This window comes from Veillonella sp. 3310 (assembly GCF_003999875.1).
GTDB lineage: Bacteria > Bacillota > Negativicutes > Veillonellales > Veillonellaceae > F0422.
This window is the reverse complement of sequence record NZ_RQVJ01000002.1, coordinates 230,686-288,356: the sequence shown is the minus strand read 5'-3', so window position 1 is coordinate 288,356 and position 57,671 is coordinate 230,686. Positions and strand designations below refer to the sequence as shown.

General features: G+C 39.7%; 60 protein-coding genes, 5 tRNA genes and 1 riboswitch. Of the genes, 7 read left to right on the top strand and 58 right to left on the bottom strand.

The genetic code is table 11. The features are described 5' to 3' along the window. Positions 1–74: 74 nt before the first annotated feature. Positions 75–734: a YigZ family protein gene (locus EO127_RS04900; protein WP_127448238.1), complete on the top strand. Its 660-nt coding sequence runs from the start codon at positions 75–77 to the stop codon at positions 732–734. A gap of 235 nt (positions 735–969) precedes the next feature. On the opposite strand, the gene EO127_RS08720 is transcribed toward EO127_RS04900, so the two are convergent. The 12 genes from EO127_RS08720 to rpmG form a co-directional block, all read right to left on the bottom strand. After that, positions 970–1,140, bottom strand: a complete 171-nt coding sequence (locus EO127_RS08720) for a hypothetical protein (protein WP_164742287.1) — start codon at positions 1,138–1,140, stop codon at positions 970–972. Between the two features lie 270 nt (positions 1,141–1,410). After that, positions 1,411–1,501, bottom strand: a tRNA-Ser gene (locus EO127_RS04895). A gap of 50 nt (positions 1,502–1,551) precedes the next feature. Then, on the bottom strand, positions 1,552–2,118 hold the full coding sequence (locus tag EO127_RS04890; protein WP_127068230.1) for a carbonic anhydrase: 567 nt from the start codon (positions 2,116–2,118) through the stop codon (positions 1,552–1,554). Between the two features lie 18 nt (positions 2,119–2,136). Beyond that, on the bottom strand, positions 2,137–3,249 hold the full coding sequence (gene hydE, locus EO127_RS04885) for a [FeFe] hydrogenase H-cluster radical SAM maturase HydE (protein ID WP_127448237.1): 1,113 nt from the start codon (positions 3,247–3,249) through the stop codon (positions 2,137–2,139). 28 nt (positions 3,250–3,277) lie between these two features. Next, entirely contained in the window at positions 3,278–4,000 is a 723-nt protein-coding gene (locus EO127_RS04880; RefSeq protein WP_127448236.1) for a YaaA family protein, read from the bottom strand. Positions 4,001–4,218: 218 nt separating this feature from the next. Further along, positions 4,219–4,590, bottom strand: a complete 372-nt coding sequence (gene rplL / locus EO127_RS04875) for a 50S ribosomal protein L7/L12 (RefSeq protein WP_127068185.1) — start codon at positions 4,588–4,590, stop codon at positions 4,219–4,221. 52 nt (positions 4,591–4,642) lie between these two features. Further along, positions 4,643–5,146 (bottom strand): 50S ribosomal protein L10, encoded by a 504-nt coding sequence (gene rplJ, locus EO127_RS04870; RefSeq protein ID WP_126939438.1) that lies wholly within the window; start codon positions 5,144–5,146, stop codon positions 4,643–4,645. Between the two features lie 181 nt (positions 5,147–5,327). Continuing rightward, entirely contained in the window at positions 5,328–6,038 is a 711-nt protein-coding gene (gene rplA, locus EO127_RS04865; protein WP_126939437.1) for a 50S ribosomal protein L1, read from the bottom strand. 71 nt (positions 6,039–6,109) lie between these two features. Further along, positions 6,110–6,535: a 50S ribosomal protein L11 gene (rplK, locus tag EO127_RS04860; RefSeq protein WP_062401677.1), complete on the bottom strand. Its 426-nt coding sequence runs from the start codon at positions 6,533–6,535 to the stop codon at positions 6,110–6,112. A 105-nt stretch (positions 6,536–6,640) separates the two neighbouring features. Then, on the bottom strand, positions 6,641–7,177 hold the full coding sequence (gene nusG, locus EO127_RS04855) for a transcription termination/antitermination protein NusG (protein WP_127068181.1): 537 nt from the start codon (positions 7,175–7,177) through the stop codon (positions 6,641–6,643). Positions 7,178–7,189: 12 nt separating this feature from the next. Further along, a complete protein-coding gene (gene secE / locus EO127_RS04850) occupies positions 7,190–7,414 on the bottom strand; it encodes a preprotein translocase subunit SecE (protein ID WP_126939435.1) in 225 nt (74 codons plus the stop codon). Positions 7,415–7,449: 35 nt separating this feature from the next. Further along, complete coding sequence (rpmG, locus tag EO127_RS04845) at positions 7,450–7,599, bottom strand: 50S ribosomal protein L33 (RefSeq protein ID WP_062401675.1); 150 nt, start codon at positions 7,597–7,599, stop codon at positions 7,450–7,452. Between the two features lie 240 nt (positions 7,600–7,839). Here rpmG and EO127_RS04840 point away from each other — a divergent pair. Continuing rightward, positions 7,840–7,915 (top strand) — tRNA-Lys (locus EO127_RS04840). A gap of 179 nt (positions 7,916–8,094) precedes the next feature. Here EO127_RS04840 and EO127_RS04835 read toward each other — a convergent pair. The 9 genes from EO127_RS04835 to thiT all read right to left on the bottom strand — a co-directional run bounded on the left by EO127_RS04835 (position 8,095) and on the right by thiT (position 21,560). Continuing rightward, on the bottom strand, positions 8,095–9,396 hold the full coding sequence (locus tag EO127_RS04835; protein ID WP_127448235.1) for a Na+/H+ antiporter family protein: 1,302 nt from the start codon (positions 9,394–9,396) through the stop codon (positions 8,095–8,097). A gap of 22 nt (positions 9,397–9,418) precedes the next feature. Then, a complete protein-coding gene (locus EO127_RS04830; RefSeq protein ID WP_127448234.1) occupies positions 9,419–12,427 on the bottom strand; it encodes an AAA family ATPase in 3,009 nt (1,002 codons plus the stop codon). Between the two features lie 30 nt (positions 12,428–12,457). Continuing rightward, positions 12,458–13,078 carry a cyclodeaminase/cyclohydrolase family protein gene (locus EO127_RS04825; protein ID WP_127448233.1) on the bottom strand — a complete coding sequence of 207 codons (621 nt, stop codon included), beginning with the start codon at positions 13,076–13,078 and terminating at the stop codon, positions 12,458–12,460. Between the two features lie 8 nt (positions 13,079–13,086). Continuing rightward, on the bottom strand, positions 13,087–14,757 hold the full coding sequence (locus EO127_RS04820) for a formate--tetrahydrofolate ligase (RefSeq protein WP_127448232.1): 1,671 nt from the start codon (positions 14,755–14,757) through the stop codon (positions 13,087–13,089). Between the two features lie 249 nt (positions 14,758–15,006). Then, positions 15,007–16,314, bottom strand: coding sequence for a dicarboxylate/amino acid:cation symporter (locus EO127_RS04815; protein ID WP_127448231.1), 1,308 nt, complete (start codon positions 16,312–16,314; stop codon positions 15,007–15,009). A gap of 773 nt (positions 16,315–17,087) precedes the next feature. Continuing rightward, on the bottom strand, positions 17,088–18,401 hold the full coding sequence (locus tag EO127_RS04810; protein ID WP_127448230.1) for a dicarboxylate/amino acid:cation symporter: 1,314 nt from the start codon (positions 18,399–18,401) through the stop codon (positions 17,088–17,090). Between the two features lie 194 nt (positions 18,402–18,595). Then, positions 18,596–19,834 (bottom strand): molybdopterin molybdotransferase MoeA, encoded by a 1,239-nt coding sequence (locus tag EO127_RS04805; protein WP_127448229.1) that lies wholly within the window; start codon positions 19,832–19,834, stop codon positions 18,596–18,598. After that, positions 19,834–20,979 carry a molybdopterin-guanine dinucleotide biosynthesis protein B gene (gene mobB, locus EO127_RS04800; protein ID WP_127448228.1) on the bottom strand — a complete coding sequence of 382 codons (1,146 nt, stop codon included), beginning with the start codon at positions 20,977–20,979 and terminating at the stop codon, positions 19,834–19,836. Before mobB ends, EO127_RS04805 begins: the two co-directional genes overlap by 1 nt. A 26-nt stretch (positions 20,980–21,005) precedes the next feature. Then, entirely contained in the window at positions 21,006–21,560 is a 555-nt protein-coding gene (gene thiT, locus EO127_RS04795; protein WP_127448227.1) for an energy-coupled thiamine transporter ThiT, read from the bottom strand. Between the two features lie 257 nt (positions 21,561–21,817). On the opposite strand from thiT, the gene guaC reads away from it, so the two are divergent. Next, a complete protein-coding gene (guaC, locus tag EO127_RS04790) occupies positions 21,818–22,804 on the top strand; it encodes a GMP reductase (protein WP_127166164.1) in 987 nt (328 codons plus the stop codon). A 212-nt stretch (positions 22,805–23,016) separates the two neighbouring features. Here guaC and EO127_RS04785 read toward each other — a convergent pair whose 3' ends face one another. The 5 genes from EO127_RS04785 to EO127_RS04765 all read right to left on the bottom strand — a co-directional run bounded on the left by EO127_RS04785 (position 23,017) and on the right by EO127_RS04765 (position 27,601). Next, positions 23,017–23,802, bottom strand: a complete 786-nt coding sequence (locus EO127_RS04785) for an enoyl-CoA hydratase (protein WP_127448226.1) — start codon at positions 23,800–23,802, stop codon at positions 23,017–23,019. Positions 23,803–23,812: 10 nt separating this feature from the next. Next, positions 23,813–24,493 (bottom strand): PepSY domain-containing protein, encoded by a 681-nt coding sequence (locus tag EO127_RS04780; protein ID WP_127161175.1) that lies wholly within the window; start codon positions 24,491–24,493, stop codon positions 23,813–23,815. A gap of 202 nt (positions 24,494–24,695) precedes the next feature. Beyond that, the gene (locus EO127_RS04775) at positions 24,696–26,237 is read right to left on the bottom strand and encodes a nitrite/sulfite reductase (RefSeq protein WP_127448225.1); all 1,542 of its coding nucleotides are present in this window, start codon (positions 26,235–26,237) and stop codon (positions 24,696–24,698) included. Positions 26,238–26,380: 143 nt separating this feature from the next. Further along, the gene (locus EO127_RS04770) at positions 26,381–26,869 is read right to left on the bottom strand and encodes a DnaA ATPase domain-containing protein (protein ID WP_127448224.1); all 489 of its coding nucleotides are present in this window, start codon (positions 26,867–26,869) and stop codon (positions 26,381–26,383) included. Positions 26,870–26,878: 9 nt separating this feature from the next. Further along, positions 26,879–27,601: a class I SAM-dependent methyltransferase gene (locus tag EO127_RS04765; RefSeq protein WP_127448223.1), complete on the bottom strand. Its 723-nt coding sequence runs from the start codon at positions 27,599–27,601 to the stop codon at positions 26,879–26,881. Between the two features lie 234 nt (positions 27,602–27,835). Between EO127_RS04765 and EO127_RS04760 the strand changes: the two genes are divergently transcribed. The 4 genes from EO127_RS04760 (at position 27,836) to EO127_RS04745 (ending at position 32,137) form a co-directional block, all read left to right on the top strand. Further along, positions 27,836–28,747: a Fic family protein gene (locus EO127_RS04760; protein ID WP_127448222.1), complete on the top strand. Its 912-nt coding sequence runs from the start codon at positions 27,836–27,838 to the stop codon at positions 28,745–28,747. Positions 28,748–29,595: 848 nt separating this feature from the next. Continuing rightward, positions 29,596–30,303, top strand: a complete 708-nt coding sequence (locus EO127_RS04755; protein ID WP_127448221.1) for a nicotinamide mononucleotide transporter — start codon at positions 29,596–29,598, stop codon at positions 30,301–30,303. Between the two features lie 226 nt (positions 30,304–30,529). After that, the gene (locus EO127_RS04750) at positions 30,530–31,624 is read left to right on the top strand and encodes a transposase (protein WP_127448220.1); all 1,095 of its coding nucleotides are present in this window, start codon (positions 30,530–30,532) and stop codon (positions 31,622–31,624) included. A gap of 27 nt (positions 31,625–31,651) precedes the next feature. Next, positions 31,652–32,137 carry a transposase gene (locus tag EO127_RS04745; RefSeq protein ID WP_127448219.1) on the top strand — a complete coding sequence of 162 codons (486 nt, stop codon included), beginning with the start codon at positions 31,652–31,654 and terminating at the stop codon, positions 32,135–32,137. Positions 32,138–32,307: 170 nt separating this feature from the next. Here the strand turns inward: EO127_RS04745 and EO127_RS04740 are convergent, their stop codons facing one another. The 32 genes from EO127_RS04740 to EO127_RS04585 all read right to left on the bottom strand — a co-directional run bounded on the left by EO127_RS04740 (position 32,308) and on the right by EO127_RS04585 (position 57,654). Next, entirely contained in the window at positions 32,308–33,042 is a 735-nt protein-coding gene (locus EO127_RS04740; protein ID WP_127448218.1) for an adenylate/guanylate cyclase domain-containing protein, read from the bottom strand. Between the two features lie 13 nt (positions 33,043–33,055). Further along, positions 33,056–33,613 carry a hypothetical protein gene (locus EO127_RS04735; RefSeq protein WP_127448217.1) on the bottom strand — a complete coding sequence of 186 codons (558 nt, stop codon included), beginning with the start codon at positions 33,611–33,613 and terminating at the stop codon, positions 33,056–33,058. A gap of 323 nt (positions 33,614–33,936) precedes the next feature. After that, a tRNA-Arg gene (locus tag EO127_RS04730) sits at positions 33,937–34,013 on the bottom strand. Between the two features lie 103 nt (positions 34,014–34,116). Continuing rightward, positions 34,117–34,190 (bottom strand) — tRNA-Gly (locus tag EO127_RS04725). 11 nt (positions 34,191–34,201) lie between these two features. After that, positions 34,202–34,278: transfer RNA gene (locus tag EO127_RS04720), tRNA-Pro, on the bottom strand. Positions 34,279–34,591: 313 nt separating this feature from the next. Then, positions 34,592–36,682 carry a DUF4261 domain-containing protein gene (locus EO127_RS04715; RefSeq protein ID WP_127448216.1) on the bottom strand — a complete coding sequence of 697 codons (2,091 nt, stop codon included), beginning with the start codon at positions 36,680–36,682 and terminating at the stop codon, positions 34,592–34,594. Positions 36,683–36,717: 35 nt separating this feature from the next. Then, on the bottom strand, positions 36,718–36,981 hold the full coding sequence (locus EO127_RS04710; protein WP_127448215.1) for a DUF4911 domain-containing protein: 264 nt from the start codon (positions 36,979–36,981) through the stop codon (positions 36,718–36,720). Between the two features lie 27 nt (positions 36,982–37,008). Next, the gene (locus EO127_RS04705) at positions 37,009–38,241 is read right to left on the bottom strand and encodes a U32 family peptidase (protein ID WP_127068142.1); all 1,233 of its coding nucleotides are present in this window, start codon (positions 38,239–38,241) and stop codon (positions 37,009–37,011) included. A 3-nt stretch (positions 38,242–38,244) separates the two neighbouring features. Next, on the bottom strand, positions 38,245–38,841 hold the full coding sequence (locus tag EO127_RS04700; RefSeq protein ID WP_127448214.1) for an O-methyltransferase: 597 nt from the start codon (positions 38,839–38,841) through the stop codon (positions 38,245–38,247). Next, on the bottom strand, positions 38,831–39,838 hold the full coding sequence (mltG, locus tag EO127_RS04695) for an endolytic transglycosylase MltG (protein ID WP_127448213.1): 1,008 nt from the start codon (positions 39,836–39,838) through the stop codon (positions 38,831–38,833). The genes EO127_RS04700 and mltG overlap by 11 nt, the downstream gene beginning before the upstream one ends. Before the next feature lie 233 nt (positions 39,839–40,071). Beyond that, entirely contained in the window at positions 40,072–40,344 is a 273-nt protein-coding gene (locus tag EO127_RS04690) for a DUF1292 domain-containing protein (protein WP_009352989.1), read from the bottom strand. A 10-nt stretch (positions 40,345–40,354) separates the two neighbouring features. Next, a complete protein-coding gene (gene ruvX / locus EO127_RS04685) occupies positions 40,355–40,765 on the bottom strand; it encodes a Holliday junction resolvase RuvX (protein WP_127448212.1) in 411 nt (136 codons plus the stop codon). Then, positions 40,765–41,025 (bottom strand): IreB family regulatory phosphoprotein, encoded by a 261-nt coding sequence (locus tag EO127_RS04680; protein ID WP_126939627.1) that lies wholly within the window; start codon positions 41,023–41,025, stop codon positions 40,765–40,767. Before EO127_RS04680 ends, ruvX begins: the two co-directional genes overlap by 1 nt. A 52-nt stretch (positions 41,026–41,077) precedes the next feature. Further along, positions 41,078–43,687, bottom strand: a complete 2,610-nt coding sequence (gene alaS, locus EO127_RS04675; protein ID WP_127448211.1) for an alanine--tRNA ligase — start codon at positions 43,685–43,687, stop codon at positions 41,078–41,080. Between the two features lie 127 nt (positions 43,688–43,814). After that, positions 43,815–44,618 (bottom strand): metal ABC transporter permease, encoded by an 804-nt coding sequence (locus EO127_RS04670; protein WP_127448210.1) that lies wholly within the window; start codon positions 44,616–44,618, stop codon positions 43,815–43,817. A 1-nt stretch (position 44,619) separates the two neighbouring features. After that, positions 44,620–45,330, bottom strand: coding sequence for a metal ABC transporter ATP-binding protein (locus tag EO127_RS04665; RefSeq protein WP_127448209.1), 711 nt, complete (start codon positions 45,328–45,330; stop codon positions 44,620–44,622). 75 nt (positions 45,331–45,405) lie between these two features. Further along, positions 45,406–46,260, bottom strand: coding sequence for an NlpC/P60 family protein (locus EO127_RS04660; RefSeq protein ID WP_127068131.1), 855 nt, complete (start codon positions 46,258–46,260; stop codon positions 45,406–45,408). A gap of 22 nt (positions 46,261–46,282) precedes the next feature. Further along, the gene (locus EO127_RS04655; protein WP_127448208.1) at positions 46,283–47,221 is read right to left on the bottom strand and encodes a glycosyltransferase family 2 protein; all 939 of its coding nucleotides are present in this window, start codon (positions 47,219–47,221) and stop codon (positions 46,283–46,285) included. 279 nt (positions 47,222–47,500) lie between these two features. Next, positions 47,501–48,322, bottom strand: a complete 822-nt coding sequence (locus tag EO127_RS04650; RefSeq protein ID WP_164742286.1) for a thiamine phosphate synthase — start codon at positions 48,320–48,322, stop codon at positions 47,501–47,503. Beyond that, entirely contained in the window at positions 48,309–49,505 is a 1,197-nt protein-coding gene (gene thiH / locus EO127_RS04645; protein ID WP_127448206.1) for a 2-iminoacetate synthase ThiH, read from the bottom strand. The genes EO127_RS04650 and thiH overlap by 14 nt, the downstream gene beginning before the upstream one ends. Positions 49,506–49,639: 134 nt before the next feature. After that, the gene (locus tag EO127_RS04640; protein ID WP_127068228.1) at positions 49,640–50,410 is read right to left on the bottom strand and encodes a thiazole synthase; all 771 of its coding nucleotides are present in this window, start codon (positions 50,408–50,410) and stop codon (positions 49,640–49,642) included. A gap of 31 nt (positions 50,411–50,441) precedes the next feature. After that, complete coding sequence (gene thiF, locus EO127_RS04635) at positions 50,442–51,017, bottom strand: sulfur carrier protein ThiS adenylyltransferase ThiF (RefSeq protein ID WP_127068123.1); 576 nt, start codon at positions 51,015–51,017, stop codon at positions 50,442–50,444. Then, entirely contained in the window at positions 51,018–51,212 is a 195-nt protein-coding gene (thiS, locus tag EO127_RS04630) for a sulfur carrier protein ThiS (RefSeq protein WP_127068121.1), read from the bottom strand. Between the two features lie 267 nt (positions 51,213–51,479). Next, a riboswitch (TPP riboswitch) is annotated at positions 51,480–51,579 on the bottom strand. 97 nt (positions 51,580–51,676) lie between these two features. Continuing rightward, entirely contained in the window at positions 51,677–52,333 is a 657-nt protein-coding gene (locus EO127_RS04625; RefSeq protein WP_127448205.1) for a coenzyme F420-0:L-glutamate ligase, read from the bottom strand. Between the two features lie 10 nt (positions 52,334–52,343). Further along, complete coding sequence (locus EO127_RS04620; RefSeq protein ID WP_127448204.1) at positions 52,344–52,883, bottom strand: hypothetical protein; 540 nt, start codon at positions 52,881–52,883, stop codon at positions 52,344–52,346. Positions 52,884–52,891: 8 nt separating this feature from the next. Continuing rightward, positions 52,892–53,710, bottom strand: coding sequence for a glutamate racemase (murI, locus tag EO127_RS04615; RefSeq protein ID WP_127448203.1), 819 nt, complete (start codon positions 53,708–53,710; stop codon positions 52,892–52,894). Between the two features lie 3 nt (positions 53,711–53,713). Next, positions 53,714–54,124, bottom strand: a complete 411-nt coding sequence (locus EO127_RS04610; RefSeq protein WP_127448202.1) for a thioesterase family protein — start codon at positions 54,122–54,124, stop codon at positions 53,714–53,716. 53 nt (positions 54,125–54,177) lie between these two features. Beyond that, a complete protein-coding gene (locus tag EO127_RS04605) occupies positions 54,178–54,522 on the bottom strand; it encodes a YkvA family protein (RefSeq protein WP_127068113.1) in 345 nt (114 codons plus the stop codon). A gap of 17 nt (positions 54,523–54,539) precedes the next feature. Further along, positions 54,540–55,682 carry a hypothetical protein gene (locus tag EO127_RS04600; RefSeq protein WP_127448201.1) on the bottom strand — a complete coding sequence of 381 codons (1,143 nt, stop codon included), beginning with the start codon at positions 55,680–55,682 and terminating at the stop codon, positions 54,540–54,542. A 79-nt stretch (positions 55,683–55,761) separates the two neighbouring features. Beyond that, positions 55,762–56,532 carry an SDR family NAD(P)-dependent oxidoreductase gene (locus tag EO127_RS04595; protein ID WP_127160386.1) on the bottom strand — a complete coding sequence of 257 codons (771 nt, stop codon included), beginning with the start codon at positions 56,530–56,532 and terminating at the stop codon, positions 55,762–55,764. Between the two features lie 11 nt (positions 56,533–56,543). Then, the gene (locus tag EO127_RS04590) at positions 56,544–57,320 is read right to left on the bottom strand and encodes a TSUP family transporter (protein ID WP_127448200.1); all 777 of its coding nucleotides are present in this window, start codon (positions 57,318–57,320) and stop codon (positions 56,544–56,546) included. A gap of 46 nt (positions 57,321–57,366) precedes the next feature. Beyond that, positions 57,367–57,654 (bottom strand): YerC/YecD family TrpR-related protein, encoded by a 288-nt coding sequence (locus EO127_RS04585; RefSeq protein WP_127068105.1) that lies wholly within the window; start codon positions 57,652–57,654, stop codon positions 57,367–57,369. Between the last annotated feature and the right edge of the window lie 17 nt (positions 57,655–57,671).

Genomic DNA, 57,671 nt, shown 5'->3' with positions numbered 1-57,671 from the left:
CCACTAACTTATGTTATACTAAAGGTATTCAATGATTGTAATCTCATTTTTATTATTCTTATCCAGGAGTTCCTATGTCAGACATTCCACAATCTTATATCACCATAGCTAATGAATTTAGAACTGAATATATCATAGAAAAGTCACGTTTCATTTCTACTATCGCTCCTGTTACTACTGAAGCAGAAGCACAAACATTTATCCAACGTATATCCAAAGAATTTTGGGATGCTACTCACAACTGCACCGCCTATGCTATCGGCTCTCGCCAAGAACAACAGCGTTCCTCTGACAATGGAGAGCCCTCAGGGACGGCAGGAAAACCGATGCTAGAAGTATTAAAAAAAACAGGCATTACAAACGTAGCTGTCGTAGTTACTCGTTATTTCGGAGGTATTAAGTTAGGTGCAGGAGGACTCATTCGTGCGTACTCTCATAGTGCAGCCAAGGCTGTCCAAGAAGGACCTAAACTACTCATTGCACCTCGTCAAATTGTGACTATCTCCATAGATTATTCTAACTTTGGAGCCATAGAGCGCCAACTACAAACTCTAGCGCTTCACTATACAGCATCGTTTACAGATCTAGTATCTATTGAAATCTATGTAGAACCAGAAGCTGTGACTTCCTTAGAAACTAATTTGACGAATCTAACTGGTGGTAACTTAACCTGGCAATTACAAGAGGTTCGCATGGTAGAATTGCCGTATACTACTGATATACCTGAAGACTGATGTCTAAATACAATATATACATAATTGGTAATAGAGTAGTAGACCTCCTGCGGTACGTCTTCTCATACCACATAAATCAGTTATGTAATAGACTAATAAAGTTTCTAATCTATCTCTGATAAACAAATGATATGGGATTTCCCAAAATCGCAACAAAAAACCACGGTGTCTTCCTTCACCGTGGTTTTTTGTGCTTCTTGTTGGAGTCCTCTATATAAAGGGAAAGTACGCTAAATTAATTATTGCAGCATTCTGCTACAAATACTTCTACAACTTCTTCATCTTGCAATTCAGAAGTCCAAGGATGTGGCCAGCCTTTAATGCTATTATCTTTGCATTGGCTTGCTTCACATGCTTCTAAACGATGTTTTTTTAAATTTTCTATCCATGCTGTTACTAAACTCATATTAGTTACTTCCTTCCTTGTATACACACCTTAGAGTGTGTGTTCTTATTGCATGACTGTAGTATACAAGAGTCTGCTTATTTTGTGAAATGACAGATAGTTATTATCTCATAAACTATTTTTTATAACACTTTTTATAGTCTTTTTATTAAATCAAATTTAATTATAACTAGAACGCATATAAATTATAACTTTTTGACGTTTATTTGACGATTTTTGACTTTTGAGAAAACAAAAAAGCACACATGCTTGCATATGTGCTCTTGTCTGTGGCGGAGGATTAGGGATTCGAACCCTAGCGCCGGTAACCCGACCTAACGATTTAGCAAACCGTCCTCTTCAGCCTCTTGAGTAATCCTCCATGATACCCATTAAGGATATCACAAGTTGATTCTATTTGTCAATCACTTTTTATAGTTCATAGCCAACTTCTACCACTTCTACTTCTCCAGAATTTGGATGCATCATCAATCCATGAACTGCTACATCCTTAGGAATCAACGGGTTCATACGAAGCATGCTGACCGTTTCTTGTACATTGTCCACTGGGTGTGAAAATCCATCAGCCCAATGCTCTAATTCATGACGAACCATTTGGATTGCATCTGGAGAAACACCTCTAGATAACATAGCTGTAGTTAAGCTTTCAGAAGTCGTTTTTGCCATGCCACATTCGTAGTGACCGATAACAAAAATTTCAGATACGCCTAACTCGTAAATACACACAAGCAAACTACGTACCACGCTGTCGAACATACCTGAAATGGAGTTGCCCGCCGATTTAATCACTTTTGCATGACCTCGTTCAATGCCAAGGGCTTGTTCCATAAAGTTTACCAAGCGCGTATCCATACAAGTTAATATTGCAATTTCACGGGTTGGCACCTTGCTCACTGTTGGAGGTTCATCTCCATGTTCTTGGCTAGTACTATCCAAAAATTCTCGATTATGTCGTAATATTTCATTTAATAAATTCATCATTCACCTCACATGAAATTATCGAATCCGTTTTTTGTAATGTTGTGAATTACCTTGTTGTTTCCAGCCTACACGATCACCAATAGACATAACTCTACGAGTTAAACATTCTTTACATTGGTCTGCATTATCATCGACACAAGGCTTATTATCGTACAACAAATATTTCGCACGATGCTCTGGCACAGTAATGATCGGCATCAAGATATTGGCTCCCGCTGCCAAACCTTTTTCACGACCTAATTTATCTAAGGCTTGTAGCGCTGTGGTAGCCGCAATATTTACATCTTTCAAGAATAACCGTGTTAAAGCAATCATTTTTAAGCCTAACTGCACTCGTTCTAATTTGCCCTCTTGCGAATCAATACCTAATTCTAAAGCGCGCTGGCCTAATGGTGTATCATGATGTACCACATACGGTCCCATACCAATCATATCGATGTCCATATCACGATAAAATAAAATATCATTTACAAGATCATCTAATGTTTGCCCTGGTAAACCAATCATAACACCTGTACCTACTTGAAATCCTACCTTACGCAAAGATTGTAAGCAATTCACACGAGTCTCAAAGGAGTGCAACGCATCCTTAGGATGAATCATCTCAAATAAGTCTTTATTCGTCGTTTCAATGCGAAGAAGATAACGGTCCGCACCTGCCTCGCGCATACGTCTATAGGCTTCTTCCGATTGCTCCCCTACACACATAGTGATACCTAGCTCATGATTGCTTAACTTTTTAATATCTCGGATAAGTTCCACCACATACTCTACAAAAGCATCATCTGTACGTTCTCCAGATTGCAAGGTCAAAGAGCCATATTCATGGTCATAGGCCCATTTTGCCATTTTCAATACATCATCACGCGACATATCGAATCGTTCTGTTTTGTTGTTTTCATGACGTATGCCACAATATAAGCAGTTTTTAATACAACGATTGGAAAACTCAATGAGTCCACGGTAATACGCCACTTTATCTACGTAAGCAGCTTTCACCTCATAGGCTTTTTTATATATCTTTTGTAATTCACCTTCATCAGTAATGGTCATGAGAAATCGCAATTCCTCTTCCGTTAACCACTCATCTCCGACAAGATCTTTCTGTAAAATGCTATCTACTGTCATATTTCCTCTATTAGAATACATATTATACTTATAATTCCTTGCGATAGGCAATGGTAATTGACCCATCTATTATTTCCGGCAATGGATCCAATACAAATCCTTTTAATTCCTTCGGCAACTGTGAAAGTTCCGTAATTTGATGTTCACAGATATAATGCGCCAAAGAACCACGCATTTGTTTTGAAGATGTACTCAGCTGTTTCCATACACCCTGACGATGTTCTAAAAACTCGATAGTCACTATCTTAGGGTGGTTAATCCATTTAGAATATTCTTTAGATGCCAAATTTAGTATCCAATCTTCCTCTGCTACAGCGGCATCTACTAAGGGTTGCCACCAAATATAAAGATTAGTTTTTTGTTCTTTTAGGACAGGATCAATTAAATCTAGTCGATATCCTTTGATTCCACTATTAGGAGCTACTAAGCCATACAAAGCTGACCCAATCCATATATGGGTATTCGCAAACGCTTTTCCATCTGATGATAAAACTTCGTAGTTAAAGTTTTTAAAAGACAGTCCATCATAGCTGAGCGCAGCCATACCTTCTACTTCTTTGTCATAGTTTTGATAAAAAGCATATACTTCATCTAAGACTGTATCTTTTATTTTTAAAGCCTTTCCTAGTGCTTCTTTTGACATGCCTTGCATGTGTTCCACAATTTGTTCCGTCATATGTGGCGCAAACTGAGGTGCACTTGATGTGCCTTTTATATCTTTTGTTTTACTAGGGGATATAATTAATTTCATTCTGCCCTCTATTCTAACGTTTAATATATTGACTTACTTCATACCCTATGGTCATGATGTTAAACCTTTACAATCTTTATATTGTTCATAGTATTTTTATAGACCTATCTAGTATACCATACATCGAATACTTTTGATATGGATTCTATCATATATATTAGAAAATACAAAAAACCCCTCGAACACAAATGTTCAAGGGGTTTTAACTAGCGAATCAATTATTTCAATTCGATTGTAGCGCCAGCTTCTTCTAATTTAGCTTTTAAAGCTTCAGCGTCAGCAGCAGCTACGCCTTCTTTTACAGGAGCAGGAGCGCCGTCAACGATAGCTTTAGCTTCTTTCAAGCCTAAACCAGTAGCTTCACGTACAACTTTGATTACGTTGATTTTGGAAGCACCAGCGTCTTTAAGAATTACGTCGAATTCGGATTTAGCGTCAGCGCCGCCAGCAGCAGCACCAGCAGCAGCTACAGCTACAGGAGCAGCAGCAGTTACGCCGAATTTGTCTTCGATTGCTTTTACAAGATCGTTAAGTTCTAAAATAGTTGCAGTTTCTAATTCAGCAACGATGTTTTCGATGTTCAATGCCATGATTGATATCCTCCATTTTTGATATATGTTTTCTTAGTTAATTGTGTTGCTATTATGCAACAGTTTCGTCTTTTGCTTCCGCAACAGCTTTTACTGCGTACGCTACATTGCGAACTGGAGCTTGAAGCACGGAAAGAAGCATGGAAAGCATACCTTCGCGGTTCGGCAAGTTTGCAATTTCTTGTACTTTAGCAGCGTCAAGAACTTCACCTTCCACAATACCAGCTTTTACAGTTAAAGCTTCAGTTTTTGTATCTTTAATGAAGTTTTCAAGAATACGAGCTGGAGCTACAGCGTCTGTGCTAGAAGTTGCTAATGCAGTAGGACCTTCTAAATGCTCAGAGAAAGCTTCGTAGCCTAATTCGTTAGCAGCGATGCGAGTCAAAGTATTTTTAATTACTTTGTATTCTACACCTTCAGCCAAGAATTTACGACGAAGATCTGTTACTTGAGCAACAGTCAAACCGCTATAACCAACTAATACAGCACCTTTCGCTTGAGAAAGAGTTTCTTTCATTTGAGCTACAACTGCTTGTTTTTGTTGAGTGACAGCCATTAGAATACCTCCTTGTAGATTTTTGGTGATTTTCTATGTACTATCTTAGCGTAAAAACGACCTCAACGAAGACGTTGAGGTCGAGAACCATTCCATAATAGATTGGATTCAGCCTCAGCGGGCGAGTTTCCTCATTAAATCAGATGATGCCAGCCGTCTACAGCTAAGAGAACATATATAATTATTGTTCCTTGTTAGTGCTTGTTAATTTAAACACGTTCATAGGAACGCCAGGACCCATAGTGGAGCTAAGTGTCACAGTTTTAATGTATTGACCTTTAGCTGCTGCAGGTTTAGCTTTAACAATAGTATCAACGATTGTACGGAAATTGTCAAGTAATTTCGCATCGTCGAAAGATGCTTTACCGATAGGACAAGCAATAATACCAGCTTTGTCTGTACGGTATTCGATTTTACCTGCTTTAATTTCGCTAACAGCACGAGCTACGTCAGGTGTTACAGTACCAACTTTAGGGTTTGGCATTAAGCCTTTAGGACCTAAAATTTTACCTAAACGACCAACTTGGCCCATCATGTCAGGAGTAGCTACAACAACGTCGAAGTCGCTGAAACCACCTTGTACTTTTGCTACTAATTCTTCGGAACCAACGATATCTGCGCCAGCATCCTCAGCTTCTTTAATTTTGTCGCCTTTCGCAAATACGAGTACGCGTTGAGTTTTACCTGTACCATGTGGTAATACAACGGCACCACGAACTTGTTGATCAGCGTATTTAGGATCGACGTTTAAATTGAAAGCGATTTCGATTGTTTCGTCGAATTTTGCAGTGGCAGTTTTCTTAACTAATTCAATACCTTCTACTGGTTCGTAGAATTTATCTGCTTCGATAAGTTTTACTGCTTCAGCATATTTCTTACCTACTTTTGCCATTTTTATTCCTCCTTATGTGGTGTAACGGGATGTCCCTCCCACCGATATGTGAGTCACATACCGTACGCTAATTAATCAACGATTTCAATGCCCATGCTACGTGCAGTACCTTCTACCATACGCATAGCTTGCTCAACAGTGTTAGCATTTAGGTCAGGCATTTTAAGTTCAGCGATTTCACGAACTTTATCGCGACCAACTTTAGCTACTTTATCACGGTTAGGTACTCCAGATCCTTTTGGGATACCTGCTGCTTTTTTCAATAAAACTGCAGCTGGTGGAGTTTTTGTGATGAAAGTGAAGCTTCTATCTTCGTATACAGTAATAACAACTGGGATGATAAGACCAGCTTGTTGAGCTGTTCTTTCGTTAAATTCTTTAACGAAGCCCATGATGTTAACACCTGCTTGACCCAAAGCTGGACCAATCGGTGGCGCTGGACTCGCTTTACCAGCCTCGCACTGTAATTTCACAACTTTACTAACTTTTTTAGCCATGGTGATTACACCTCCTTGCGTCAAAATGTGGTGGTAACGGAGCGAAATTGCCCCTCCCACTGGCAACCTCCCGGCCGCCTAAAAAGGTTAGAGTTATATAATATATTAAAGAATTTTCTCAACTTGAGAATATTCTACCTCTACTGGGGTTTCACGATTAAACATCTCTACGTTCAAACGTAGTTTTGCATGTTCGTGATTGATTTCAGTAATAACGCCTGTTCTATCTTCAAAGGCACCGGATGTAATTCGGACAGTTTCTCCTACTTCAACATCAAGAGTTTGTACTGGTTCTTGATCTAAACCTTGAGACTTCAAGATATAAGCTACTTCAGAATCAGATAGTGGCACTGGCTTTGTTACAGAACCAACAAATCCTGTAACACCTGGTGTATTACGCACCACGTACCAAGATTCGTCATTCACTTCCATTTCTACCAGCACATAGCCTGGAAAGACTTTGCGTTTTACTACTTTTTTTACGCCATCTTTTTCGTCGATTTCATCTTCCATCGGAATTAAGATGCGAGAAATCACATCTTCCATCCCCATAGCTTGAACTTTCAACTCCAAAGTGGTTTTTACTTTGTTTTCGTAGCCTGAGTAAGTATGTAAGACATACCACTTTTTATCTGTTCCCATCAAAAAGGCCTCCTACCTTACAGCACTCTTTAACAATTTAAAAAGTTCTGCAAACACTGTGTCAACGATACCAATAATAGCAGAAATAATAATTACCGCTACAAATACTGCAATCGTATAGTTCACAAGTTCTTTTTTCGTAGGCCAGACTACTTTCTTGAGCTCAGAGCGCACTTCACGAACGAATTTACCGTTATTGTTTTGTTGTGCTTGAGCTTTTGAATTAGTTCCTGCCATGATATCACATCCTCACGTCAACAAATAATTAAAAATTATTTTGTTTCACGGTGTAACGTGTGTTTACCACAGAATTTACAGAATTTATTCATTTCAATACGATCTGGGTTATTTTTTTTGTTTTTGTTTGTCTGATAGTTACGTTGCTTGCATTCAGTACAAGCCATTGTTACTGCGTTACGCATCAGTTTACACCTCTCTTTAAAGTGCCTAGACGGCTATTACTTCATAAACATACTAATATAGACTACCACAAGTGGAAGTCTATGTCAAATGCAATCTAAAAAAGCCAGGCAATTCCTGACTCCTCTATTATTACATAGAACCTATTAAATAGCAAGTAATTTCCTATGTGATTTCTAAATTTTTCGTTTACAAAATTGAATGATAGGACTATAATAAAACCATACTTTAACTTATCTTATGGAACACTAGCTCAGCTGGCAGAGCATCTGACTCTTAATCAGAGGGTCCAGGGTTCGAACCCCTGGTGTTCCACCACACTTAGAACCGTACAACTGTGCGGTTCTTTTGTTATGTAGCACTAAAATTGATTATCGCAACTTTTTCAAGTTGACCCCAGTTTGACCCCAGTTTGACCCCAGCTTACTTGATTTTATAAAATACGATAAAGGACTGTCGTACAATGTATTTCTACATTTTGTGACAGTCCTTTTGTATTATAACACCAGCGCCCCTACAACACCACCGATTAACAAAGTAATGTCATAGAATATAAACGTTGGTACGCAAGTATCCCATATATGATTATGTTGTCCATCTGCATTGAGTCCTGATGTAGGTCCTAATGTAGAATCTGATGCAGGTGACCCCGCATCACCTAGTGCCGCTGCAATACCGATTAGCAAAATAATAGCTGGCACAGAAAATCCTAAATGCAATCCCATAGGGATATATATGGACGCAATAACAGGAATCGTACCAAAGGATGTACCAATACCCATAGTAATCAGTAGTCCTACAACGAGCATCACGATAGCTCCAACTAATTTGGAGTCAATAATAGATACTGTGGCTGCTACTAAATGTTCTACAGAGTTTGTTTCTCGTAATACATTTGCATAACCTGCTGCAATTAACATAACAAAGGCTATAGTCCCCATCATGCGAATACCGCCATCCACATCTTCATCCATTTTAGACCATTTGATAAGTCCTGTCGCAAAAAATACTGCCAATCCAGCAAGAGCACCTATAGGTAGGGATTTAAAATAGAGCTGCGCCACAAAGGCTACCGCTGCTCCTACCAAACCTTTCCAACAATCCGCCGTCATACGAGATGCTTCATCGGTACTTTCTTCTTGTACTACGGCAATATCTTTATACTCACGGTTTCGACTATAGTACACAATGGCAAGCAATAATCCTACCACCATCGATATACCACCAATCCACATAACAGAAGCTATATCTGAAATAGATACATTCACGCCGTTAGCTACCATTTGATCTTTGATAATGGTCATAAACAGTAAGCCAAAGCCAACTGGCAATGATACATAAGGTGCTTTTAGACCAAATGTTAAGGCGCATGCGACTGCTCTACGATCTAATTTCATACGATTCATAACCACTAATAGAGGTGGAATCAAAATAGGAATAAAAGCGATGTGCACAGGAATTAAATTTTGTGAAAAACAGGATACAAAGGCGATGAGCAAGGTAAATGCCACTTTTTTTGTACCTACAATATTGGTAATCTTTTTAGTCACAACTGTGGCTAGCCCCGATCGACCAATGACAATGGCTAAGGCGCCCAATAAAATATAACTAAATGCGGTTTCTGAATTGCCACCCATACCACCGATTAAAGACTCAATCGTAGTGGTTACCGTCATGCCCCCTGCCAGACCTGCTACCAATGAAGCTACGATAACTGATAACAACACGTTAAATCGCAGCAAACACAGAATCGACATGGCGATGACTGATAAGACTATGGGATTTAACACTATATCCATGTAGGATCTCCTTCTTTTGTACTTACTCGGCTTGGAGCAACTGTGTTAGGTACGTTCGTTCCCATACATCTCCATAGCCATCTAATTGTTGCAATGCTATTGTACCATAGGTAGCCAAACTTTCAGAAAACGCTTGGTCCACCTCTGCACTAGGATACTCAGTTTTGAGGAAATAAATAGCCCAATGCACGCGCCCAACTTCTTGTCCATGTTGCTCTACTACGCCATGAGATTGGGCAGATTCCAAATAGGTCACAGCTGTATGTATATCCCCTTGAATTCGTGCTAACAACCCAAGGTACGCCTCAATAGTCGGTCTCCGTCGACTTATGGTATATTGCAAGCATAATTCATAGGACTTTTGAAAATACGTGGTCGCTAATTCATACTTCTGCAATGCAAAGGCAGTCATACCCGCATTGGTGGCAAATACAATCCATGAACTATATAACTCTGTTTTGTCGCAGTAGTCTAATGCTTTTTGATACATCTCTAATGCTGTCTCTAGACGAGACCGACTTTTTTCAATATCTCCCAAGTAGTTATACGCAGCCCCAATATTGATAGCATATCTGCGCGCTACCGTTTGGGTTACCGAGAATAATCGTATGGATTCTGTTAAGAGCGGAGCAGCTTGCTCTACTGCACCTTCCATAATGAAAGCCAATGCTTTCAATCGCAGTATAACACCTATTTCTTTTTTGAAATGATACTGTTCTGCTAGGTCCAACGCCTTGGACGTGTATTGATGTATTTCAAGAACATGGCGCATTTGTAAGTGATAATAAATCATCTCTTTATAAGCTTTCAACTTATAATTTGATGCTTCTTGCTCTGTACTTTCTTCTAATAATTCTTGAAAGTATCGTAAACCTCGTTCTTTATCACCGATACTCATATAGTATTTGCCTGCTCCATATAAATAAGGTAATTCTAAAGCACGTACGTCTGGCACATCTCCATATAATGTGTATACACGCTCTAACTCATCTTCTATTTCCTGTAAGGCTTTCCCCGTTACTTCTCCCATAAAGTACCCTGCATAGACAGAGGATAATTCTCCTACCCCAAGTTCTGGAGAGGCATCTTTATTAAAGTTTAAATAATGCATAAAGGACTTCAATTTATACATTAGAGCTTTTTGGTATTGTCCCGCTTCACGGAAGTGAAACTCCAATTGCTTATAGCGAATCATATCTTCCTTGGAGTGAGTCAATCGTTTTTCCCAGGCTTCCCCTAAATAGGCATGTAAAATTTGACGCCGGTCCACTGCCATTTGGTCCCGTAAATACTCTTTGCACTTATATTGACGCAAACTGTATTGCACTTCACCATGTTGTGTACGATAATCAATGAACCCTTTCCTTTCCAATTCCTCTAAAGTTTGTAAAAGGCGCAATTTATCCAAGCCCATATAGTATTCAATCATGCCCAATGGTGCTTCATTGTAGAATAAGCTGATAAAATCCACCAATTTTCGCTCTTCTTCCGATAAAGTATCACATTTCTTGCTATATAGTAGTTCCATATCTTTGGTCAAACCATAAATGGAGCCATATTCTTTCCATAGTTGCATACTTTCTATGAGCACCAACAGACTGCCTCGACTGACTTCTACTAATTGATCCACTATGTCTGTATCCTGTAACGTAGGTTCTCGGTCGAGAATAAAGGCTCGCATTCGTTCGTCTGATAAAGGCAACAAGGAAATACTTTGTAATGCTTTCTGCCGTTCTAAACTTTGCAAGGTTCGTCGATGCATACCTTTTACTTCATCTACGTCAGTGACAATCATCATAAGACGTTCAGAACTATGATGTAAGAGCAACAAACTCAACAAAGAAAAACTTAAGGAGTCCATCCACTGCACATCCTCAAAGATCAATGTGAAAGGAATTTCTTCCGACACCTGTTCTAGCAAATTTGATACTGCTTGGTACACCACATCAAAAGGCAATGCTTCCGTCACTTCTAAAAACCCTAAATCTCGAGCCATACGACGGTCTAACTGCGGAAAGATTTCATAAATACGGCGTAATTCGATATTTTCCAGACCTTGTAATTCGATTTCTTCCAGTATCTTTCCTACAATAGGAATCCACGCATGCAATAGCAAGCCTTGTTCCTCTTCATAACATTGGCTTTCTAACACACATCGATAGGGTTCTACTCTATCTCGTATATATTCTACGAGACTTGTTTTACCGCTTCCTGTATCTCCTGTGATACGCAAGGCTAATGGGGTATCCTCAAAATAGTGCAAATACTTTTGTACCTCCCCTGCTTCCGCATCACGGCCTTTCAACATTGTATGTTCGACAAAAGATACTGCCTCTTGCTTTTGCACATTCGGTAAATGCATAGCTTCCCGAAGCGAATTAGGTACACTTTCATCTAAATCATCTGCATAAATACATTGTAGTTGATGGTATAATTGTTTTCCCATGGTCGTGAAACCTTGGCTCATGATCAGTTCCAAAATTGCACTAAACCGCTCTTCGTTATAGGGATCATAGGACAATAGGACCGGAATATATCGCTCAATGCAGGCGATATTTTTTTCCTCAATTCCTGTGTCTACTAGGTCATAAACCGCCTCCATATACATGGATTTTAATCGACTTCGTTCCCCTAAATACCAGTCCTCATAGGCCTCTGCATCTTTTACATAAAACCCTTGTAAAAATTCCCCTTTGTAAATATCTATATATTGTTTAGGATTCCTTTGAAATTGATGGACATCCACATAGATATGCGACGTGGGATTCCATTGTAATACAGCATTTCTCGGTGATACAAATACATCTGCCCCCAATAGCTTTTTTGCCTCATAAATGGCATTTCTTAAGTTTTTTCTGGCGTTGACCTCTGATTTTTCCGGCCACAATAAACCACTGATTTCATCTCGGAGGGCTACTCCTTTCACCACCATATAATAAATGAGCGCTTGCACTTTGCCATACGTAAAAAAGACATCTTGCCCATCTACTTGTATCCGTGGTGTCCCTAATAAATGAATTTCTATCCCCATATGATTTCCTTCATTCCATTATGATGCGTCTTATAACTTAGCAAGACCTAACAATCGTTGTTCCTCTGTATCTAACACAGATTCTATCTCTTCCATGCTGTGTGCCAATTGTTTTACAAACTCCGCATCCTGTATAGAGCCTAGATTGATTTTTACATTTAAAAAAGCACTCTTCACAGCGGCTTTTGCATTAATGACAGCAATCATTCCATCCGTAATGGCATTAGCATTTCCTTTTACAATGACTGTTTCCGCCAATGGTAATAAGGTATACGCCAATTTACCAATTTCATAAGGCACCAAGGCAGCTTGTTTCGTGGTTCGTTGTATTTCTGTTTTACGGAATGTTTTTTCTTCTTCTGTTTCTTTCGGCAGTTTGAAAGCTCCCATTAACTCCATAAAAGCAGCACTATCTTTATTGATATAGTACACAAACTCTTCTTTCACTTGGCACATAGCTTCTTGAATGCTTTTCATTTCCTCGTGAACCGCTTCATACTTTGCATTCCCAATCGTTAAATTCGCTACCATTTCAATTAAAGCCGCTGCGGTAGCTCCATTAATAGCTGCCACGCTACCGCCACCTGGAGCGGGTGCACTAGAACCAAGGTCACGAATAAAGTCTAATACAGATGCGTTATGTAATTCCATCATTCCTCCTAAAATAATCCTTTAATAGTCCCCTCTGCAGTGACATCCATACCAAGGGCTGCCGGTTGTTTCGGCAATCCTGGCATGACCATAATATTACTTGTTTGACACACAATAAACCCAGCTCCATTAGCAATCCGTACATCTTGTACAGTGATGGTAAAATCGGTAGGAGCTCCTAGTAACTCTGGATTATCACTTAAGGAGTATTGTGTTTTTGCCACACATACTGGTAAATCCGCCAGTCCCCAGTCTTCTAATTGCGCAATTTGCTTTTTCGCTGCACTGGTAAATTCTACACCATTACCACCATAAATTTCTTTTACAATCGCCGTTAACTTATTAGGGATACTATCTTTCACATCGTATAAAGCAGTTGGCTTAATGTATGTTCCTTCCAACATCCCCATCACTTGTTTCGCCATATCAATACCGCCAGCGCCACCTTTTTCCCAGCATTCATTAAGGCTCACATCCACACCATAGTGATCACATAATTGTAATAACGCATCGATTTCCGCTGGTGTATCTGTAGCAAATTTATTAATGCTCACTAATACTGGCAAGCCAAAGGCTCTCATATTGGCAATTTGTTTTCCTAGGTTCACAAATCCCCGTTCTAAAGCTTTTACATTTTCTTTGGTCAACTCTGATTTTGGCACGCCTCCATGCATTTTTAAAGCTCGAATAGTCGCTACGATGACCACCGCATCAGGGAAGATATCTCCATAATGACATTTAATATGCAAGAATTTTTCTGCCCCTAAGTCGGCGCCAAACCCCGCTTCTGTAATGACTACATCACCTAATTTTAATCCTAGCTTAGTAGCAATGATCGAATTACATCCATGAGCAATATTCGCAAATGGCCCACCATGAATCAATACTGGAGTATGCTCTAACGTTTGTACTAAGTTCGGTTTGATAGCATCTTTCATAAGGAGTGCCATCGCCCCTTCACAACCCAATTGGTGGACAAACACAGGCTCTCCAGATAGGTTTGTACCAATGACAATACGACCAAATCGTGCTTTTAAATCTTCTAAATCACGAGCCAAGCATAAAATAGCCATAATTTCAGAGGCTACGGTAATCATAAAATGATCTTCCCGTGGTACACCACTCATAGGTCCACCCATGCCAATGACCACATTGCGCAAAGCACGATCATTCATATCTAATACACGTTTCCAACTAATACGACGTACGTCAATTTGTAGTGCATTACCTTGGAAAATATGATTGTCAATCATTGCAGATAATAGGTTATTAGCCGCCGTAATGGCATGCATATCTCCTGTAAAATGAAGGTTAATATCCTCCATTGGCACTACCTGCGCATAACCACCACCAGCAGCACCACCTTTAACGCCAAACACAGGGCCCAAGGATGGTTCACGCAACACGGCAATACTATTTACACCAATTTGTTGTAAAGCTTGTGTCAATCCAATCGTGGTGGTAGACTTGCCTTCCCCTGCTGGTGTAGGTGTGATGGCTGTGACTAGTACCAACTTACCATTGGGTGCATCTTGCAAACGTTCCATCGCGTCAAAGGATACTTTTGCTTTATATTTTCCATATAATTCCAATTCATCTTCTGTTAGATTGCATCCTTTAGCAATCTCTACAATTGGTTTCATCTCAGCTTGTTGAGCAATTTCAATATCACTTAACATGTGTCTCCCTCCTTATGTATCCCCATGCACTTGCATGGCTGTAACAACCTTACTACAATTCTTTATCTTTACAAACTGCCATACTTTTCACTAGTACTATAGTAAAGAAATAGTTTATTATGAACATCATACAACGAATTTACATATTTCGTCTATTAATAAATGCAAAAAACATATCTATAACAAGTTATAAAAACACCATATATACCTGTGAAAGATACATATGGTGCCTAGATATTTTATATTCTATTATGCATGTGTGTTCGCCATAGCTTCTAAATGTTTTTGCTCTAATGCAGCTACTTCTTCATCTGTTAATGGATGTTCGATATGTCGGGTCAATGTTTCAGCAGACACTTCATGTTCCCAACGGCCTACGATAGCCGCTGCAATGCAGTTACCTAATAAGTTACATACGGTACGGCCCATATCTAAGACACGGTCAATGCCTAAAATTAAAGCTAAGCCTTCCACTGGAAGTCCAAAAGCTGCGCTAGTAGCGGCTACTACAATCAAGGAACCTCCTGGTACACCTGCAATCCCTTTAGTGGATAACATCAAGGTAATCATCATTAAAATTTGTTGATCAATAGGGAATGGCATGCCATACACTTGTGCAATAAATACAACTGCTAATGCAGAATACAATGTAGAGCCATCTAAGTTGAATGTATACCCTAAAGGAAGTACAAAACTTACAATGTGATTCGGAATCCCCATCTTTTTCAATTTTTCCATAGCAATTGGTAAAGCCGCTTCCGATGCAGCGGTTGTAAACGCTAGGATAGTCGGCTCTTTCAGTGCGAAAAATAATTTAAATAAATTCACTTTTGTTAAGGCCGATGCAATGCCCAGTACGATAGTAAGGAACACAATTAGCCCTGCATATAAAGTAAATACTAATTTTAATAATGGAATCAGCATTTCAATCCCAAAGGCACCTACTGTATACGCAATAGCACCAAAAATACCGATAGGGGAAATATACATGACATAATGAGTCACTTTAAACATGATGTGGGCTATACTTTTTGATAAGTCTACAATTTGTTTTCCCTCTTTACCCAAGCTTGCGGCTGCAATAGCAAACATACAGCTAAAGAAGATAATTTGTAACATATCTCCGCGAGCCATGGCATCAATAATATTGGTTGGAATAATATTCACTAACATTTGCACATGGTCCATTTGACCTTTGGAGGCTGCTTTGTTAACGATATCTGTAGCGCCACCACTCGCTGTCAAATTCACACCTACTCCTGGCTCTACAACGTTCACGGCAAACAACGCAATAAATAGCGCCAGCGTAGTAGCTAATTCAAACCATAGAATCGCTTTTCCCCCAAGACGACCTAATTTTTTAAAATTCCCTGTGCCAGCGATCCCCATTACTAGGGAGCTAAAAATTAAAGGTACTACGATCATTTTAATCATGCGAATAAATACATCACCTAAAGGTTTTAATTGTTTCGCAAAATCTGGTGCCACTGCACCTACTAACACGCCAGCCAAGAGGCCGATGCCTATCCACCCGGACAGTCCAATTTTCTTTAACATAGTATAGAATCTCCTTTTTACATACCAATACTTGCTCAGGTTATATAAAAAGAGGCGATGGTGTACAAGTACAGAATGTCTCTTTCAAAACCTATCCTAAAATTCTATAGAAAGTATTATAACAAATCCTTTACAGAGATACAACAGTACAATTAGTGCACACAAAAAATATACAAATCTTTTTTCAAGAAATTTTTAATAAAAAGTTTTATATTTTGACATTCTTTTGACGTTTCTAGTTTATACTACACATAAAGAGTAGCAACACTATGATACTCTCTTTCTTGTGAAGTGATGTACGTATATTATAAACTCCTCAACTCCTTTTATAGGGCCTCATAATATATGTATACGACATAACCAACTACCTCTACCATGCTACCTCTATGGTATGTCGTGTATAGATAGACATCCTTCATTCACATCTTTAGGTCTTCTCCTCTACTCTTCCCTACAGATGACCTAAAGAACTCTATCAACAAATACCATGAACATCTCAAAGATGGTCATGGTATTTTTTCTTGTCTGGCTTACTTTTTTATTCCACCGTTCCAAGGACCTTTCTACCTCCCTATTTCCTTATACGTAACTATATAGTCTACTATCACAATATGTCAAAAGGGCCTGTAACAAAATGTACATATTTACATTTACCTATAAAATATAAAAAATAGAGGAAAGTTGATACTTTTTGATCAACTTTCCTCTGTTTTATTTGGCTCTATTTTGTTACAGCCCCTTATGTACTATTTCAATGCTATCAGTAAAACTAATTATGCCTGTTGTTTACCAACATGTTCAAAACTAGCTTGTTCTAATGCCTCGACTTCTTCGTCAGTCAACGGATGTTCCATTAACTCTGTTAAGCGTTCCGCAGATACTTCGTTTTCCCAACGACCTACAATGGCTGCTGCTAGACAGTTACCAGATAAGTTACATACCGTACGAGCCATATCTAGGATACGGTCTACACCAAGAATTAAGGCTAAGCCTTCTACTGGCAAGCCAAAGGCTGCTGCTGTTCCGGCAATAACGATCAAGGATGCCCCCGGTACTGCGGCAATCCCTTTGGTAGACAACATCAATGTTAATACCATCAACAATTGTTGTTCAATAGGGAATGGTATCCCGTACACTTGGGAGATAAACACCACTGCTAGAGAAGAATACAATGTGGATCCATCCAAGTTAAATGTGTATCCCAACGGTAACACAAAACTTACCACTTGGTTTGGAATGCCTACTTTTTTTAATTTTTCCATCGCAATTGGCAACGCAGCTTCAGAAGCCGCTGTAGAGAATGCTAACACGATTGGCTCTTTCAACACTTTACCAAGTTTGAATAAGTTAACTTTCGTAAAGAAAGAACCGATTGCAATCACAATAATTAAGAATAATGCCAAACCACCATATAATGTAAACACAAGTTTCAACAATGGTACTAGCATACCTAATCCGAAGTTACCTACTGTGTACGCAATGGCACCGAAGATACCAATAGGAGACACATACATTACATAGTGTGTCACTTTGAACATGATGTGTGCTAAATCTTTGGAAAGCTCAACAATTTGTTTTCCTTCTTTACCAATACTTGCTGCAGCAATGGCAAACATACAGCTAAAGAAGATAATTTGCAACATATCACCACGAGCCATGGCATCTACGATATTCGTTGGAATGATGTTTACCAACATTTGGATATGATCCATCTCACCCTTCGCAGCCGCTTTATTAGCAATATCTACCGCATTACCAGTAGCTGTTAGGTTAACGCCTACGCCCGGTTCAAATACGTTAACTACAAATAAACCTACAAATAATGCAATCGTAGTGGCAATTTCAAACCATAAAATGGCTTTGCCCCCTAAACGACCTAATTTCTTAAAGTCACCTGTACCAGCAATACCCATTACAAGGGAACTAAAAATCAACGGTACTACGATCATTTTAATCATACGAATAAATACATCACCTAATGGTTTTAATTGTTTTGCAAAATCTGGTGCTACTGAACCTACTAGTACGCCCGCTAATAGGCCAATGACAATCCAACCAGATAAGCCAAGTCTTTTTAGTACTGCCATAGAATCTCCTTTTTCTTAATACTACCCTTTAAAAGACCATACAAAAAGAGGCACAGGGTACGTGTACGATGTGTCTCTTTGCAGACCTTACTTATAAAATTCTATAGAATTATTATATCAAATTATTTCTATTTCCACAAGATTACTTCTTATAAAATAGAGTTTTTATTCATATTATTGTTTCTTTATTCTGTTTATCGACTAAAAGGGAACACTTTCACTATAGAACCCCGCTCTAGTCGTTCACTATTACCAGGAATCTTGATCAATCCATTTGCTACTGATAAAGCTTTTAAACCACCTGAGGTCATCCCTAAATTAGGATAGGCCCAGCAAGAGCCTCCTTTATACAGAATATGCCCTTGATAATAACGATCTAATGGATGTTTTCTATCTACAACTTCACCTAGGTGGCAATCTATCCAACGACGTATCACCGTCCGTCCAGATAAGCGTTCCAACACAGGCAACACCAATAAATAAAACTGATTCATTGCTGCTGTAGGATTTCCAGATAAGCCCATACACCATGTATGATGTCCCCTAGCTGTAATAATACCTCCAAAAGAAGCTGCTCCTGGACGCATCTGTAAACGTCGATACAATGTATTAGCGCCTAAACGTTCATACAATTCCGGCATCGTATCATAGTCACCTACAGATACACCGCCAGTGCTAACAATCATATCTACTGGTCCCAATGTATCTAGCATATGTTGTACAGTGGCAATATTACCATCTACCGTACCTGGCGCATCTGACAAATGAGCTACTCCCACCACATCAACGCCTAGTGCATATAAAGTACCTTCTAGTAAATACCGATTGGAATTATAAATATGCCCTACTCGTAGTGTCTCAGTTGGATCTTGTACTTCACGGCCTGTGGTGAGCACAATCACTCTTGGTTTTCGGTATACAGAGACTTCACTATATCCCTGCCCTGCTAAGGTCCCTACTTGCTCTGCTTCCAACACAGTACCAGCAGGCAATAATTCCTGACCAATTTGTATATCTTCCCCTGCGAGGATAATATGTTGACCTACTTCGATTCGACTAGGTACTATCACTTCTGTTTCATTACTCCAAGTTAGCGCTTCTTTTACTACCACTGTATCTGCCGTATCTGGTACCATGGCACCCGTCATAATATGGATTCCTTCACCGGGCTCTAATTGACCTTGAAACACTTCCCCTGCACCAATCGTCTCCAACATACGATATGACCTTGTATCAGCAGTATAACGAATAGCAATCCCATCCATGGCCGATCGCCTAAAAGGCGGATAATCCATCTTAGCTAGCGCCGTTGCCCCTAATACTCTGCCATAGGCTTGTCCAATAGGAACAGACTCTATCGCAAGGGTATACGCACTATCTGTAAAAGGAGCTTCTAATCGTTGCAAGCCTTCTTCTACTGTTACTACTTGCATTATAACAACTCCTTCAATATCCAATCTGCTAACCGTTCCATATCTTCCTCACTGAAATTGAACTGTTCACAAATCGTATTTCCTTCTAATGTGTCTTCTATATCTGTCACTACTGCTACAATCTCTTCTAACTGCGGCAGTCTCATTTCATTATGGTTTGCACGGACCACTTCAATGATCGGCGCCACTCCATGGCTGCGACTTTCTAAGAGTACTAAATCCACGGGCATTTCATTGGCCAACCGAATTAATTGTTGTTGACGTTGCATACTTTCACCATGGACCATCATCGCATATCCATTCGGTCCCGCTATGGCCACTGCCTTCGCCCCTGATTGACTAGCTTTCCATGTATCAGTGCCTTCCTTATCCATGGAAAATCCATGGCCATCACTTTTCACCATGCCCACCACAATGCCTCGCTCTGAAAGCGCCTTAATCAAAGCTGTAGCCACTGTAGTTTTCCCCGATTTAGATTGGCTTGCACTAATGGTCACAATCGGCACAGACCGTTCACGATTGGCAGATTTAGCTTTCGCCAATTTATAAGATAATCGAGTATTCACATTGCTATATAGCTCTGCTTCTTCACTCATATCCATTTCCATATAGGGAATCTTGTCCAAAATTCCATGCATAGATACATCTTCACCGTCTAGGGCTTCTTGAATCGTATCTAGTACGGACCGTTTATAAATGGCTGCCAACGGTTCGTACTCTTGCAAACCTACATAGGGAACCATGGCTAATAATTCTCCTTGGAAAAATGTATCGATATGCACTTCCCAAGATGGCAACCAGTGAAAGGAAAACCACGGCATATCTGCAGATACCACAATATAGGCTTCTCTAGTTCCTACTGAAAGAGCCGACTGCAATCCACTTAAAGGGCCTTTCATAGCAATCGTATCTGGCACTAATTGAATATCTCGGCCAAAGGAACGAGCCTCTTCAATAATATGTGCCTCTGACTCTTCTAATTCTCGATTGATGGAGACTAAAATTTCTCCACATTCTGTAAGGACCGCCTTGCGGAGCATTTCCCCTAACAAAGTTGTGCTACCCCAAGGCAATCTCGTCTTATCTGTTCCCATGCGAGTGCTAAGTCCACCCGCTAATACAATAATTCCTAATTCAGAAATCATACATATCTCCTGTCCTAGCTCTTTTCTTATTTATGAGTCGGTGTCACACGACCTAATCCACGCATTACTGGCACATATAACAACGCTAATACCACTAAATTAATCACCATGTCTGGCAACATATATGTTGCATTATACGTTAAAGAGTAAATCCAAGGGCTTGTTCCCTCTGGTGCATAGGACCCAAACACTACCACACCGCTAATGGCAGACATAGCAAAGCGAGTTAAGATTGCATAAACAGCCCCAAAGAAGGCTTTCCCAGTACCAGAACCGCCGAAGAAACCAGCAATACCGATCGCACCATAGGCTAGGATATAGTCCAATACGATACTCATATAATGAATAGAGAATTTAAATCCCAATAGAAAATGAACAATTCCATAGGCAATACCAGTTAAGATGCCCGCACGACCACCCCAACGATAGGCATAAATTAACAATGGCACCAAGTTAGCTGCTTTCACAGCGCCACCTTGTGGCATTTGATAGATGACATACATACTTAAAATTTGAGCCATAGCAATAACTAGACCGCCTTCTACTAACATTTTTGTTTTGCTTGAACTTGTATAACTCATATCTATCTCCTTTTCACACTATAATACATTGAAATACATTATCAAATTACTTTTATTTATTCTTTATATTGTATCACTTTTAATCTATTTTTATCTATATATTTTTTCACAAAACAGGGCATTCCCCTAGTACAAATTAGCATATCAAAGATGACTAAGTATATCCGCCCCCTTGTTGCCAAGATAGGAGGTCTTATGTATAATAGATAAGGATTATGTCGTAATCCCAATTCTGTCTATTTAGGGGGCAACAAATAATGATCAATACTACAAACATTTTCGATTATGAAGACGTGCAATTGATACCGAACAAGTGTATCGTATCTAGCCGTAGCGAATGTGACACAACTGTGAAACTGGGAAATCGTACGTTCCGTTTACCAATTGTGCCAGCTAATATGCAAACTATCATCGATGAAAAGTTAGCCAAAGAATTAGCTGCTAAAAACTACTTCTATATCATGCACCGCTTCCAACCTGAAAAACGTTTGGCTTTTGTAAAAGACATGCATGAGGCAGGTTTATTTGCATCTATTTCCATCGGTGTTAAACCAGAGGAATTTGCATTCGTAAACGAATTAAAAGAAGCAAATCTATGCCCAGAATATATTACCATCGATATTGCTCACGGTCATTCCAACAGCGTTATCGATATGATTCAACACATTAAACGTGAACTTCCTGAAAGTTTCGTTATCGCTGGTAACGTAGGTACACCAGAGGCAGTTCGTGAACTAGAAAATGCTGGAGCTGATGCTACCAAAGTAGGTATCGGACCTGGTAAAGTGTGTATTACAAAATTAAAAACTGGTTTTGGTACTGGTGGCTGGCAATTATCCGCTGTTCGTTGGTGTGCCAAAGCAGCTACAAAACCTATCATCGCTGACGGCGGTATCCGTGACCACGGTGACATTGCCAAATCCATCCGTTTCGGCGCTTCCTTTGTTATGATTGGCTCTTTATTCGCTGGTCATATCGAATCCCCAGGTAAAGAAGTAACTATCGATGGCGTTACATATAAAGAATACTTCGGTAGCGCTTCCGAGCACCAAAAAGGGGAACGCAAAAACGTAGAAGGTAAAAAAATTACGATCCAATCTAAAGGCAGTATCTTCGATACATTGACTGAAATGGAACAAGATTTACAATCTTCTATCTCCTACGCTGGTGGTACTACACTACAAGCTATCAAAAAAGTTGACTACGTTATCGTTAAAAACTCCATTTTTAACGGCGACCGTTAATCACAACTATACGAGGACTCTTCTCTAGGAGAGTCCTCTTTTTTTATCCCCAGCACCGGTTAATATCTTTTCGCCCTTACCCTTTAAATATTATCCTCTGGCTACAGATACTACGCTATCTTCAAGTATCTTATCCCTACCGCAAGAAGAATGCAATCCTCATAAAATAAAATGTTGAGAACACCATCTACTGGTATCCTCAACATTTTTTCTTATTTAAATTTTGGTCGTCTTCCTTCTGCAAAGGCACGCACACCTTCTCGGAAGTCTTCTGTGGCTCCTAAAGAGTTTTGAATCTTCACTTCTAATTCTGCATATTCTTCAAAATTAGTAAAGAAACTAGCCCACATCATTTGCTTCATAGCACGGAAGGAGTGAACAGGACCTTTTGCCAAGCGTTGCACCAAGCGATTTGTAGTACGCTCTAGAATCTCTGGTTCGCACACCTTATAGACGAAACCATATTCCTTACCTTTTTCAGCAGTTACCGCTTCTCCTGTCATAGCCAGTTGCATAGCGCGATTAATACCTACCGCGCGGCTTAACAAGTACATGCCACCTGCATCTGGAGCTAAACCTACATTCACAAAAGCTTGAATAAAACGACTATTCGTAGATGCCACGCACATATCCGCTGCCAACACCATATTGAAAGCCGCCCCTGCTACAGCACCATCGGTACACATCACAACAGGCTTTGGTAGCTGTTTCATAGCTAAAGAAATTTGCATCACCAAATGAGTAATTTCAAATAAAGATTCTGTATCATCTTCCTCTACAGCGCGTTTCATTTCTGTTAAGTCTCCACCTACAGAAAAGACTTTGCCTTCTGCTTTGAACACCAACACACGAGCCTCGTCCGTTTCTTTTACTATGCGAATTGCATCAAGAATTTCTTCACACATCGGCACATTAAAGCCATTCTGCACTTCTGGACGATTAAATGTGATGGTTGCCACATTACTTTCAATGGTAAATATAATATTATTATATGTCATACGTCACCTATTATAATGTTTTTGTAGGATCTGCCTCAGTGTCTTCTGGCTCTTGTTGCAATGTAAATGGCTTACCTACCCCATCATTACGCAAACGATCTGCTTTGATTTTAGCCCAGTCAATCGGCGCACCTTTTTCAAGTGCCTTTCCAGTGACAGCATCTACTTTCACACTATATTCTTTTTCATCTGTATCTTGGGTACGAACAATGTACACCACTTCATTATTTTCCGCTTTGATTTCCCATCCTCTAGTGAAAGAGCCTTCTCCCACTAAACCACGAGCAGCTACTTCTGCTTCTTTTGGAGAAATTACTTTTAATGGATTGAACACCTTGGATGCTACATCTTTTGCTTTGCTAGAGCGGAATTCACGTACTACCTTACCAGTAATAACATCCACATCAATAGTAATTTTTTGTTTTGGTGTATAACCTACCACCACGTACTGATAATTACCTTTGGATGGATCTAATGTAATAGAGCTAACCGCTGCTTTTACATAACGGCCCACAAAGATACCTGCGACTTCACGCATGGACAATACCATGGATTGACCTGGTTGGCGCACCACCACAGTTTTATCATTTAAATTAGAATATTCATTGATTTCAGCATGCGCTTGTGGGGCTACTGCAAAAGTTGTAGCAAATGCCATAGCGCCTACTAATGCTAATGTACTTTTTTTCATTGGACTCTCCTATATATACTTCTATGAACAAAACTTACATGACTATACTCCATGAAGCTTGCATTCTCAATCTTGAGATATCTCTTTCATTATACCGTATCTATCGTAATTCTTCAATACAATACAGCTCCTATATCAACCGATACTCACGAGGCGAAAAGTAAAAAACGCCCTTACCTAAGTAAGAACGTTTTTATATACATTATAAATATTTTGCCAATATAGATTGTAATCCCTCTGGATGCGCCGCATTCCAAGTATCATAATCTTGACCAGCCGCTTCAAGTGTTTTCACTAAATCGATAAAGAATTTAGGGATATCCTCCACAGTAATCACGCCTAACTCATCAGACATACGTTGTCCTTCTACTTCGCCATTACCATTTACGAACACTTTGAAAGCTGGTTGAGGTTTTTTATCCACCACTTTTGTAAATCCATGGAAACCTAGTTTGCCTACTTGGTGAGTGCCACAGGAAGATGGGCAACCAGATACATGTAATTGTGGCAAGCGATCTGTAGATAAACCAGCGCCTTCAACTGCTTCTTTGATTACTTTCACAAGTCCAGAAGAATCTTGGAAACCAATTTGACAAATCGTAGCACCTACACAGGATACCGTATTTTCAAAACTATTTTTCGCATGTGTATTACCGATAATGGCTGCTACTGCATCTGCTTCTTCACCTGTTAAGTTTACGATATATACAGATTCATCACCGCAGATACGGATTTCTGTATCTTCTAAGCCACCTACGTAATCAAACAATTTCACAAATACATCCATCGGTGGTGTACCCACCAATGGTTTGTATTGAATATAATACAAACCTTCTTGTTTTTGTGGTTCTGCTAAAGATGTAGTTGGCGTAGTAGTACCTACTTTTTTCACTGTATATAGCTCTACGGACAATGTTAAGTCATGAGCCGCTTTCGATTTTGCTAAATATTCATGGTATGCTTTACGGAATTCCTCTTCCCCTAAACGTTGCGCAATAAAGCGAGAACGTGCTTTACCACGATTCTTAAAGTCACCTAATTCATGATACAAATGTAACATACCTTCTACGTGATGTAGTACCTCGTTAGGATTAATATCTTCATCCACTAAGAAACCAAAAGCAGAACCGCCACCGATACCGCCGCCAGCGTAAACATCGAACTTGCCATTTTCTTTTGCCAAAAATCCTAAGTCTTTATAGTTCGCATGACCTTCATTATCGACTACAGAAAAACCGATTTTATACTTACGTGGCAAAGCTAGTGTACCAATCAAAGATACAGCGTATTCACTGACCGCTTGTAAATAGGGAGTCACAGCAAATGGTTCAGCTGGATGTACACCATGCAATGGGCTAGCTGTTACATTACGTAAGTTATCTCCACCAGTACCACGGTTATAGATATCATGTTCAAAACATTCTTTGTACAATTCTAAAATTTGCTCACCTTGCAATTTATGGAATTGAATACATTGACCTGTTGTGAAATGTACATATTTTAAATCATATTTTTTAACTGCATTCACTAAGAATTTCATTTGGTATGGAAGAATACGGGATCCAAAAAACCGTAACCGCAACATCGCACTTTCAAAGCCTCGTTCTGCATAACTGCCGAATCCTCCACCAATGCCTTTGAAATCTTTAGGAGCAATTTCTTTCGAAAAGAAACCTTCAATTCCCTTTTGAAACTTTTCAAACTCCCCTGCAAATCGTTGTCGTACTTCTTCTGAAATAGCCATTATACTTTCTCCTCTCCTGAGCACTCGCTCAATAGAAACCTCTCCTAGTAAGTATAACAGATATTAAAACTGATTTCTATACCTTGAGATCCGCCTTTTTTCATAGGTTATACGACTTTTTTATACCTTATAATAACTGATTTCTATTCTATGAAAGCTACCACACTATCAGTTAATTCATTTTGCAATTCATTGGAGCGATCTTCGGAATCAAAACTGTCATCAAAGGTGACTGCCATACGACGCCCTTTTGCCTTCATACCAAGTACAAGACGCATAAACATCTTCTTAGCTCCTTCATCATCACTATACACAATGTCCTGTACATCATCGACCAACAATAGATGTAATTTACAATATTCTTCCATATAATCTGCTACTTCACCATAGGTCACGCTGTCATTGTATTCTTTCATAAACTGCGCTCCCGTCACATAACGTACACGAATAGCTGCATTCTGCTTCACCGCCTCTTGTTCCATGGCTTTCAATAGGTGCGTCTTACCCACACCAGATTGACCAAATAGAAATAGCACTGGTTCAAAGCATTTTGTGAAATCAGTCATCGCTAAAGCAGATGCCATACCAAATTTATTCTGTTCTGTTACATTAAAAGTTTCAAATGTTTGCATACTAACTCCTTATTTCCTTGCCACAATGGAAAACAGTGGCACTGGATTATATAATTCATTTTCTTCATCATAAATGCGGCTGCTCACCGCCATATCTAAATACACTCTGGAAAATCCTGCCTTGCGCATCATGTGTACATCCCAGTGAGGACGGTCCATACGACTGATGGCAAGTTCCTCTGTTATGGCAATGCATTCCTGCATCGTTGTGTTGGAAACACCTTCATGAATATGATGGTTCGCCACTACAGGAACTTTCAATTCTACACCATAATCGCCATCAATATTGATAAGCACACCCTTGGGCGCTAACACACGATACCACTCTTTATAGGCCGATTCCACATCAGGCAGTGTCCATGTTACATTACGAGCTACAATCACATCGAAAGAATCATGGGGAAACTCTAACTGCATGGCATCCATACAGTGAAAGTCTACCGTACCCGCTAAGGAATCCTGTAATTCCAAAGCTTGCTCCTTCGCCACTGCGATCATCTCTTCCGTTAGATCCACACCTGTCACAGAATATCCTTGTTGTGCCAACAAAAAAGCAAAAAAGCCTGTGCCCGTACCTAAGTCTAAAATACGTTGATGATGATCTTTAATATGTGGCGTAATCTCTCGAAGCCAACGTGGCGCCAAATCAGATGTTAATTCTTTTTTACGAAGTGCTCCAAACTCAGCACTGCGCCCTTTCCAGTAGGCAATAATCCTATCTCGTATCGTCATAGATCCTCCTTGTATCACATCGTATTATACCATGAGGAACGGGGCTTTGTATGTAGCTAGAGTCACGAACAGCTGTGTCGTATATTCTTTCATTGTGCATTACCTGTGGGGTGCGTATCTCTACTCGTTGGGATTGCATCTTTACTTTTTGGCATTATATTTGTACTCTCGGGTTTAAAATCTTTACTTTTTGTGCGTTTTTTTATATGATAAGTAAAGATTATGGAGGTGTACATGTATAATTACCAGGGACTCATCAACCTATTAGAAAAGAATAACATCCGCAAATCAAACTTAACAGAATTACTACACATGTCTTCAAGAACCATTGCGAAAATCGGAAGAGGAGAAAAACTTTCACCATCAGTGATACACAAATTATGTGAGTACTTTTCTTGCTCTCCAACAGATCTCTACACACTAGAGTCTGACAATCCCATCCTTAAACAATTACGAGAAGAAAAAGACCATAAAATCTCTGGTGGACTCTACCACGAACTCCAAGTGCGTATGACCTATAACTCCAACCATATAGAAGGTAGTAAATTGAACGAAGAGCAAACTAGACATATCTTTGAAACGAATACTGTTCACGGGGAAGAGAGTCTGTCCGTTGATGATATCATTGAAACTATAAACCACTTCAGAGCCATCGATTACTGCATTGATATTGCCGAAAATCCATTAACAGAAGCGATTATTAAACACCTTCACTACCTATTAAAAAGTAACACCAAAGACGAAACACTTCCTTGGTTCAAAGTAGGAGACTACAAAACACGACCGAATGCAGTCGGTGGTAAGGAAACATCAAAACCTGAGCAAGTAGCAGGTGATATACAAAATTTATTAGCATGGTATGCAAACAAAGAATACATTTCATTTGAAGATATTGTAGAATTTCATTTCCGTTTTGAACGCATCCACCCCTTTCAAGATGGGAACGGTCGTGTAGGCAGACTCATCGCCTTTAAAGAATGCCTCAAATATAATCTAATCCCATTTATCATCGAAGATAGGAAAAAACATTTTTATTATCGAGGCTTAACAGAGTTTTTACGTGAGCCAGGCTACCTCATCGACACCTGTTATGATGGACAAGACACTATCAAACGCTTACTAGAATACCTTGAGATTCCACACTAAATAACATAGTTACAAGTAGTATTTTTTCTTAACATATGCTACAATATGAATATAAAAAGAAGAGCCATCAACGTGTGAACGGCGTTAGGCTCATCTCAATGGTTAAACAAAAATGGACCTAACGTGTGAGGTGTTCCAGACCTCTTTTACGTTAGGCCATTTTATTATTTAAGTAAATCAATAAAATAAATAAGTAATTCCAAAGCTAAAATGATCAAATAAAACTTTTCAAACTTGGTCATACTATCACCCCCTCCCGTAATAGGAAGAGATGATTTCAACTCACGTCGATGGCTCTTTAATTTCATAATAGCATAAATCACACAAAACGTTGATAATAATTAGCAAAACCGTGAGGAACGCAGTTATGCGTAGAAACCTTGTGGCACCCATATTGACTAAATTACATAAAAACAAAACGAGAGCGACATATTCTGGAGCAAACCTAACCACTGTATCAGTTTGCGGAGGAATATGTCGCTCTCGTTCATTTAACTGTTCAATGCGTGCCACAAGGTTTCATAGTATAGCAAGAGACGATTCATAGCGAAACAAGAGACAAATTTTTTGTAACCAATTCAGTGAAACTTTCACTAGCATCACTAGCTTACGAACGGTTACCATCTTTATTTGAGATATTCCTACTAAGTATGTTATGATTAAACATGTGGTAGAAATCATAATTTGTTATATACGAGCATACTCGTAGATTTCTTATACAGAAACCTAATACTTCTACTATGCCTGTTGCAATGATATATCTAGTGTTTCTATTATATATATTATATATATTACCTATAAACTCACACATTCATACAAGTTTATACTCTCATGGAAAGGATACCTTTATGAAACAGTATTTAAAACAATTTGCTATTTCCAAGTGGTTTGATGTACTCGGTGTCGCACTTGTAGTGGGGATTGCCATTTCTGCTGGTTACCTGAACTCACGTCTTGAAAAATTTGTAGATTGGGGGCCTTGGACCGCTCTCGTTCCCTTTGGTCTTATTTCTGTTATTAACGTCGGCATTTCTATGTTGTCAACACGATTTACAGGACAGCTCAACAAATGGGGGAATTACCTCGGCATTGTGAATACTATTCTATCCGGTGCCATCGATTTTATTTTAGGAAATAAAGCAGCTATCATTACTTATCCTGTTACTTTCATTATCTATACCTTTGCCATCAAAAAGTGGAAAGCATCCCACGAAGGTATTCCTAATACAATGAATTCTTCGCAAAAACGACTAGTTGCTAGCATTATCACCATCATTGCTTTCACTATTTCCAGCGTTGCCAATTACATAGGCTTTGGCGGTCATATGAACTTTTTATCCATCCTAACCACCATCGTATTTGCCTTCTCACTCATTGCGAACCTTTTTAACGCGCTAAAATTAGATACACAATGGCCGTTCTGGATGATCTATAACATCGTGCAACTATTGAAAGCTTTCACCCAAGGCAATTTTGCTAACGTTGGCAAATACATATTCTACATAGTCAATGCCATGGGTGCCTTACTATTTTGGAAAGATAGAGAGAAAGCTTAATATTCTTATATCATCATTTTTGTGCATTCTTATGATAGCATTTATAGCACAATCTGAACTATCCGCTTATTTAGGTTAAATACGTAGTTAAACAAAGAGGCTGTAACAAAATAGCTCCAAATAAAATAGAGGAAAGTAGATCAAAAAGTATCAACTTTCCTCTATTTTTTATATTTTAATAAGCAAAAGGGTCCAGAAGGACCCTTTTCATTGGTATAATGTAATTATGAACAAACCTAATACCAATGCATATAATTATACCAAATTGGCGAGACCTCGCCAACTAGTTTTACCATTGGATTATGGAATTTTGATCAAAGAAACAGCGCCAGTGCAGTTACTTGATGCTGTATTAGAGGAGTTGAACTATACAGAGTTACAGCATTTGTATTCTTCCAAAGGGAGAAAATCTAAAGTTCGACCGCATATTCTGTTTAAGATTTTTATCTATGCTATGTCCGAGGGCGTGTATTCAACACGTGCTATCCAAAAACAATGTGAAGAAAATATACATTACATGTGGCTTTTGCAAGGATATCCTGCCCCAAGTCACATGACATTTCAGCGCTTTTTTGCTCGTTGTTCCTTAGAAGTGATTACGAATTTGTTTACACAACTAATGGAAGCCATTGCAAGAAGAGATACACTTACTTTCAATGAAGTATTTATTGATGGAACAAAGATAGAGGCGAATGCTAATAAATACACGTTTGTATGGAAGAAAGCAATTCAAAAAAGATTAGCTACATTGCCGCCCAAGCTAATTGCTCTACAGCAAGATGTAGCTACTGAGTTAGGGATCGATGTATCCCAGATGAATGATGAATTATTGTGCCATATATTAGCGAAAGAAATTGAACTGCAACAAATTAATTTTGTGTTTGGTAAGGGCAAGCATAAGAGTATACTACAACGATTATATGAAAGAGCAGAAGCTTTAGTAGACAAACGTAAGGGATACGAAGCACATTTAGCCATTATGGGAGAGAGAAATAGTTATTCCAAAACAAACCCTGATGCTACTTTTATGCGTATGAAAGAAGACCATATGCGGAATGGTCAATTAAAACCAGGCTACAACGTTCAAATAGCTGTTCATGCCGAATATATTATGGGTGTGGGTATATTCCATAATCCTAACGATACTAATACATTAATTCCATTTTTGAGTCATTTAGAAAGCTTGCATACTTCTAATTTTAAATATATAGTAGCGGATGCAGGATATGACAGCTACGAAAACCTATTATGGTTAGAAGAAAAAGGATATCTGTCTTGTATTAAACCGAAGGACTACGAACGCTCTAAACAACGCAAGTAGAAAACAGATATTAGTAAAGCTTGTAATATGGAATACCTGTCCGAAGAAGATGCTTTTATTTGCGCTAAAAGTCGAAAGTTACACTATTCTCACCGTCGTAAGAGTAAAAGTAAAACCGGATTTACTTGGGAAAGTAAGGTATACGTATGTGAATCTTGCAATCGCTGTGGATACAAATCTGAATGCCAACGATATGTAAAGAAAAGCACGAAGAGTTCTGCTAAACAAATTTGCATTACTCCAGGATATGACTCAGTATTGCAAGATAACCAGAAAAGAATCTTAAGTTCAGAAGGGATTCGATTGCGTACCAACCGTTCTATACAAGTGGAAGACGCCTTTGGAGTACTAAAACAAGACTTTCAGTTTAGGCGACTACTACACCGTGGTAATAATCATGTACGAAAGATGTTATACCTATTAGTGATGGGATTTAATATCTCTAAACTACACCATAGAATCCAAGATAACAGGATACATACCTCGCTATTCTGCCAAAAAGAAATTGCATAAGCCTAGAAAACAAGCCATTTACATAGGCTTATTTAAGTGCGCCTAAAAATAGAAAAACTACCTAGATGTCTTGTGATACTACTATCTCAAGAACCTAGGTAGTTTCTGTATGTAAAAGGGACTATAACAAAAATGTAAAAAAGTACATTTTGTTACAGCCCCTTCTAACTTTAATTATCTTTAATCCATTCATCCATAGATGTAGCAACAGCATCACTTTCATAATTATTACAGCACATTTCTAAATCATAATATTTATATAAAACTTCTTTATACTCATCTTTTAATCTCGTATATATTACGCTACTAACAATAATATCTTTCCGAATATGTCTTCCTGCCTTATTGGCTAAATGACAAGCATTATTTACTGCCTTTCCCATCCAGACAACATCATTAAGAGAGCTTCCCTTATATCCAGCCTGAATCATTAGAGTTCTACCATAGTCCATACCAATACCAGCTGAAATAGTTTGATATTTTTTCTGACCTAATTTTATATTTATCATCTTCACTAAACTATTTAAACTGGCCGCAATATAAAATACAGAATCAATATCTTCCTTATTAGGTGTTTCAAAGATGCCCCAAACACAATCACCATGAATGCTCACTTCTTTACATTGATTAATAGAAGAGATTAATGCCACACACTCAGATATAAAACTCCGATATATTTTGGCAAGTGTTGGTCTTTGACAAGCCTCTATCAATTTCGATGAGCCTACAATATCAATAAATAGAGCTGTAACATTAACATAATACCCTTTATTATAAGTCAATGTAGCTCTAGAAGGCACTACAGTACCTTTTTCTTCATAATTAGCATTATTAGAATCTAAAATTTCTTGAATTCGCTCCGCACTTTTTTCAATGTTATAAACTATATGATTCTTCACTTCCATATAACGCTCCCCCTTAAATTGAAAAATAGCCAAATCCTAAAAGGATTAATATCAATATAACTCCTAATCCCATGTATCTCATACCATCAGTATAATACATGAATTTTTGATTACATATATCTGCACATATATAAATTTGCATACTAAGATCATCTCTTAATTCTTCTTCACACAAAGATTTTATAGTAGATCTATATGCATCAATTTCATAATTTGCTATATCACCAAAATATAAATTTGATTTATAATCCAAAGAACTCTGATATTTTTCATTCTTCAATCGAGCATATAAAACTTTCAAAAAATAATATATTCCCATAGCAAAAATCAACCATGAGATAAAAGTAAAAAGCAAATAGAATCTTGCAAAACATAGATTTCCACTATAAAAAAATATTGTCCAAATCTGAATTATCTTAGCAATTGAATCACTTGCAAAAAGGACGGTAAATATAACGCCTATCAAAGCAAGAATTGTAGTTGTTTTGGTATCACAATTTTTTATCCACTCCTGATTTTGCTCTAAAACCCAACAAAGCCTTTCTATCGAAATTTCATTTGATTTATTCATTTATTATTCTCCGAAGGTAATAACTCTATATATTAAGTATACCAAATTACTAAAAAAACTGCAGAAAAATATAAAGAAGCGGATAGCTCAATCTGAACTATCCGCTTATTTACTTGGTAATCCAGGAGGGATAGCGGTTAGCTTAGTTATCTAGGAGCATCGCGACGCAGAGAACTTAGCAATAGCATACCCGTATACGTAAGCGACTTAGTGCGCTAGGAGCATAGCGACGACGCACACTTAGTCGATACGATGTTCACCCCGTAGCGTAGCGAAGGGCCCTCCAAATGAAAAAGCACCTTGCCGAAACAAAGTGCTAATGCTGGTGATCCAGGAGGGATTCGAACCCCCGACCCACGGCTTAGAAGGCCGTTGCTCTATCCAACTGAGCTACTGAACCATATGTAATTATATCATGTTATTTTACTGTAAATAATAAAATAACCCATCACATAGACATCGTCTCTGTATGGGAACGTATTAAATACAACAACATGTATAAGTGGAGCGGGTGAAGGGAATCGAACCCTCGCAACCAGCTTGGAAGGCTGGGGCTCTACCATTGAGCTACACCCGCACATAAGAAAATGGTCGGAGCAGCAGGATTCGAACCTGCGACCCCCTGGTCCCAAGCCAGGTGCGCTACCAAACTGCGCTATGCCCCGATATCTTCCATCCATAGTAACGAACCAACTTAACTGTCCTTGGGAAACACTGTTTCGCTACCGTTTGTTACTTACCGTAACAACAAATATATAATATCATATCCATCACATCTATGCAAGTGTTTTTTTATAATTTATTTAACTTTTTTCTAACCTTGCATAGCTCGTAGACATTGAACAGATTAAACGTTTACTAATAATGCACATCATGCTGTTATACAAGCGGAGATATACAACTGATGATACAACAAAAAGGGGCTGTTACTATGTTACATGCCCCTTTCATTATGTATTCCTTACTTTCACCAAGTATTTATTTTTCTTCCGTGTCGTCAAATAAAATTTGTATACTTTGCAATCCATCTGCATGCACTGGTTCATCGATATGAACCGTTAGCTGTTCTTCCTCAGTTCTACCAACGGTCTCACCATCTTGTACCGTTATACCTGATGTCAAGACATAGTCTGCCACAGTTAGCGCATAATTCCAAGCTCGTTCTGGATCCCACGGACAATGTAAAAGCTCAATATTGAGTTGCTTGAACAGTTCCATACCACTAGTGGACAAGGAAATGGTACCATCCTCTTCAAAATCCATATCTACCCAAACCATATTTGCCATAGGTAGCATATCATCTCGTAACTGTTCCGTTTCCTCATGATACTTGGCCCCTTCGTACAGGACGCCATTGGTATATACCGCATTAGCCCCCGTTTGTTCTGTTGCCACTGAAAGTAATTTCGCAAGTAAAATTCCTTCTTCCAATGGATTTCCAGGCCCTTCTACAATGCTAATTGCTACATGACTGGTATGATGAAGTACGGTATCCAATGCATCTTCCCAGAGATAATTTCGGGTAGCCCCTTGCATAACAGCTTCCATAGGCATAGCAAAGGAAAATGGTGCCACCACTACTTTATAATCATCAATCACTAGGAAGTGTGCCTCTTCCATATCCTCTTCTTCCACAGTATCTACATCTTTTGTGGCAATGGCTGCGCGGACCTTCATTCCTTCAGGACTCGTAATAGACTCTATATCCCATTTGCTGAGTAAGTCCTTTTTAAAACGATTCACATCGAACTCTGCATTATCCAATAGCACCATGCCCATAAACCCACGTTTACCAACCATAGGGCCCATACCACCAGTGCTTTCTAGAATTCTTTCCGCTAGATTTCGCATCGCATCAAACAACAGTTGATTCTCTGCGCTTTGTACATCCGCCATATCTATATCTAAACTCATCGTTTTCTGTATGATACTTTCAATTAAAAAATCACCTACACTATTGGATTGCTCTCGCATAAGTACCAGCAAGGCTTCACTGAAAGAAGACCCTAACAGCGTCAATGTATTCGTATCTCCATCAAAATAGATGACTTGACCTACAGCACCAGATTTCGTTGGATTATAATCGATGTACAAACGGGATGCCCGTTCCCCTTCGCCAGTAGCTGCAAAAATGCATAGATCCCTCTGTTTAGAAGCAGCTCGTACTTGTGATGGTTTTACATCGGGCCCCAATACATCCATATTCATTATTTCTCGTCCGTGAAGATCAAATTCCAACATTTGGCGCGCCGATAATAAATAAAATTGTTTATCATCATACATAAACATAGGGAATGTAGCTTTTAATGATGTATATTCCTTTTGGTACGTCCCGTTCACTACATTAAGTAAGAAACTCAGCCCCTCTGGAGTATGTGGATATCGCCGTAATAAATTCATCCATTCTTGAGGCGATACCCCTTTCCACTCGCTTTGAATCACATTCCATACATCAGGCACTAACCCTCGATACACACGGGATATATCTGTCATATACCGTTCGTGAATCGTAAGACCAGAGTCCACCACATCAATAGAAGCCCCTTGTCCCAATGAACTTCTACGAAGGTACTTCTCAATAGTGCTAATCGCAAGATCCTTATCTGCCACATAATAGGTAAAGGTAGCCACCCCTTCCGGGATATGCAATGTCGTAGCACTAACGACACTATTTTCCTCCAAAGCTCTCGAGATTTTTGCATCTAATCGTTTAAACTGTTTAGCATCTCCTAAAGACGCATCCAATACGACATGGATATGATGTAAATTGCCCAATTCAGCAATGACATTTCCTTCTTGATATAACTTAGCACCATACGGTATACCCAGTTCCTCCAAAGAGATGAGTATTTCTTCTACTAATTCATCTCCTTCATCCATGGAAAACCGAAGTACGCAATGGTCAATTTCACCATTCTCTTTATACACAGATTCCCCTTCATGAATGGTGCCTACCTCTGTAAGTTTATGTTCCAATAATACTTCCAAAGAGGCACGGCAAGAACCATCAAATTGAGCCGGAATATATAGTTTATACTGGATTTGTTGCTTCTTTTTTTCTGTTGCCATATCTCTTAGTTCTCCACTCTAGTCACCAATCAATACTATAGATCCAATACGTGGGGCTCTCTTTCAAAACTTACTCCATCCAAGAGAGTCACAGAAACGGGTAGGGATTGCAAAATTTGTCTTGCCAATTCACGGGTTGACTCAGTAGTGCGGACCATGCACAACCCATCTGCATTCACCGTTGTCATCACACCTACGTATTCATACCCTTCTAGAATGCGATTTACATAATTCGTATGTGTTCGGTCAATCTGAAAGTACACATACTGCGGATCATAGACAATGTCCTGTTCTTGCATCTTGTTCCTCCCCTTCTACAACAAGAATTATTTTTGCTTTGTTTCACGGCGCATCATAGAATATTCTTCCAATGGTGTGTCGATGTACAAACGCAATTTCATTTGTGCATGTTTTGCCACATCAATATCATTGCCATCTTCATCAGTGATGCGTGTAATAACGTGTTTTACTAATGGACCATTCGGTTGGCAGAATTCTACCTCTTCGCCCACCTTGAAATTATTACGTTGCTCCATATACGCATAGCCTTCTTCTGCATTGTATCCTTCTACAAGACCAATGAAATCATGAGTTTGCGTATTAGAAGATTTACCATAGTTTTGCGCTTCTTCCCCTGGTTTTTCCATAGCAAAGGCCTCTGTATATGGACGGTGGGAGATTTTTTCTAATTCTGCATACCATTCATCACGTACATACCAATCGTCACCTTCTTCTAAGAATGTATCGATAGCTTCACGGTACACTTTAGATACAGTTGCTGCATAGTGCACAGATTTCATACGACCTTCGATTTTCAAGCTATCTACACCCGCTTTATACAACTCAGGAATGTATTTCAACAAACATAAATCCTTAGAATTAAAGATGTATGTACCATGTTCATCTTCTTCGATTGGGTAGTATTCGCCAGGACGATTTTCTTCCACCAAATTATATTTCCAACGACACGCTTGTGTGCAAGCACCACGGTTCGCATCACGGTTGGTCATATAGTTACTCAACAAGCAACGTCCAGAGTAAGAAATACACATAGCGCCATGGACGAAGGCTTCGATCTCGATATCTGCTTTTTCACGCATGGTTTTGATATCTTCGATGCTCACTTCACGAGCTACCACAACACGAGCTGCTCCTTGTTCTTTCCAGAACTCTGTTGTTAAATAGTTTGTTGTATTTGCCTGTGTGCTCACATGCAATTCTAATCCTGGAGCCACACGTTTCGCCAACAAGAAAATACCTAAATCGGCAACGATGATAGCATCCACTTTGATACTTTCCAAGAATTGTAAGTACTCTTCTAAGCCTGTTAAGTCCTCATTGTGAGGAATAATATTACAAGTAACATAGATTTTTTTGCCATGGCTGTGTACAAATTCTACAGCCTCTTTCAATTGGTCATTGTCAAAGTTAGAGCTTGCTGCGCGCAATCCAAAAGCACGGCCTGCACAATATACGGCATCTGCTCCATAGCGGATGGCCATTTTTAATTTATCCATATTACCAGCTGGGGCTAGTAATTCCATATGTCGTTTTGTCATAGTTTATCCTTTCCATACACTGACACTCATGCCATCTCCCATAGGGTAGATGGTGGTGTTGTAGTGTTCTTTTTGTTCTACATAAGTTAAGTACTCTTGCAACCTCTTCACAATAGTTTTAAAGCGACGTGGCGGTTCTTTATCTCCCCGCACATAGCCACGGAATAACACATTATCTGCTAAAACTACAGCATTATCAGCTAATTTCGGCTCGATCAATTCTAACTGCTTCAAGTACTGACCTTTGGGACCATCTAAGAATACTAAGTCAAAGGGTCCCTCCACAGTCTCTAATAGTTCCGTAGCATCTCCTTTTAATAAGGTAATTTTCTCCCCGTACTCCGACTGCGAAATGAAATGGGTTGCCATCCCATGGCGCACATCGTCTAATTCCATGGTGATGAGCTGACCTTCTTTATCCATATGTTTTGCCAATAACAATGACGAATAACCAATGGCAGTGCCCACTTCCAAGACACGTTTCGGTTTGTACAAGCCGATTAAGTCTTCAAAGAGTTCTACTTCCGATTCTCGCAAAATTGGCACATCATGCAAGAGCGCATAAATGCGTTGTTCATTTAAAATCTCTTTAATTTTCATAAATTTGATCCACTATTTTTAAATGTTCTTCATAGGTTTTTGTGAAATGATGGTGCCCCTCTTTGTCAGCCACAAAGAATAAATACTCTGTCGGTGGCGCATAGAGAACAGCCTCCATGGATTTGATGCCTGGGTTTGCAATTGGCCCCGGTGGCAATCCTTTATGAAGGTATGTATTGTATGGGCTTTCTAGTTTTGTATCCTCAATCGTAATGAGCGGTTTTGGATACCCTAGAATATATTGGATACTAGCGCAAGATTCAAGAGGCATGCCCGTTTTTAAACGTTGGCGGAATACAGCCGCAATGATGGGACGATCTTCATCGAACTTGGCTTCTTTTTCTACCAATGATGCTAATGTGATGAACTCAAAAATAGTCATCCCTTGCGCTTCAATATCTTGTCGCATTTTTGGCGTTAATTGACGATTCATTTCATCCGCCATGATGGCCATTACATCTTCTGCTTTGCTCCCTACAGGAATCTCATAAGTGCTAGGGAACAGGAAGCCTTCTACACGATAGGTCACAGGCTTTGTACCCACCATGTACTCATAGGGCGTATAGGTCTTGCCGTATTCCATGAAAGCATATTGCGTATCGATACCTTGTTCTTCAATGCGTTTTCCAATTTCACCAATGGTAAACCCCTCAGGAATTGTAAGCTTCACCGTTTGTAATCGCCCTTGTTGGAGTAATCCAACAATCTCACTCAAGCTAGAGTGATGAGGAATTTGGTAATACCCATGTTGTAATTTATCCATGGTCCCCGTCAAACGCAAGGCTACACGGAACACCGCAGGTGACGTGATGAGACCTCTTTCATAGAGCACATCGCCAATCTCCGCACCCGTTTGGTTCTCACTAATGACAACCGTTTCTACATCCTCCTTAGAACCACCTGTCCAAGGAATATAATACACACCTGCTAGCACACCAAGTACGGTGACCAACAGAATCGCTACACATCCGTAGATGTATTTTACATATTGTTTCACAGCAATCTCCTTTTCAATGAATACTATATTATACCATTTTAGGAGTATATATAGCAATTTTTCTATATAGCATAGATCAATCTAGGGACTACACTCACCTATACTATATGGCACCACTGCGAAAGTTCTATTAACCTCAGGTCTCCACTACTCCTTTACACAAACCTTACCATACAGAAAAAGGACTGTAACCACACTGCCTATCGACAATCTGTTACAGTCCTTACTAGCGATTAGTCCATTTCTTCGTATAATTTAATGACTGCATCGAATTCTTCATCAGTTGGAGCCACGTAAACTTGTTCTCCTTCTTCTTCATCAATGCGCGCAATAATCACTTCTGGTTCATCATGTTCAGTGTCTTCTTCTGGAGGAAGAGATACTAAAATAGCAAATGCTTTTCCATCATGTTGAATCAGCATTTCTTCTTCATAGTACATTTCTTCTCCATTTTCGTCTTCAATGACAATCACAGATACTTCACCTTCGTAACCTTGTTCGATCATGGTAACCTCCTTATGAACGACTATCTAAATAGCCTTGTAAAATGACAACTGCTGCCATCTTATCAATGACTTCTTTCCGTTTTTTACGACTTACATCAGCGGCGATGAGGGATTTTTCTGCCATCACTGTAGATAGACGTTCATCCCAAAATACAATTGGCGTAGAGATGACTTCTTTCATCTTTTCCACAAAGGCTTCCGTTTTTTCAGCCCGTTCTCCTTTGGTGCCATTCATATTTTTCGGCATTCCTACAACAATGGTGTCTACCTCGTATTCACGGATTAACTCCGCAATGCGCTGAAAGTCTTTTTCGTGAGACGTGCGGCGAATGGTTTCGATACCTTGCGCTGTAATATACAGCGCATCACTGCATGCGACGCCAATCGTCCGACTTCCCACATCGAGTGCCATAATTCGCATTATAATTGTTTCGCTTTCACATACTCTTTTACAAGTTCTTCAATGAGTTCATCACGTTCGATGCTACGAATATCTTTCCGAGCATTGTTATAACTTGTAATATACGTTGGATCTCCCGAAATGAGATATCCTGTGATTTGACTAATTGGGTTATACCCTTTTTCCACTAGTGCTTGAAACACATGTTGGAATACTTCTTCTGGTGTTAACGGCGTAGTTTGTACCGGTTTAATCACCATTGTTTTATCTGAAAGATTCATACAATCCCTCCTTATTATGAGTTTTCTACTGAAAGTCTCATCTATAGTAAGCTTATCCAACCATGGATTGGATGGCTTCTTTACCTGCTGCTAAGGCTTGGTCCATCGCTGCTGGATCTTTACCACCAGCTTGTGCCATATCTGGACGACCACCGCCATTGCCACCAGCTGCTTGAGCTGCTGCTTTTACGATGTTACCGCAATGGATACCTTTGCCTACTACGTCTTTCGTAGCCATGCAGACGAAGTTCACTTTATCGCCACCAGCTGCTCCCAAAAGAACAACGCCGGAGCCGATTTTATCACGAACCATATCTGCCATATCGCGCAATTCACCCATGTCGGATACTGGAACAGACGCTACCACAGCTGTTACATCACCTACTGCAAATTGACCAGCTAAGACACCATCAAGGTTACCGCTATTCAATTCTTTTTTCACTTGATCTAGCTCACGTTCTACAGCTTTTGCATGGTCAAGTACTTGTTGTACTTTGCCTACCACTTCTTGTGGTTTTGCTTTTACAAGAGATGCTACAGATTTTAACGTATGTTCTTCTTGTTGTGCTAAAGCTAAAGCTGCTTTACCTGTCACCGCTTCGATACGGCGTACGCCAGAGCCAATACCACCTTCAGAAGTGATACGGAATTGACCGATAAATCCTGTATTTTCTACGTGAGAGCCGCCACACAATTCGATGGAGAATTCTGGCACAGATACGACACGTACTTCAGAACCATATTTTTCGCCGAACAATGCCATAGCACCTTTTGCTTTCGCTGCGTCGATGGACATAGTTTCTACTTCCAATGTGGAGGCACGAAGAATTTGTTCATTCACCATATTTGTAATCGTTTGTAATTCTTCTGCGGTCACAGGAGAGAAGTGTGTAAAGTCAAAACGTAAGTAGTCTGGTGTTACCAAAGAGCCAGCTTGGTTGACATGGGTACCCAATACGGAACGCAAGGCAGCATGCAATAAATGCGTTGCTGTGTGGTTACGAGCCATATGTTGACGACGTTCTACATCTACTTCAAAAGTGACTTCGTCATTCACAGAGATGCTGCCTTCTACCACTGTACCTACATGGTAGGTAGTGCCTTCTGGTAATTTTTTCGCTGTATGTACTTCTACTTTACCCAATGGGCCAACGATAAAACCAGTATCCCCTAATTGTCCGCCTCCTTCTGCGTGGAATGGAGTCGTTTTTACAATAATCGTTACGTCTTGACCATCTTCCGCACGGTCGATAGCTTTCGCCCCTTCACCGATTAACAATACAGTGGATGCTGTTGCGCATTCATCATCAGAAATATGTTCGTTGGATAAATGCGTAATGTCTGGAGTCGCCACTTTTGCATCTACGTCTTCACGAGCTTCACGAGCACGAGTACGTTGTTCATTCATGGCAGCTTCAAAACCAGCTTGGTCGATAGTGAACCCGGCTTCGTGAGCAATTTCTTCTGTCAATTCCCAAGGGAATCCATAGGTGTCATATAACTTGAATACATCTTGACCAGGTACTGTAGTAGCACCGTCAGCTTTTAATGTATCCAACAATTGGCTTAACATATCAAGGCCAGATGCCAGTGTTTGGTTAAAGCGATCTTCTTCGTTCGCCACAACTCGTTTGACGAAATCTTGTTTTTCCACAATATTCGTAATAGCACCACCCAAGATATCTACTACAATATCTACTAATGGTACTAAGAATGGTCCTTGAATGCCTAATAGACGACCATGGCGAACGGCACGGCGTAAAATACGACGCAGTACATATCCACGACCTTCATTAGATGGTAATACACCATCTGCAATCAATGCTACGATGGCGCGAATATGGTCGGCAATAACTTTCAAAGAAATATCTGTATTCGCATCTGTATGATACGTAACACCTGCTTTTTTTGCTGTAGCTTCGATGATTGGGAAAATCAAATCTGTTTCAAAGTTGCTTTCTTTGTTTTGCAATACAGATGCCAAACGTTCTAAACCAGCGCCAGTATCGATATTTTTCTTAGCCAATGGTTCGTATGTACCTTCTGCAGTGCGATTGAATTGTGTGAACACAAGGTTCCAAATTTCAAGGAAACGATCGCAATCACAACCTGGTGCACAGTTTGGATCGTCACAACCACGTTCTAGCCCTAAGTCAAAGAAAATCTCGCTATCTGGACCACATGGACCTTCGCCAATTTCCCAGAAATTATCTTCCAAACGGCTGATATGGTCTTCTGGTAAGCCGATTTCATTATGCCAAGTATCATACGCTTCTTGATCATCCGGATATACAGTGACATATAATTTTTCTTTGTCTAATTTGATGACTTCTGTTAAGAATTCCCATGCCCAATGGATGGCTTCTTTTTTGAAATAATCGCCAAAAGAGAAGTTACCCAACATTTCAAAGAATGTATGGTGACGTGCTGTACGTCCTACGTTTTCAATATCCCCTGTACGAATTGACTTTTGGCTTGTCGTAATTCGTGTGCAAGGTGGTACTAATTTACCTGTAAAAAATGGCTTCAAAGGCGCCATACCAGCACCGATTAATAATAAAGATGGGTCGTTATCTGGAACAAGAGAATAACTCTCTTGCTTTAAATGTCCTTTACTTTCAAAAAAATTCAAATACGCTTGGCGTAATTCATTTCCTGTCATGGTTTCCCTCCTAAAATTGTCTATTGCCTTTATTATACCACAGATTTTGATGAAAGTATGCATTTAGGTATGGTCATTGACGTATATATGATGACGATACTTTCAATACTGATGTTATATTGTATTACTATCTACATTTCACCAAATTTACAAAAAATGTAATCACATAAAGTCCAATAGCTGTGAGTACAATCGTCCCCCCTGGTGCAAAGTCTAACCAAAAGGCGCTACATAGTCCACCAACAACGGATAGAACTGAATATACAGTAGCGATGCCCCAAGTTTCTTTAAAGCCTCGTTTCCATAAATGAGCGGATGCAACAGGCACAATCATAAGCGCACTAATTAATAAAATTCCTACTACGGTCATCCCCATCACAACTACAAGAGCTGTTAAGATGGCGAAGATCATGTTCACACGATTCACATTGATACCTACGGTACGAGCGATTTCCTCATCAAAGGATGTGAGCATCAAGGAGTGATACACGAATTTCATGATGATTCCCACAACTATTGCCACAACACCAATGCCATAGATATCTGTCATAGTGACCGTCAAGATACTACCAAATAAAAAATTCAACAATCCTGTACTAGGCATTTTTACCATCGTGGAAAATACAATGGCCAAAGCTAAGCCTGCATAAAAGAATAGTGCCATAATCATATCTGCATATTGTTTTTGATAACGACGCACTAGTTCTATGCCCATCGCAGACAGTACGGTCAATATAACAGCACCTAATGGAGGGTATACTTTCAGTAAGGATGCTCCCGTCACACCAGCGAAGGCAATATGCCCTAATCCATCACCGAGCATGGATTGTCGTTTGATAACGATGAACATACCGATTAAGGGACACATGAGCGCCACGATAAGGCCTGCTAAAAAGGCACGTTGCATAAATGTATAGGATAAAATATCCATCTTAACCTCCTATATGCCATGCCAAACGAGATCCTTGATGACTTTCCATAAATCCTTTGCAAGGTCCATAGTAACAAGCATGTCCATCCACACATAAAATTGTATCTGCCACTTCCATAGCTTCCGTCACATCATGAGTGACCATGATGACCGTAATATTTTCTTGCTTTAGAGCGCGCAACACTTCATAAATTTTTTTACTGGTTTCGTAATCGATACCACTTGTAGGCTCATCCAATAAGATATAGTTTGGTTTGCGCGCTAAGGCTTGAGCTAACATTACACGTTGTTGTTGACCACCGCTGAGCTCACCAATACGGCGCTTTAAAAAGTCTTGCATTCCTACTAATTCCAAAGCCTCTAAGATGCGATTTTTTTTATCTTGTTTCGGCACATGAAATAAAGCTAGTCCCACTACCTCTTCTACGGTAGCTGGAAATTGGGCTGCATTCTTGTTATAAATTTGTGGCACTAAATGAATGAGCCCTTTCATTTGCGCCTCTTTTGGACTAATACCATCTAAACAAAGATGTCCTGCTGTCGGTTCTAATAGTCCTGCTACCATACGAAGCCACGTGGTTTTCCCAGATCCATTAGGTCCCACTACCAGCACAAACTCGCCTTTGGGAATGGTAATTGTCATATTATGGATCACCGTCTGCGATCCATAGGAAAATTGTACATCTTGTATATGAATGCCTGCGTGCGTCATAGTTAACTCCTTTATGTTTCAACTTATCGCATATATGGCAAAAGCTGTAATGACATCATCATTACAGCTTGTGTGTTATAGTACGCGTTTTGCCCCTACATAGCGTGGTCCCCAGTAGCTATCGTCAATATCTGCTACGGCTACTCCACTACTAGATGTGGCACTGATGAATTGTCCATCTCCGATGTAAATACCAGAATGGGAAATCCCTGGTTCATAGGTTTCAAAGAACACTAAATCACCCGGTTGTAAATTGCTTTTCTCCACTTTTTTACCCACTGTATACTGTTCATCAGCTTGACGTGGTAAATCGTAACCAATCTTTTGGAATACATAGCGAATGTATCCAGAGCAATCAAAGCCTGCTGGTGTTGTGCCACCAAATTTATAAGGCACTCCTGTAAACGTATTGGCATAGGTCAAAATCTCTTTCACATTGCCAGATACAGGTTGATGTCCAACCTCGAATCCTTTGTATGTTTTGCCTTTCTTTTTGAAAGTCAGCCCTTGTGGAGCAGAGGCTTTGCCTTTTTTATGCTTCACCTCAGATGTAATAGCTGTAGATTCTGAGTGTCTACCTGAGTCGATATGAGATAATAGAACTGCATCTTTTTCTGAAATTTCTTTCTTCTTAGATACTGTATTAGTCTTAGCTGGCAATGGTTTACCCATCAATTTTTTATAGGTCACTGCCCCTAATATACCGTCTACCGTTAATCCATTATCTTTTTGGAATAATCTAACAGCCCACTTTGTGTTTGCATCATATTCGCTAGTTTCTCTAGCTTTATAACCAGCAGCGATGAGTTTCTTTTGAATACCAAGAATTTCATTGCCTGCATCACCATATTGATAAGCTCCTTGTACACTAGTACCTAAAAAGCCTACTAATAGAGCGACTGCCAGGTATTGTTTCTTTTTACTCGTCATAGGACTCCTCTCTTATATACGATTATTTGTCTTCTATATGACAGTTTATGGTGTCTTTCACCCAATATAACGGTCGTTGTTTGACTTCTTCAAAAATTCGTCCCACATATTCTCCAATGATACCAATGCCTACCAGTTGCACTCCACCTAAGAAGAAGATAGCCACCCCTAAGGTAGACCAACCACTGATTACATTATCAGAGAAGAAGTGAACGAACAATATATGTCCGATCATAATCAGGCTGAGCAGTCCGCATAGCAAACCGATATATAAGGCTAAGCGCAAAGGCACTCGAGAAAATGCTGTAATCCCATCTAAGGCAAAGCGCATCATTTTCTTTACGCTAAATTTGGAAGTACCTGCAAAACGTGGGGGCGCTACGAAGTGAAATTCATGTTGCACGAACCCTAAGTCGCCTACGATACCCCGTAAAAATCTGCCATGTTCTCGGAAGGATTTCAAAGTTTCTAGAGACTTACGATTCATCAATCGGAAATCGGAACCACCTTCCACAATAGGAACATTAGCTAATTTGTTAAGCACTTTGTAATAGTATTTCGATGTGAAAGCTTTTGCCCAACTAGCATCTTCTGTGGAATCGCGAATGGTGCGTACTACATCTGCACCTGCTTCCCAATGTTTGACTAGTTCTGGAATCAACTCTGGTGGATGTTGCATATCTCCATCCATCGTAATGACCGCATCACCTTGGGCGTAATCTAATCCACATGTTAAGGCTAATTGATGACCGAAGTTTCGCGCCAACAACAAGACCTTTACTTTTGGATCTTGATTACCAATATATCGTAGCATGCCTGCACTATCATCACTGGACCCATCATCGACGAAAATAATTTCATGGTCATAGTCAAGAGTGTGCAATACATCTTTGACTGTAGTATAAAATTTTTGAATATTATCTTCCTCATTATACACGGGAACAACAATTGACAGTAACATAGCTCCTCCTTATGATCTTTACCTATCTATTTTACAGGATTGAGGACGCTTTTGCAAACTTCGCTGTATATGGCGTTCTTTCTCCGCTTTCGTGCCCAGAACTTAGGGAGCGAACGCCATACACTTCTCCACAAATTTACGTTCCACTGAGAGTGCTCCGCTGTATATGGCGTTCTTTTCCCGCTTTTGTGCCTAGAACGTAAGGAGCGAACGCCATACACTTCTCCACAAATTTACGTTCCACTGAGATTTGCTCCGAAGTGTATGGCGTTCTTATATCTATATATGGTTATGCACTTGCTTCATGAAATCAGACATAATAGCTACGCCAGTGAAAGAATGTTGCAAACACTTTTGATAATTGTATTCGTGAATGCCACCCAAAGCAATGCCTTGGACATATGGGTAATGATTCTGCATTTGTTGTAATAATACTTCCCCTCTGCTAACACCAATCCCAGGATGTCCTTCTTTGCATGGTGTAGGAAAGATAGGGCTAATTAAGACGCACTCCAAATTCGGGATTCCTAGAGATGCTAACAACTCGATATCGTCTTCGTTGTGGACGGTACTCCATACTGTGATACTATTCCAATAGCTTTGGAATGTGTTCCACAGCTCTTCTTGTTCGAATTGCCAATGTCGTATTAGATTGGTAGGCATATGGATTCGTGGTTGTCTATTTAAGATAATCTCTAATTGCACTCGATTAGTAATGACTTTTCCATGGTATACTATGGTACTGCCTATAACATCGCAGAGTTGGAGATACTCTTCAAAGGGTAGGTCTGTGTCACGGCATAATGTGTACAGATTGTGGTGATTTCTCATCCATCTGTCCATTTCAACACTATCTACTCCTCGCTTAAACAATCTATTGCTATCGAGATTTGCTGCTACTGTAGATTCATATGCTTTATGCATATCACATGGCAAACTATTTTTTCCAATATTATAAATAAAATGTTTACCATACTTTTGTAATCTTTCTACTCCCTTAGACAGTGCTGTACCATATGTGGCTAGACTCACGTCATCTTTCAACAACTGTCGGTTCGTAATCAACACTAAGGTATCTATGGATTGGTTATTTTTCTTCATAGAGCACATCGATATAATCACTCATCACTACTTGCATCCCTAAGGCTTTTACGTCTTCCATCGCTTCCGCTACGGTTCTACTATCGGCAATTTCAAACTGTGCATCCCCTTCCTCCTGTTTCTTTTCTTCTGAGGAATGTTCACCGATGCCTGTACTGACACCTGCTGAAAGTTTCGTCGCTGCTAATGGTAAGACTCCGTTACGGAATCGTGCTGTTTCACGAGTAGAAATAGTAATATTGGCATAAGGTAAGAAAAGTCTATACGCCAAGATAACTTGTAATAATTGTGCTTCTCCTACGTCCCCTGCATTGATGGTCTCATCATTAACAATAGGGCGCAAACGTGGGCATGAAATACTAATTTCTCCATGCGGATAGGCACGTTGTAACAAATGTGCATGCAAGGCTGTGGCAAAGGCATCTTTTCGAAAGTCATCCAATCCCAATAAGGCAGCTAAGCCTACTCCCCGCATACCTCCACGTAAAGCCCGTTCCTGCGTTTCTAATCGGTATGGAAAGATACTCTTATTGCCTAACAAATGCAATGTTTTATAGTTTTCCCAATTATACGTTTCTTGGAATACCGTTACATAATCGCAACCGCATTCTCGTAAGTACGCATAGTCATCTATATTGGCAGGGTAAATTTCTACGCCTACTACTTTGAAATATTTTTTTGCTAATTCACAGGCACGACCAATGTACGAAATCGGACTGTGACGTTCACTTTCCCCAGTCAAAATTAGAATATCTTGTAATCCTGTTTTGGCAATGTTTTTTAACTCTTCCTCAATGCCCTCTTCGTCTAATTTGGCACGATGAATCTGATTTTTACAGTTGAAGCCACAATACACGCATAGGTTATCACAATAATTTGAAATATATAACGGCGTAAACAAGTACACAGAATTACCAAAGTATCTTGTTCTTACAGTTTTCGCTTTCTCCGCCAAGTCCTCTAAAAAAGGCTCTGCTGCAGGAGATAACAAAATTTTCAGCCCTTCTAAGTCAATAGTATCTTCTTGCAACACACGGCGCACGTCATCTGCTGTATAGTGGTCGTACGTATATTGTTCACGTTCTTCTAACACTGTTTCTAAAATGGGACTTTCAATTTGATCCATATGAGGGCGATATTTCCAACATGGATCGTCTATATGATATCTGGTGGTACTAGACATAGGCGCTCCTTTCCTGACACTGCAATCGCTGAGCTACATTCATCAATTTAGCTCAGTATTTTCATAAGTATTCACTATTTCTTATATCTCATATATATGTGTTATATATCAATATATAAGAGATATGATTGCAATCATCGCAAAAATCCTGTTAATGGAGAGGAAGCAGTACCGCCTGTTTCAAGGGTTGGTCCTAATTTTGACAAATATGCCAATCGTCCTGCTTGGATAGCTAAGCCAAAAGCCTTTGCCATACCTCGAATATGGCCCGCAGAGGCTACGGCGGTATTCGCCATAATCGCAGCTACGCCCATTTCCATCGCTTCTGCTGCTTGGGAGGGAGCTCCGATACCAGCATCTACGATGATAGGCAAGTCTATTTCATTTACTAAAATTTTGATAAATTCCTTCGTCTGTAATCCACGATTAGATCCGATAGGGGCAGCTAAAGGCATCACTGCTGCGGCACCAGCATTGACTAAATCACGAGCTACTTCTAAATCTGGATACATATACGGTAAAACAATAAATCCTTCGTTAGCTAAGATCTCCGTTGCTTTAATCGTCTCTCCATTGTGAGGCAACAAATATTTAGAATCTTTCATAATTTCTACTTTTACAAAATCTCCACAACCTGTAGCTCGGGATAAGCGTGCAATGCGCACCGCTTCTTCCGCATCTCTGGCGCCACTTGTGTTAGGGATTAAGATAGTATCTTTTGGAATGGCATCTAAGATATTTTCTACTTCGCCACCAACCGCACGACGCAATGCTAAGGTGATCATTTCTGCCCCTGCTTCTTCTAGGACAGCTTCAATTAAGTCGATAGAAAATTTGCCAGATCCCAAGATAAATCGAGAGTGTAATGTATGTCCCCCTAAAGTCCATGTGTCTTGTGTTTCCATATCTTGTACTGAAAGTGTCATAGATTCCTCCTTAATCAATATCTTCTCCATGTAATAGTTGAATGACCGCATTTGCCATATGGCCGGCACAAACCATAACACGAGCGGCAGTAATTTTTCCAATAGAATCGATATCACTCACACCGTCACCACATAAGTACCAGCGATGGTGTCTTCGTTCACGGCGTATTCCATTACTATCGCCCCAACCAGCCATACCAGAACAACCTACTAGCAAAGGTTCTGTAGGATGAGTTAAAACAACTTCTGTCATCCACGCTTTTGTGACCGCTTTATCCACTGCTTCTACGACCATGTCATAGCCATCGATTAATTCAGATAATCGCTCTGGCGTGAGGCATTCATTATGAACGATGACTTCACAGTTTGGATTCATCCGATTCAGGTGACCTTTCATAGCCTCTACTTTCAACACTCCTACATCATTCACGTCATAGTATTGACGGCCTAGATTACTCTCATCCACAACGTCGAAGTCTACGATTTCTAGTTGTCCAATTCCGGCACGGCACAATGCCACTGCCACATGAGAACCAACACCACCCACACCGATGAGCAATACTTTTTTATCTTGTAAGGATACCATTTAGCCACCTCCTACAAAGGTTACTACTTCCATTGTGTCCGCAGCACTAACACGAGTGGATTCCCAATCTGCTTTAGAAAGAATCTTCCCATTATATTCCACTACGATGCGATCCATGCGAAACGCTAAGGCTGTCAGCACTTCTTGTACTGTTTGTCCTTCATAATGATAGGTTGTTCCATTTACTTTCATCATATCCTCCTAACTATAGCATTTGCTATATATACATTTCAAAACTAGTATACCGCCAATCACCTGTACGGGATCCTTCATCACATACTAGTATAAAAAAACAGCACGAAAAACCATACCCGCGGTGGTATGCCCCTTCATGCTGTAGCACTCTATCGTCTCACTATTCTGTTCCACTTGTACATCCACTAGATGCACCTTCAATCTGTATCCATATACGACATCATCTATAAAAGATACAAAAAAGGACATCCTCTTGGATGTCCTCGGTATGACGAATCAAACTTATCCTACGTTGGCATTATCCAAATCAGGTTATGGGTCAAAACATTCGTTTACTCTCAGCCATGAGGCTCCCCAAAGTTCCCTTTCAGTATACGCTGATACCGCTCAATTTGCAAGCACAAGTATCAACAATTTTTATCTTCTATGAACGACATGCAATATTGTCATGATTCCAATGCGCTTTAGACTCTTCGCTTAGACACAGAAGCATAATTTTTAATCACCACAATCGGCGTCATTTGGCTATCATTGCCAAATGGATTATCGATCAAAATTTGCGCAATTTGTTGTGGTTTTAATCCACGGCTATGGCCTAAAATAGCAGCTCGTTTTAAATCATTCACATCTGCCACACAAGCCCCATAAGCTCCTGTTGCTTTCATAATAGCATCGGCTACTGCATGTGGTTGTTTTGGTCCATATACAATGCATTTATCAAATGGGGGCATGGTGCCTGTTACATCATCTGTTAAAGATGCAGTACGTGCCATTTGATAGAACACGCCAGATTTTTTGAACACTTTCGCAACGGCGCCACAGAAGAAGGCAAACATCATTTTCCATTCCCCTTCTTTATCCATAGCCGCCTGCATACCATACACAGATGCCATAGATCCATCTGGATGGATAAAGCGATTTAAAAATTTAGCTTGCCAAGATACTTTTAAATCTTCTGGACGTGTGAATTCTCCTTGGGTGATAGCCACTACAGATTCTGCTACACACACAATGTCTTCTGGTCCAATATAGGGTCCTGCAAATTCTACGATAGCCTCTACGATATCATCTTTATTCGTTAAAATGCGCGTAGGGATTGGTAAAAGTTCTAATTCTGCCATGATATACCTCCTATTTACGCATCGCTACTTCTAACTCTTCTGCAGTTAGAGTGATTCTAGTTTTTGAAATACGGTATGCCTCGCGACCTACCACTTGATGGTAAATATCGATAGGCATATCAGGGAATCCCACTAAGTCTTTACGAATATTGCCACTATTAGCGGTCATAACAATCCGCAAACGAATGGTACTGCCTTGTCTTTGCTTATACACCAAGGCTTCCCAATAGCCATCATGCCGTTCGGCTTTCGCATCGGTCAACCAAGATTGAATTCGCACATTGTCAAATTGTTCTTGTGGCAATAAATGACGAGGGAACATATCCATGATAGTTCCGTATTGTTTTCCTCTGTTCACAAATGGAATATCCGTAGATAACACCACTTGGTCAAAACTAATATCTTCTACGACGAATGGAGTACGGCGCTTTACCATAATCACAATCTCTTCATTGCCTTGTCGCCATGCAAAGATGCGATACGCAATATATATGATGGCAATGATACAAGCAATCCACACTAGGGTGTCTATTAATGTGTAAATATACATACTTCCTCCTATAGAGTAATGAGCTTAGCTTCTAAGCTAGTATCCTTGAAAATATCTTGTACGATAGGAGTCACTCGATCTGCATGACTTGTGACACAAACTTGAATTGAGCCTATCCGTCCTGTACTTTGTTCTAGGTCTTCGCTGTACAAAATGGCTCCCACTGCATCTGATGTTTCCCACGCAGGGTCTACAAAGCAAATGCGATCATCCGTGAGTTCTCGCAATACAGATTCTACTAACGGATAATGAGTGCAACCTAAGATGGCGACTTCTACATTTGCCTCTACTAATGGTTGTACATACTCTTTGGCACAACTCCGAAGCAAATCATCATCTAAATGCCCTTCCTCAATACAGGCTGCCAAATCTTTACAGCCTTGTTCTAGAACTTTTACATGAGGTTTTAAACTATGTACCGCATCCATATGTTTATGACTATTAATAGTCGCTACGGTAGCCATAATACCTAAGGGGCCTTTTCGTTTCTGTTTGACTTTGATGCGCAGTGCATCATGAATCCCCTGTGACATCCCCACAATAGGTACATCAAATCGTTTGGATAACTTGTCCAAAGCCACCACAGAAAACGTATTACATGCGATCACTAGTAATTTCACCGGCTGTGCCACTAAAAATTCTGCAATAGTTGTAGCAATGCCTTCAATTTCCTCAATGGGTCTATTTCCTACTGGATTATTTGCGCTATCTCCAACGTAAATAAAATCTTCTTCTGGAAATTCCTGTGTAAGCACAGATAATACAGACAATCCACCGATGCCAGAGTCGAAGACTCCAATAGGCAATTCCTTCTGTATGGGCGACATTCCCTACTCCTCCTCTGCTACGGCTTTCATGGGCTTGAAAAATATGTCTGGCAATCGAATAATTTTTCCCGTTTCCTTAGCGGTAAATACATTTTGCGTCTCCCCTGTGCAAATGAGAGCTCCGTCACTTTCACGGATAATCCGATAGGTGAAAGTACATTGAGCCCTCGACAATGAGGCCACTGTTAATTCTACCCGCAATACATCGTCAAAACGTGCCACTTCCTTATACTCACAGCTCACTTTTGTAATAGGAAAGACGATGCCCTCTTGCATCATGTCCCATAGACTAATGCCACAGCGGCGGAAATATTCAATTCGGCCCATTTCAAACCACCGTAAATGGTTGGTATGATGAGCAATCTCCATCATATCCGTTTCATAAAATCGGACACGTAGTGACGTAGAAATCATCGTATACTACCTTTCCTATGCAATAAGAGGCTCCAAAGAGCCCCTTTTACTCATTACTCAATTGATCCAATAGGCACGAATTTTTGTGCTTGTTCTTTATGAGAAGCCTTAATATACCGATTAGCCACTTTCATAGCAATCGCCAAGATGGCTACATCATCTACCCATCCAAGACCTGGTACACTATCTGGAATAAAGTCGATAGGCAAAATTAAATAACCCAAAGCCCCGGCAATGACAGCTTTTACAAATTTTGGTGTGTCTTTATCACGTAAACAATAATATAACATAACTGCTTTTCGTGCAAACATAATATTGCGGCCCATGCGATTCACAGTGGACATAAAGGCATCAGATGTAAAGTTTTTTCCATACTTAAGGAGTTTTAAAATATTCATAATGATGACCTCGCTGATTACCGTTTGAACTTATCTTTTGCTTGTTCTGCTAAATCAATGGCTTTCTCTTTTGTTTGTTCCGCCAATTCTACAGCTGTTTCTTTTACAACTTCTGCTTTTTCACGAATATCTTGCACCGTTTCTTGTGCTTGATCAATTGCTTTTGTTGTTAGTTCAGAAGCTTTTTCTTCTACTTGCTGTAATGTTGGCTCCACTGCTTCTTTGACTTGTTGTAATTTTGGTTCTACTACTTCTTTTACATCTTGCATCACAGCCGTCGCTTTTTCTACTACTGGTTCTACGGTAGTCTGTAAAGAGTCATTTAATGTTTGTCGCACAGTATCTGCTTTTTCATAGGCTGCTTTTGTATATACACTTGCTTTGGAAGCCGATGTACTTGCTGCGGCTCCTGTTAAAGATAATGCTTCGGTCGCTAAAATTTTAAGTAAGGATCCAACGCCTTTTGCAGCGTGACGAGCATTATCTAGTAATTCTTCATTACCACTTTTTTCTAAGGCGTCTTTCACAGTCGCTGCCAAGATAGAGACGGCTCCTACTGCAAGGTCTTTCACAGCACCCATATTAGCCAATAAATCAGCGCCTACAAAGGAACTTGCAAATCCTTTCGCACTTGCTAAATACTCGTTACCAGATACATGAACATCTTCTAAGAAGTCTACACTTTCATTGCCTAATGGTTTATCACGAAGTGGTGTATTAGCCAATGTGATCACTGTTTCTTTGTTATATTCATAAATATCTACTAACCGTTGTCGATAAGCCTCAAAATTAGGGCATGTTGGCATACCATCTTCAATCCATTTGGCAGCCATTTTACCTACGCCGTAAGTAATGGCCGCTGCCACAGGAACACGAAGAATGATACTTGGCACAATCGTACATACCAAGGCTGCCACAGCACTGCCACCAAGACCTACTAAAAATCCCGTAATACCCTCTTTAGCAGGGCATACGCCATAGACTTTAGCAATGCGGGATACCATATACACATCATTAGCTAATAAACCTGCATAATTAAACTTTGGTAATGCCGCAATGCCAGCTGCACGAGCCGCAGCCCAACGACAAATCATTTCTACTTCTTCTTGTACATTCGTTGCTTGAGCAAGTGTTTCATTATTGTATTCCAACTGTTCCATATTTGTCTCCTATACTTACCACAAAATATGTATGTGTCAATGTACTGATTACCCTTATTGTATCAAATTTCCGTATGAATTACCAACTTGTTAATCCACCATCTACAGTCCAAGCGGCCCCCGTCACGAAAGAGGCTTTCTCACTGATGAGAAAAGCAATGACTTCTCCCACTTCTTTGGGTTGTGCAATTCGTCCCAATGGATAGTGCAGTGCCATCTCTTCCTTAGCTTTTACAATATCCCCAGAAGGTTCATTGGCCAATTGTTTCGCTACTAATGATGTATCTACATCACCAGGACATACACAATTTACGCGGACACGATGTGGCGCCATTTCTAAGGACAGTGACTTCGTAAAGCTCACCACAGCCCCTTTGGATGCTCCGTACACAGTGCACGCTACATTCCCTTGTAGACCTGCATCACTAGAGATGGTCACGATGCTACCATGAACTTGTTTCAAGTACGGTGCTGCTGCTTGGCATAAAAAGACCGTACCTTTCACATTGGTTCCAAACATTTCATCAAAATTTTGCTCATCCACATCTTCTAGCAATCGTTCTTCATAATAGCCAGCTGCCGTTACTAACGCATTCAAATTGCCAAATAAGCGAATCGTATCTTCTACAATACGACGACAATTCATAACCTTGCTCACATCGCCTTGTACAAATCGAACTTTTGAGGAAATACGACGCAATTTAACGACCGCTTCTTGTCCATCCCATTCATTGCGGCCATTGATAACAACGCACCAACCTTGCTTTAACAGTAATTCTGCTGTAGCAAATCCAATGCCGGATGTACCACCACTGATTAACGCTACTTGATTATCACTAAACTTTTGCATAGTCACCCCTACTATATAATTCCTAGTGAAAGTAAATAGTCATAGGTCAATTTCGTTAGCATCGTCAAAGACATGGTAATAAATAAAAATCGTACTAGTCCTGCGCCTTTCACCATGGCTAACTTCGATCCTGCAGTGGCACCAATAATTTGACCTACTGCCACGGCTAATCCATAGCCATAATTGACCTGACCCATATAGATAAACACTAATAAAGACCCAAAATTACTTACCGTATTTAACACTTTAGCATTTCCCGAAGCCCCTAAAAAGTCATAGCCCATAAACAAGAAATAAAATATTAAAAACATCCCTGTACCAGGGCCAAGAAATCCATCGTATAAAGCAATGATAATGGCCATTGCTAGATAGGCAATTAATTTCCATCCTGTTTTACGCTCTACTTGTGCTATGGCACCCCAATCTTTTTTGGTAAGCACCACAATGAATACAGCTAGCAACAATACAATGATAAGTGGTTTTAAAAATGTACCTGGAACATAGACTGCTATATACGCACCGATCATGGACATAATAAGCGTAAACGGCATAATTCGTTTTACAAAGCCCCAGTCTACCAACTTATTTTTAGCAAAGTTAATCATTGCCGTCCCTGATCCAAATACGCTGGACAGTTTATTCGTCCCCAAACACATGGCCACCGGCATATTCGTCAGCATCAATGCAGGCAATGAAATCAATCCACCGCCTCCAACAATGGAGTCAATAAATCCTGCTAGGGCCCCTGCAAAAAATAATATAATACCTATGAGCAAATCGCCTTCCATGGTATGAGCCCTCCTTTCTTAACTACATCACTTTGATGTCTTCCTCTTATGCTTCAATACGCGGTAAAATTTTATTATATCCATCAGCACCATAATTCAAGCACCGTTTTACACGGCTTATGGTAGCTGTGCTAGCACCTGTGAGTTCTACGATTTGATCGTACCCTGTGCCCGCTTTCAATAGTCTCGCTACCTCCAGCCGTTGAGAAATAGATTTTAATTCTCCGATGGTACAAATATCTTCAAAAAATTCATAACATTCTTCTAATGTCTCCAAAGACAAGACTGCTCGAAACAATTGGTCGTGTATTGGATTCTTAAGTTTTTGATTCAATCTTTTACTCCTTCATA

Excerpts from the sequence above, each read along its gene's own strand:
- rplJ (WP_126939438.1), bottom strand. The coding sequence starts at position 5,146 with ATGGCTGTCACTCAACAAAAACAAGCAGTTGTAGCTCAAATGAAAGAA.
- alaS (WP_127448211.1), bottom strand. The coding sequence starts at position 43,687 with ATGACAGGAAATGAATTACGCCAAGCGTATTTGAATTTTTTTGAAAGT.
- EO127_RS04890 (WP_127068230.1), bottom strand. The coding sequence starts at position 2,118 with ATGAATTTATTAAATGAAATATTACGACATAATCGAGAATTTTTGGAT.
- thiS (WP_127068121.1), bottom strand. The coding sequence starts at position 51,212 with ATGATGAAAGTAAATGGAACAACCTATCATTATGAAGGACAAACAGTA.
- EO127_RS04775 (WP_127448225.1), bottom strand. The coding sequence starts at position 26,237 with ATGGCTATTTCAGAAGAAGTACGACAACGATTTGCAGGGGAGTTTGAA.
- EO127_RS04820 (WP_127448232.1), bottom strand. The coding sequence starts at position 14,757 with ATGTTAAGTGATATTGAAATTGCTCAACAAGCTGAGATGAAACCAATT.
- EO127_RS04590 (WP_127448200.1), bottom strand. The coding sequence starts at position 57,320 with ATGGAAGGCGATTTGCTCATAGGTATTATATTATTTTTTGCAGGGGCC.
- EO127_RS04770 (WP_127448224.1), bottom strand. The coding sequence starts at position 26,869 with ATGCAAACATTTGAAACTTTTAATGTAACAGAACAGAATAAATTTGGT.
- EO127_RS04690 (WP_009352989.1), bottom strand. The coding sequence starts at position 40,344 with ATGATCGAACAAGGTTACGAAGGTGAAGTATCTGTGATTGTCATTGAA.
- thiF (WP_127068123.1), bottom strand. The coding sequence starts at position 51,017 with ATGGTATCCTTACAAGATAAAAAAGTATTGCTCATCGGTGTGGGTGGT.
- EO127_RS04670 (WP_127448210.1), bottom strand. The coding sequence starts at position 44,618 with ATGGATATTTTATCCTATACATTTATGCAACGTGCCTTTTTAGCAGGC.
- rplK (WP_062401677.1), bottom strand. The coding sequence starts at position 6,535 with ATGGCTAAAAAAGTTAGTAAAGTTGTGAAATTACAGTGCGAGGCTGGT.
- EO127_RS04760 (WP_127448222.1), top strand. The coding sequence starts at position 27,836 with ATGTATAATTACCAGGGACTCATCAACCTATTAGAAAAGAATAACATC.
- thiH (WP_127448206.1), bottom strand. The coding sequence starts at position 49,505 with ATGTCTAGTACCACCAGATATCATATAGACGATCCATGTTGGAAATAT.
- guaC (WP_127166164.1), top strand. The coding sequence starts at position 21,818 with ATGATCAATACTACAAACATTTTCGATTATGAAGACGTGCAATTGATA.
- EO127_RS04680 (WP_126939627.1), bottom strand. The coding sequence starts at position 41,025 with ATGAATCTTTCAGATAAAACAATGGTGATTAAACCGGTACAAACTACG.
- EO127_RS04715 (WP_127448216.1), bottom strand. The coding sequence starts at position 36,682 with ATGGCAACAGAAAAAAAGAAGCAACAAATCCAGTATAAACTATATATT.
- nusG (WP_127068181.1), bottom strand. The coding sequence starts at position 7,177 with ATGGGAACAGATAAAAAGTGGTATGTCTTACATACTTACTCAGGCTAC.
- EO127_RS04755 (WP_127448221.1), top strand. The coding sequence starts at position 29,596 with ATGAAACAGTATTTAAAACAATTTGCTATTTCCAAGTGGTTTGATGTA.
- EO127_RS04830 (WP_127448234.1), bottom strand. The coding sequence starts at position 12,427 with ATGGGGATAGAAATTCATTTATTAGGGACACCACGGATACAAGTAGAT.
- EO127_RS04825 (WP_127448233.1), bottom strand. The coding sequence starts at position 13,078 with ATGGAATTACATAACGCATCTGTATTAGACTTTATTCGTGACCTTGGT.
- EO127_RS04740 (WP_127448218.1), bottom strand. The coding sequence starts at position 33,042 with ATGGAAGTGAAGAATCATATAGTTTATAACATTGAAAAAAGTGCGGAG.
- EO127_RS04650 (WP_164742286.1), bottom strand. The coding sequence starts at position 48,322 with ATGAAGAAAAATAACCAATCCATAGATACCTTAGTGTTGATTACGAAC.
- EO127_RS04620 (WP_127448204.1), bottom strand. The coding sequence starts at position 52,883 with ATGTATATTTACACATTAATAGACACCCTAGTGTGGATTGCTTGTATC.
- EO127_RS04595 (WP_127160386.1), bottom strand. The coding sequence starts at position 56,532 with ATGCAAAAGTTTAGTGATAATCAAGTAGCGTTAATCAGTGGTGGTACA.
- EO127_RS04785 (WP_127448226.1), bottom strand. The coding sequence starts at position 23,802 with ATGACATATAATAATATTATATTTACCATTGAAAGTAATGTGGCAACC.
- rpmG (WP_062401675.1), bottom strand. The coding sequence starts at position 7,599 with ATGCGTAACGCAGTAACAATGGCTTGTACTGAATGCAAGCAACGTAAC.
- EO127_RS04660 (WP_127068131.1), bottom strand. The coding sequence starts at position 46,260 with ATGACGAGTAAAAAGAAACAATACCTGGCAGTCGCTCTATTAGTAGGC.
- hydE (WP_127448237.1), bottom strand. The coding sequence starts at position 3,249 with ATGACAGTAGATAGCATTTTACAGAAAGATCTTGTCGGAGATGAGTGG.
- EO127_RS04640 (WP_127068228.1), bottom strand. The coding sequence starts at position 50,410 with ATGGAAACACAAGACACATGGACTTTAGGGGGACATACATTACACTCT.
- rplL (WP_127068185.1), bottom strand. The coding sequence starts at position 4,590 with ATGGCATTGAACATCGAAAACATCGTTGCTGAATTAGAAACTGCAACT.
- EO127_RS04610 (WP_127448202.1), bottom strand. The coding sequence starts at position 54,124 with ATGATTTCTACGTCACTACGTGTCCGATTTTATGAAACGGATATGATG.
- rplA (WP_126939437.1), bottom strand. The coding sequence starts at position 6,038 with ATGGCAAAAGTAGGTAAGAAATATGCTGAAGCAGTAAAACTTATCGAA.
- EO127_RS04625 (WP_127448205.1), bottom strand. The coding sequence starts at position 52,333 with ATGGCAGAATTAGAACTTTTACCAATCCCTACGCGCATTTTAACGAAT.
- EO127_RS04750 (WP_127448220.1), top strand. The coding sequence starts at position 30,530 with ATGAACAAACCTAATACCAATGCATATAATTATACCAAATTGGCGAGA.
- mobB (WP_127448228.1), bottom strand. The coding sequence starts at position 20,979 with ATGATTTCTGAATTAGGAATTATTGTATTAGCGGGTGGACTTAGCACT.
- EO127_RS04835 (WP_127448235.1), bottom strand. The coding sequence starts at position 9,396 with ATGGATATAGTGTTAAATCCCATAGTCTTATCAGTCATCGCCATGTCG.
- EO127_RS04810 (WP_127448230.1), bottom strand. The coding sequence starts at position 18,401 with ATGGCAGTACTAAAAAGACTTGGCTTATCTGGTTGGATTGTCATTGGC.
- thiT (WP_127448227.1), bottom strand. The coding sequence starts at position 21,560 with ATGAGTTATACAAGTTCAAGCAAAACAAAAATGTTAGTAGAAGGCGGT.
- EO127_RS04900 (WP_127448238.1), top strand. The coding sequence starts at position 75 with ATGTCAGACATTCCACAATCTTATATCACCATAGCTAATGAATTTAGA.
- EO127_RS08720 (WP_164742287.1), bottom strand. The coding sequence starts at position 1,140 with ATGAGTTTAGTAACAGCATGGATAGAAAATTTAAAAAAACATCGTTTA.
- EO127_RS04780 (WP_127161175.1), bottom strand. The coding sequence starts at position 24,493 with ATGAAAAAAAGTACATTAGCATTAGTAGGCGCTATGGCATTTGCTACA.
- EO127_RS04600 (WP_127448201.1), bottom strand. The coding sequence starts at position 55,682 with ATGGAACAGTTGGAATACAATAATGAAACACTTGCTCAAGCAACGAAT.
- EO127_RS04700 (WP_127448214.1), bottom strand. The coding sequence starts at position 38,841 with ATGAAAATTAAAGAGATTTTAAATGAACAACGCATTTATGCGCTCTTG.
- EO127_RS04815 (WP_127448231.1), bottom strand. The coding sequence starts at position 16,314 with ATGTTAAAGAAAATTGGACTGTCCGGGTGGATAGGCATCGGCCTCTTG.
- EO127_RS04655 (WP_127448208.1), bottom strand. The coding sequence starts at position 47,221 with ATGTTACTGTCAATTGTTGTTCCCGTGTATAATGAGGAAGATAATATT.
- EO127_RS04665 (WP_127448209.1), bottom strand. The coding sequence starts at position 45,330 with ATGACGCACGCAGGCATTCATATACAAGATGTACAATTTTCCTATGGA.
- EO127_RS04605 (WP_127068113.1), bottom strand. The coding sequence starts at position 54,522 with ATGAATATTTTAAAACTCCTTAAGTATGGAAAAAACTTTACATCTGAT.
- EO127_RS04745 (WP_127448219.1), top strand. The coding sequence starts at position 31,652 with ATGGAATACCTGTCCGAAGAAGATGCTTTTATTTGCGCTAAAAGTCGA.
- EO127_RS04710 (WP_127448215.1), bottom strand. The coding sequence starts at position 36,981 with ATGCAAGAACAGGACATTGTCTATGATCCGCAGTATGTGTACTTTCAG.
- ruvX (WP_127448212.1), bottom strand. The coding sequence starts at position 40,765 with ATGCGAATTATGGCACTCGATGTGGGAAGTCGGACGATTGGCGTCGCA.
- EO127_RS04735 (WP_127448217.1), bottom strand. The coding sequence starts at position 33,613 with ATGAATAAATCAAATGAAATTTCGATAGAAAGGCTTTGTTGGGTTTTA.
- EO127_RS04805 (WP_127448229.1), bottom strand. The coding sequence starts at position 19,834 with ATGCAAGTAGTAACAGTAGAAGAAGGCTTGCAACGATTAGAAGCTCCT.
- EO127_RS04765 (WP_127448223.1), bottom strand. The coding sequence starts at position 27,601 with ATGACGATACGAGATAGGATTATTGCCTACTGGAAAGGGCGCAGTGCT.
- EO127_RS04705 (WP_127068142.1), bottom strand. The coding sequence starts at position 38,241 with ATGACAAAACGACATATGGAATTACTAGCCCCAGCTGGTAATATGGAT.
- EO127_RS04880 (WP_127448236.1), bottom strand. The coding sequence starts at position 4,000 with ATGAAATTAATTATATCCCCTAGTAAAACAAAAGATATAAAAGGCACA.
- murI (WP_127448203.1), bottom strand. The coding sequence starts at position 53,710 with ATGTCGCCCATACAGAAGGAATTGCCTATTGGAGTCTTCGACTCTGGC.
- secE (WP_126939435.1), bottom strand. The coding sequence starts at position 7,414 with ATGGCAGGAACTAATTCAAAAGCTCAAGCACAACAAAACAATAACGGT.